Raw genomic sequence first — 52,401 nt, 5'->3', positions numbered from 1 at the left:
CTCTGTGGGTGGGGTGTTCTCACCGTTGGCAGTCTGAAAATCACCCGTCACGCCCCTCTCCGCGGCCACCCCCTCCGCCACCCCCTCCCGCAGCCCGACCCTCTCGCCTGTGGGGGGAGGGGGAAGGGGGGTGGTTGAGGGGGGTGCGTTCGTGCGGCGGGGAGGGATGGGGGTAAGGAGGTGAGGGGGTGGGGGTGCTTCGGCCGTTTGGGTTATGTGCGGCTGTTGGCGGCGTTTCCCGTCTGCCAGGGGGTGAGACTGCCGCCGGGTGGTATCGGACTGGGAGGACGTTGCGGTGACGGGTACGGGTGAGGCTGTGGCGGTCGGGGTGCCGGGCGCGCGGGGGGCGGACGGGTTGCCCCGGCACGGGGTGGACCGCGCGACGTTTCGGGCGATCGCGGGTGGGCGGGGAGGGGCGGGGGCTGTTCGGCTCCTGCGTGCGGGGCAGTTGAGCAAGCGGGCTCTGCTGCTGGTGGCGCTGCGTCGGGCGGCCCCGGAGGACGACGGGTACCACGCGGCGTACGCCGAGGTGCGCGCGCTGCAGCGGGCGGACCGGGTGCGGTGGGAAGAGGTGCTGCTGCGACCGGAGTTGGACGCCTGGGCGGCCGACTGCCTGCGCGGCCTGGCGGCTGGTGAGGATGTGCAGTTGGGTGGGCTGGGTGAGTTCGTGCGGCTCGGTGCCGGGCGTCCGCTGGCTCTGGAGTGCGACGGGCTGCGCTGGGCTCCGGTGATCGACCACGTCGGGCCGCACCGGGTGGACTACGGGCGGCCGCCGGCCGGGCCCCTGACGCCTTCCGAACTGGCTGTGTGGGAGGTGAGGTTGGCGGATGCATGGGGGATTCTGGTGCGGCGGCACCGGTGGCACGCGGAGGCTGTTGCCGCTTGTGTCACCACGATCGTCCCGCTCCGGCCGGCTCCCGGCGGGGAGGCGGTGAGCGCGGCCGCCCGGCGCGCGTACGGCGCGGTGGCGGCTTCGCTGCCGGACGATCCGGTGCTGCTGGCGCTGGCCCTGGTGCACGAGTTCCTGCACGTCCAACTCGGCGCGCTGCTCGACCTCGTGCCGCTCCACCGGCCCAACGGCGCCGCCGTCTACCACGCTCCCTGGCGGCCCGACCTGCGCCCGGTCGGCGCGCTGCTGCAGGGGACGTACGCGCACCTGGGGGTGGCCGACTTCTGGCGGACCGAGGCCGCCTCGGGGGCCGGCCGGGAGCGTGCGGAGCGGGAGTGCGAGCGCTGGCGGGCGCACACGCTCTCGGCGGGTGAGACACTTTTGGCGAGCGGCGAACTCACCGACTACGGTCTGGAGTTCACGGCGGAAGTGGTGCGGTCCGTCCGCGAACCGGGTGGGGGATGACCGGTCGATTCGAACGGCGGCTCGAAGAATCCCGCTTCGGCGCGCGCCACGGCGAAGTGCGCGACCGCCGAACGGGTGAATTCTCGGCGTCCCACGCGCCACCGCACGGTGTCGGGCCGTTGCGGACACCAACGCGAAACCGCAAGGTGCCGCGCTGGTGCCTCGCGGGCACTACATTGGTCGCAACCGGGTGGCTTACCCACCCTCGGCAGGTCGTAACCGCGCCTAAGGAAACGAATATGACACCGGTAACCAGCATCAGGCCGGCCGGCAACCTGACTGACCCTCAGGAGACGCCGGAGCGCCCCTCCCTCGCCGATCTGGCCGCGCTGGGCGCGGAAGAGCTCGCCGAGAGCCTGCGGCGCGCACTCCCCGGCGCGGAATCCGGCCTCGTGCCGGTCGCGGCCTTCAACTCCTCGATCTGACCGGCGGGCCGAGACCGACCCTTCGAGTCAGACCATGACGACGCGAATTCCCCTGACGCAATTCGTGGTCAAGATGCACAGCCGGTGCGATCTCGCCTGCGACCACTGCTACGTCTACGAGCACGCCGACAGCAGCTGGCGCACCCGGCCGAAAACCGTCGGTGACGAGATCCTGGCCAAGGCCGCCGAACGCATCGGCGAGCACGCGGCCGCCCACCGGCTGCCCGCCGTCCGGGTCGTCCTGCACGGGGGAGAACCCCTGCTCGCCGGCCCGGACCGGCTGCGCCGCGCCGCCGAGGAGCTCCGGGCGGCGCTCCCGCCCGGCTGCGCCCTCGACCTGCGCATCCACACCAACGGCGTGCTGCTGAGCCGCGCCTTCTGCGAGCTGTTCGCCGAACTGGGCGTCCGCGTCGGCATCTCGCTCGACGGGGACCGCGCGGCCAACGACCGCCACCGGCGCTTCGCCGACGGGCGCAGCAGCCACCCGCAGGTCCTGCGGGCCGTCGCGCTGCTGCGCGAGCCCGCGTACCGGCACCTGTTCGCCGGACTGCTGTGCACGATCGACGTCGAGAACGATCCGGTCGCGGTCTACCGGGCCCTGGTCGAACTCCAGCCACCCGCCGTCGACTTCCTGCTCCCGCACGCCACCTGGGACGACCCGCCGAAACGTCCCTCCACGCTCGGGCCGACCCCGTACGCCGACTGGCTGCTCGCCGTCCACGAGCTGTGGGAGGCGGACCGGCGGCCGTTCGCCGTGCGGACCTTCGAGTCCGTCCACCGGACGCGGCGCGGCTTCTCCAGTCTCACCGAGTCGCTCGGCCTGGAGCCCTCCGACCTCGCGGTGCTGGAGACGGACGGTACCTTCGAGCAGGCCGACAGCCTGAAGACCGCGTACGACGGCGCCCCCGCCACCGGGCTGAACGTCTTCGAGCACACCCTCGACGACCTCGCCGGGCACCCCGGCGTCGCCGCCCGCCAGTCCGGTCTCGCCGGCCTCTGCGGCACCTGCCGCACCTGCCCCGTCGTCCGGAGCTGCGGAGGCGGTCTGTACGCCCACCGCTATCGGAGCGACGATGGGGGAGGCGGCTTCGACAACCCCTCCGTCTACTGCGGGGACCTCATGGCGCTCATCAACGGCGTGGCGGCGTACGGCGGTGCGGTGGCCGTCCCTGCCCAGAACGCCGCCCCGGTCGTGCCGGCCGCGCTCGCCGACCACCAGCTCGACGAGCTCGCCCGGGGCTACGGGAGCGCGGACACCGTCCACGCCCTCGGCCGCTCCCAACTCGCCCTCACCCGGGCGATGCTGGCCGCCGCCTGGGACGCCTCCGGACAGGGGCGGGCCGAGGCGTGGTCACTGCTGGCCGCGCTGGACGTCGCCGCCCCCGCCGCCGTCGACGCCGTCCTCGCCCACCCGTACGCGCGCGCCTGGGCCGCCCGGCGGCTCGCCGGGGACCTCGGCACCGGGCTCGGGCCGCTGGCCGCGCTCGCCGCGGCCGCCGCGGTGCGGGCCGCCCGGGGCGACGCGGTGGCCGTGCCGGTGCGCGGCGGGTGGCTGCACCTGCCGACGCTCGGGCGCCTCGCCCTCCCGGACGGGGAGGCCGTCGTGACGGGCACGGCGGACGGCCTCTCCGTCCGCGCCTGCGACGGGACCGTCCGCACCCTGCTGGACGAGCCGCTGCGGCGGGTCCGGCTGGCGGGCGGGTGGACGGTCGCGCTGGAGGACGTCGACCCGCTGCGCGACAGCCACGCCCACGCGGTGTCGGCCCGCCTGTCGGGCGGTGAACTCCTCGACTGGACGGGTGCGTTGCGCGAGTCCTGGGAACTGCTCGGGCGGGACCTGCCCGGGTACGCGGAGGGCATCCGGGCCGGCCTCACGACGGTGACCCCGTTGCGGCCGGGCCCCGCGGGCCGGGACGTCAGCTCGGCGGCCCGGCAGGCCTTCGGCGCGGTGGGCATCGCCCGCCCGGCGACGGCGCCGACGCTCGCCCTCCTGCTGGCCCACGAGTTCCAGCACGTGAAGTTGGGCGCGGTGCTCGACCTCACGGACCTGTACGACCGAGGCGACGACACGCTGTACTTCGCGCCCTGGCGGCCCGACCCCCGGCCGCTGGAGGGCCTGCTCCAGGGAACGTACGCCCACCTGGCGGTCACGGAGTACTGGGGCACCCGCACGCTCGCCTACGACGGGCTGCCGGGCGAGGCCGCGGACCGGGCCCGGCGCGAGTTCGCGCTGTGGCGGCGGTACACCGCGGAAGCCGTCGAGCGGCTGGCCGGTTCGGGCGCGCTGACCGCGCTCGGATTGCGCTTCGCCGACGGCATGCGTGCCACCGTGGCCCCCTGGCTGGCCGTACCGCTGCCCGCGGCGGCCGAACGGGCGGCCGATCGGGCCCGGCGGGAACACGCCGCGGTCTGACCACCATCCACCCGCCCCGGGGCTCCCTCACCCGGGGCCCATGATCCCGGGGTACCGTCATCCTCACCGAATCCCGCGCCGGCAGCGTCGCCGCCGCACCACTCGCCCTGCTCGCCCGTGAATTCACCGAAATCGGAGTCCGCGCGGGTGCGGTGCTCCACGTCCAGGCGTCCCTGCGCGCGCTCGGCCCGGTGCCCGGCGGCGCGACGACGGTGGTCGAGGCCCTGCTCGAAGCCCTGCGGGACGAGGAGGGGGAAGGAACCCTCGTCGCCTACACGGCGACCCCGGAGAACTCGGCCACCTCCCGGATCCACCGGGCCGAGACCGCCGGGCTCTCTCCGGAGCGCCGGGCCGAGCACCTCGACCGGATGCTCCCGTTCGATCCGGCCAGTACGCCGTGCTCGCCGACCATGGGGACGCTCTCGGAGACGATCCGCACGCATCGGCGTGCCCGGCGCAGCGACCACCCCCAGACGTCCTGGGCGGCCGTCGGCAAGCACGCCCGGGCGATCACCGCGCACCACCCGCTCACCTCCCACCTCGGCCCCGACTCCCCGCTGGGCCGCCTCTACGACCTCGACGCCCAGGTCCTGATGATCGGCGTCCCGATCGCCCGCTTCACCGGCTTCCACCTCGCCGACCTGCGGATGCCCGACGTCCCCCAGCGCGAGTACCGCTGCGTCGGCCCGGACGGCTGGACCACCTTCAAGGCCCCGGACCTCGACGACCTCCACTTCGCCGACCTGGGAGCCCGGGTCCTCGCCGCCTCCACCACCCTCACCACCCGCCGCATCGGCACCGCCCACTGCCGCCTGATCTCCCTCCGGGAGGCCGTCGACCTGGCCGAACACGTCCTGCGCCGATCCCGGTCCTGAGCCGTCCGACTGTCGCCAACGGCACACGGGCTCGCCCGCCGTTCCGGGCGGGCCCGCGCGTAGGATCCGCGCAGGTGTTCGTTGTGCGAAGGGTTCGACGTGGGTGTCAAGCGGGCTGCTGTGGTCGGCGGGGTCGTGCTGGCCCTGGCCGGGCTTGCCGGGTGCGGGAGCGGTGACGAACCGGCCATGAGTGCCGGGACGGTGCTGGAGCAGGGGCACAAGCAGTTCGCCCGGGCCGCGTCGGTGAAGATCACCGGGAGCGAGAGCGACTCGGGGCAGAAGATGACCTTCGCCGTGTCGGCCGCGGCCGGCGGGGACTGCACGGGGTCGTTCGACTTCGGGGACCAAGGGAAGGCCGAGCTGCTGCGCAGCGGCGGGCAGACGCTGTTCAAGGAGGACGAGCGGCTGCTGGCCAGGCTCGGCGGGGACAAGGCGGTGGCGGCCGGAAAGGACCACTGGCTGCGGATCAAGGACGGGGACGACCTGCAGACCGTCACCACGTTCTGCGACCTCAAGAGCACGCCCGTCTTCGGGGACGGCGACTGGTACAAGGACGTCGCGTCCGAGGGGACCGCGACCGTGGACGGGCGGAAGGCCGCCGGGATCCTCGCGACCTCGTCCAAGGACGGATCGTTCGAGGGGTACGTCGCCACGGACGGGCCCGCGCGGCCCCTCCGGGTCGAGTCGCCGCACGTGGGCGGGAGTTCGGACGGTACCACGATGGACTTCTCGGACTACGACGCCCCCGTCACCGTCAGCCTCCCGCCCGCTGATCGGATCATCGATCTGGACTCCCTCAAGCAGAGCTGACCAGCACGTCGTTTCGGTCATGTCAATTCGTGCGAGTCGTTGTGCTATTCCATTGGGGTGCCAGTCGTTCCTACACTGAAGCCCCGCGCACGGGGGCTGCGGGGAACAGGTTGCCGGCGGGCCCGGGGGAGGCGCGTGTGAACGACCGGGGCTGGGACGAGGACGACGCCAGGCCGTACTTCTTCCTCTCCTACGCCCACACCCCGAGGTCGGGCGCGCGCGGTGCCGGGGATCCGAACCACTGGGTGCGCCAGCTGTACCGGGACCTGTGCGAGGCGGTGCTCCAACTGACCACCGTGCCCGCCGGGGTGCCGGTGGGGTTCATGGACGAGTCCATGCACCAGGGCGAGTTGTGGGCGGAGCGGCTGTCGGAGGAACTGGCCAACTGCCGGGTGTTCGTGCCGCTGTACTCGCCGCGGTACTTCAACAGCGTTCCGTGCGGCCAGGAGTGGCACGCCTTCACCCGGCGGCCGGTCTATCCGGCGAACCTCGATTCCGAGCGCACCAGCGGGATCGTGCCGGTCTTATGGGCGCCGATGAGCCGCTACAAACTGCCCAAGGTGGCCGGCGACCTCCAGTTCAACCACACGAGCTTCGGGCCGGACTACGCCACCGAGGGCCTGTACGCGCTGATGAAGCTCACCTACTTCCGCGCCGCCTACGAGCTGGCCGTGCACCGGCTGGCCGCGCGGATCGTGCAGGTCGCCGAGGAGACGGTGATCCCGGTCGGGCGGCGGCTGGACTTCAACTCCCTGCCCAGCGCGTTCAACGTCACCGCGCCCACCAAGCAGCTCCGGATCTCCGTCCTCTCCTACCACCAGGGCGAGTTGCCCGAGGACCGCAGCCCCGACTACTACGGCGCCAAGCGCACCGACTGGCACCCCTACCGCCCCTCCGGCTCCCCGATCGCCCAGCACGCGGTGCGCCTCGCGCGGCAGTTGGGCTTCCAGCCGACCGTGCACGAGTTCGACGACGAGGCCGAGGCGATCATCGGCGGCGAGGCCGCCGCACCCGGCCTGCTCCTGCTGGACCGCTGGGCGCTGTGCGACGAGCGCCGCCGCGAGCTGGTCCGGCGCTTCGACCGCTCGGACGCCACCTGGGTGGGCGTCCTGGAGCCGTGGAACATGGACGACCCGGAGTGCCAGGAACGCGAGGGCGAGCTCGGCGAACTGAGCGACCGCACGCTGCGGATCACCCGCCGGGCCAGCCGCCCGAGCTTCCTCGGCGCGACCGGCACCGCCGGGCTCACCAGCCTCGACGACTTCGACGACGCGCTGCCCCGGGCCGCGATGAAGGCCAAGTACGCCTTCGAGAGCCGCACCCGGGCCGAGCCGGACGACCCCCCGGCGCCGCGGCCCAACCTGCGGGACGCGTTCCGGCGCGAACCCGACCCCTTCGGACCTGGCCCCACCGACCGCGACGACCACCCAGACCGCGACGACACCGACGACGACCCCGGCTACGGGACGGCGCCCGTGGGAGGACCCAGATGAGTGACAACACCACCAGGAACCTCCGCCTCGGGGGGCTCACCGCCGCCGACCTGGCCGCGCAGCGCGAGGCCCGCGGCCGGGCGCAGGAACAGGACCGCGGCGGGCGGATCATCACGTTCTACTCGTACAAGGGCGGCACCGGCCGCACCATGGCGCTCGCCAACACGGCCTGGATCCTGGCCGCCAACGGCTACCGCGTGCTCACCGTCGACTGGGACCTGGAGGCGCCCGGTCTGGCCAAGTTCTTCCACCCCTTCCTCGACCCGGCCTCCCTCGCCGGCACCACCGGCATGATGGACCTGATCGCCGAGTACCGGGAGGAGGCGCTGCGCCCGGTCGAGCACGCCGAGGGCTGGCACCTCGACTTCGCCCGCGTCCACCCGCACGCCCTGTCGCTGTCCTGGCCGCTGTTCCCGCGCGGCGGCAGCCTCGACTTCCTCTCCGCCGGCCAGTTCAACCGGGACTACTCGGAGGCCGTCACCCACCTCGACTGGGACATCTTCTACGACCGGTTCGACGGCGGGCAGTTCTTCGACGCCCTCAAGGCCGACATGGCCAAGCGCTACGACTACGTCCTGATCGACTCCCGCACCGGCCTGTCCGACATCGCCGAGATCTGCACCGTGCAGATGCCCGACGACCTCGTCGTCTGCTTCACCCTCAGCGACCAGTCGATCGACGGCGCCTCCCGGATCGCCCAGCACATCCACGACCGCTACCGCGAGCGCGGCATCCGCATCCTGCCCGTCCCGATGCGCATCGACGAGGGCGAGAAGGAGAAGGCGGACGCCGGCCGCGCCCTCGCCCGGGTGCGCTTCGACGGGCTGCCGGCCGGCCTGGGCGGCGAGGAACTCGCCCAGTACTGGGGCTCGGTGGAGATCCCGTACCGGCCGTTCTACGCCTACGAGGAGATCCTCGCGACCTTCGGCGACCAGCCCGGCACGCCCACCTCGATGCTCGCCGCGTGCGAGCGGCTGACCTCCGTCATCACCGAGGGCCGGGTCACCAACCTGCCGGCGGTGGACGAGGAGGTGCGGCTGCGCTACGTCGACGCGTTCACCCGCCGCCGCCCCTCCGTGCCCGCCGACCTCTACCTGTCGTACGTGCCCGAGGACCGGATGTGGGCGGACTGGATCGAGTCCGTCCTCACCCGGGCCGGCTTCCGGGTGCTGCCGCGGGACCTCAGCGCCGGCACCGACCCGCGCGAGGAGACCGAGCGTGGCATCGACGCCGCCTACCGGACGGTCGCCGTGCTCTCGCCCGCCTACCAGCGCTCCCCGCAGGCCCGGGCCCTGTGGGAGTCCGTGGTCAGCTCCGACCCGTCCGGGACGCGCCGCCAGCTCGTGCCCGTCCGGGTCGGCGACGTGCGGCTCACCGCGCCGTTCAGCAACCGCAACCCGGTCGACCTGGTGGGCCGCGACGAGGCGCAGTCCGTCCAGACGCTGCTGCGCGCGCTCGGCCGCGGCGAGGCCGCCCTGCCGGAGGGCAACGGCGGCGGGCCGCGCTTCCCCGGCAGCAAGCCCGCCGTGTGGGACGTCCCGCCGCGCAACCCGTCCTTCACCGGCCGCGCCGCCGTCCTGGAGCAGCTGCGCAACCAGCTGCGCGGCGGCATGGCGGCCGTCCTGCCCACCCCGCAGACGCTGTACGGGCTCGGCGGCGTCGGCAAGACCCAGGTCGCCCTGGAGTACGCGCACCGGTTCATGTCCGACTACGACCTGGTGTGGTGGATCGACGCCGAGCAGACCGAGCTCGTCGCCCCCGCCCTCGCCGAGCTGGCCCGGCGCCTGGGCCTGCGCGTCGGCGACTCCGTCACCGAGGCCGCCGAGGCCGCCCGGGAGGCACTGCGCCTGGGCCGGCCCACCGCGCGCTGGCTGCTGATCTTCGACAACGCCGACGAGCCGTCCGAGATCCGCCGCTTCTTCCCCGGCGGCTCCGGCCACATCCTGGTGACCTCCCGCAACCAGGCCTGGACCGGGCACGCCGAGGCCCTGGAGGTCGACGTCTTCACCCGCGGCGAGAGCGTCGAGCACCTGTGCCGGCGCGCCCGCGGCCTGTCCCGGGCGGACGCCGACCGGGTCGCCGAGGCCGTCGGCGACCTGCCGCTCGCCGTCGAGGTCGCCGCCGCGTGGCTGGACACCACCGGCACCCCGGTCGAGACGTACGTCACCCAGCTGCACGCCGAGGCCGCCCGCGCGCTGGCCGTCGCCCGGCCCGCCGACTACCCGACCCCGGTCGGCGCCACCTGGAACGTCTCCATCGGCCGGCTGCGCCAGCAGTCCCCGGCCGCCGTGCGGCTGCTCCAGCTGTGCGCGTTCTTCGCGCCCGAGCCGATCTCGATGAACCTCTTCTACAGCGACCAGATGATCCGGGCGCTGGTGAAGTACGACGCCGACCTCAGCGACAAGTTCATGCTGGGCAAGGTCATCCAGGCCATCGGCCGCTACGCGCTCGCCAAGGTCGACGCCGGCAGCAACAGCTTCCAGGTGCACCGGCTCGTCCAGGCCGTGATCCGGGCCGAGATGACCGAAGAGGAGCAGGAGGTCGCCGTCCACGAGGTGCACCGCATCCTCACCGGCGCCCGGCCCGTCCTCGGCGACACCGACGACCCCGCCAACTGGCCCGCCTTCGACGAGATCTGGCCGCACCTGTCGCCCTCCAAGGCGCACAACTGCGACGAGGCCGACACCCGCCAGCTGCTCATCGACCGCGTCCGCTACCTGTGGAAGCGCGGCGAGCTCGACCGCGCCCGCGACCTCGGCCACGCCCTGGACACCGAGTGGACCCGCAAGCTCGGCGAGGGCGACCGGCAGACCCTCCTCCTGCGCTTCCAGCTCGCCAACGTCCTGCGCTCCCAGGGCAACTACGCCGAGGCCCTGGCCCTCGACGAGGACACCCTGGAGCGCCAGCGCGGCCTGCTCGGCGAGCACCACGCCTACACCCTGATGACGGCCGGCTCGCTCGGCGCCGACCGCCGGGCCCTCGGCCGGTTCCAGGCCGCCCTCGAACTCGACCGCGAGATCCTCTCCCAGTTCCGCGAGCTGTTCGGCGACGACCACCCGCGCACCCTCGCCATGGCCAACAACCTGGCGATCGACTACCGGCTCGTCGGCGAGAGCGAACTCGCCCGCGAACTCGACCAGGAGACCCTCGACCGGCGCACCGCCGTCCTCGGCCCCAAGCACCCCTACACCCTCTCCACCAAGTCCAACCTCGCCCGCGACCTGCGCGAACTCGGCGACTACCAGGGCTCGGTGGAACTCCTCCAGGAGGTCACCGCCGACCTCGGCGACGTCCTCGACCCCGACCTGCCGGAGAACCTGCGCAACGCCAAGTCGCTGGCCGTCTCGCTGCGCCGGATCGGCCAGCTCGCCGAGGCCCGCCGGATCACCAAGGAGACCTACGAGCGCTACCTGGAGCGCTACGGCGCCGACGCCCCCGACGCGCTCGCCTGCGCGCTCAACCTGGCCGCCGACCACAGCGCCTCCGGCGACAAGGAGACCGCGCGGGACCTGTGCGCGACCGTGTTCGAGGGCCACCGGCGGCTGTTCGGCGACGAGCACCCGTTCACCCTGGCCTGCGCCAACAACCTCGGCATCTACCTGCGCGGCAGCGGCGACGTCCCGGGCGCCATCGAGCGCGGCCGGGCCACCGTCGACGGGCTCACCCGCTCCGTCGGGCCGGACCACCCGTACACCCTCAACGCGATGATCAACCTGGCCAACGCGTACGGCGACGACGGGCAGACCCAGCGCGCCGAGGAGCTGGGCCGCGCCGCCTACGAGGGCCTGTGCGCCCGCTACACCCCCCGGCACCCGGACGCCGTCGCCTGCGAGGCCAACCTGGCGATCACCCTGCGAGCGGCCGCGCGGCACGGCCAGGCGGCGGAACTGCGGGCCCGCTCGATCGCCGAGCTGATCCGGCAGTTCGGCGAGGAGCACCCCAACACGGTGTCGGCGCGCGGCTGGAAGCGGATCAACCGGGACCTGGAACCGCAGCCGGTGTGACGCGTCGGGAAACGTTCGCAGGGACGTTCAGGGGGGCGGGGTACGCTCCGGAGCCATGACTACCCCGCCCCCGGTCCTGGTCACCCGCCGCCTCGCGCCCGGGGTGATCGAACGGCTCACCGCGCACCACGCCGCCACCTGCCACGACTCCGACCGCTCGATGCCCCGGCCGGAGCTGCTGGCCGCCCTGCCCGGCCGCCGGGCCGTCCTCACCACCCTGGACGACCGGGTGGACGCCGAGTTCCTCGACGCCGCCGGGCCGCAGCTGCGGATCGTCGCCAACCACGCCGTCGGCTACCACAACGTCGACGTGGCGGCCTGTGCCGAACGGGGGGTGCTCGTCACCAACACCCCCGGCGTGCTCACCACCGCCACCGCCGACATGGCCTGGGCGCTGCTGCTCGCCGCCACCCGCCGGCTCGGCGAGGGCGAACGGCTGCTGCGCTCCGGGCAGCCGTGGGTGTGGGCGCCGAACTTCCTGCTCGGCATGGAGCTGTCCGGCACCCCGCTCGGCATCCTCGGCATGGGCCGGATCGGGCAGGCCGTCGCCCGGCGGGCGCGCGGCTTCGACATGCCCGTGAGCTACCACAACCGGAGCGAACTGCCGCCGGAGCGGGCCGAGGGCGCGCGGTGGAAGCCGCTGGACGAGCTGCTCGCGACGTCCACGGTGCTGGTCGTCACCTGCCCGCTCGGTGCGGCCACCCGGCACCTGCTGGACGCCCGGCGGCTGGCGCGACTGCCGCGCGGGGCCGTCGTGGTGAGCATGACGGCGGGCGTGGTCGACGAGGAGGCGCTCGCGGCCGCCCTGGAGTCCGGCGCGCTGTTCGCCGCGGCCGTCGACAACTTCGAGCACGAGCCCGCGGTGCCGTCCGCCCTGCTCGCCCAGGAGCGCGCCGTGCTGGCCCCGCACCTCGGCAGCGCCACCGTGGCCACCCGTCAGGCGATGGGCGGGCTGGCCGTGGACAACGTCCTGGCGGTGCTGGCCGGGGACGAGCCGCTGACGCCCGTGAAGGCCTGATGCCGGTGAAGGTCTGACGCCCTAGCCGGCGGCCCAGGCCAGGGCGGTGGTCAGCACCCGGAAGGCGCCGAAGTGCGCGGCGCCGGGCTCCAGGAAGAGCTCGGCGCCCGGGATGTGGTCGGCCAGCCAGCGGGAGTGCTCGACCGGCGAGAACTGGTCGTCCGCGCCGTGCCACAGCCAGGTCGGCACCGCGATGTCCTCGCACTTGAAACCCCAGTCGGCGGTGAACGCCAGCACGTCGTCGATCCAGCCGTCCGCGCCGTGCCGGAACGCCTCCCGGTAGTTGCTCTGCAGCATCCGCCGCAGCCCGCTGTCGGCCACCACCATCCGGTCGGCGGGCGACAGTTCGGGCCGCAGGCCCTTCAGCAGCCGGACCGGGTCGTCCTTGATCTGGCGGGAGCGGAACTCCATCGTGTCCGCGATCCGGTCGTGGCCGCGCTCCGCCTCCCGGTAGGCGCGGACGTTCGACGGGGTCATCCCCGCGTACCAGTCCAGGCCGGTCGCGTTGCGCGGCGCGAGCCCCACCAGCACCGCCACCCGGCTCACCCGCTCCGGCAGCAGCGCCGCGCAGGCCAGCGCGTGCGGGCCGCCGCCGGAGCGGCCCAGCACCGCGAAGGCCTCCAGGCCGAGGTCGTCCGCGATGGTCCGCACGTCGGCCGCCGCCGCGCTCACCCGCCGCCCGACCTGCCGGGTCGAATCGCCGTACCCGGGCCGGTCGTAGGAGATCAGGCGCACCCCCAGCCGGTACAGCACGGTGCTGCGCGGGTGCGGGCCGACCCGGCTGCCCGGCATGCCGTGCAGCAGGAACACCGGACGGCCGCGCGGATCGCCCAGGGACTCCACGGCGAGTGCGCGTCCGCCCGGGGCCTTGACCATTCGTAACGCCACGCGCCTGCCTCCTGAGTGTCACCGGTGGGGGGTCACCGGTCGGTGGTGGTGCGGATCTCCCGGCGGGCCTGCCAGGTGGTGTGCTCCCGGGACACCGCGTCCTCGGCGTCCCGGGCCAGCCGGGCCCAGATCTCCTCGGCGTCCGCCGACTCCAGCTCCAGCGCCGCCAGTTGGCGCCGGATCTGGTCCAGCTCGTCGGCCGCGAGGCCGTACGCCGCGGCCAGCGGACGGTACTGGCGCAGCTGCGCCCACGCGGCGACGGACGCGGCCACCGCCGAGACCGTGCCCAGCGCGTCGTAGGTGAACGCGCCGAGCGCCCGCAGCACCGCGAGCACCAGCCCGAGGGCGGGCAGCACCACGCCGAGCACACCGGTCCAGAAGCCCGCCCGGGCGCAGTACCGGGACTTCGAGCGGTACCACGCGTGCTGCACCTCGATCCGCTCGCGCAGGTACACCTCGCGGCGGACGGCCAGCGGCTGCGCGCGCAGGTCGCGCATCGCGTCGGTGATCCCGGCGGGCCCGGCGAGCGGTTCCCCGCCCGGTTCCGCGCCCTGCTCCCCGCCCGGCGGCGACCCGACCGCCGGGCCGCCGCGGAAGGCGCCCAGCACCCGGCCGAGCTGGAAGCGGTACAGGCCCTCGGCGTCCGGCAGGGCGCGCGGCGGCGGCTGGTAGGCGTCGGCCCGCACGGCGAACTTCCAGGCGAGCGTCTTCACCGACTCCGCGGCGGCCCGGCCCTCGTACCAGAGGCCCTGCGGGTTCTGCCGGCCGATCACCACGGCGAACCCGATCGCGCCGAGGTAGGCGACGGCGGCCGGCCAGGCCCACGCCTCGCCGTCGGCCGAGCCGGTCGCGGCGGCGACGAGGAGCAGGACCAGCTCCCACGCGGAGAGCACCACCGAGCGGTGCTGCCCGTGCAGCGAGGCGGAGTCGGCGGCCCAGAAGAGGTCGGGCAGGAGGTCCCGCTCCCGCACCCACCCGGTACGCCCCGCACCAGACGCCATGTTCGGCCCCCACCCGTCGCTCCGGTCGCACCCCTTCCCTGCCCCGGCGGGCTCCCCGGTACGCCTGCCGCCCGGCCGTCCGGCCCGCAATGGCCGGGAACCCCCGGTGGTTGTCCGGCGGGCGGCCCGGGGCCCGGCGGGAGCGGCCCGGGGGGGCGTGGGTGCGGCTCAGTAGGTGTAGAAGATCCGTTCCGCGTTGTCGCTCATCTGCCGGACGTTCCACTCCGTCCCGCCCGGCACGTTGCCCGAGCGGAACAGCGGCGGCGCCTCCGCGGTGCCGGCCTGCGCCGCCTCCGCCAGGCGGCCCACGGCGGAGGCGACGACGGCCTGCATCAGGGCACTGGTGACGATCGTCGAGACCGGGCCGAACGTCGTGCGGGCGCCCGGGTGGGTCAGCTCGCCGTCGCCGACCGCGATCTTGCTGTCCAGCACGACGTCGCAGTTGTCCTTCAGGTACGTCCCCGACGGGTGCGCCGAGGGCACCTCGCCCGGGTACGCGAGCGAGGTGACCCCGATCACCTTCAGCCCGCGGTCGCGCGCGTACCGGGCCAGCTCGACCGGCATGACCTGGCGGCCGGACAGCGAGATCACGAAGAGCACGTCGCCCGCCGTCGCCGGGGTGAGGTCCAGGCTCGTCGTGGCCAGGCCGGACACCCGCTCCAGGGCGCTCGCCAGCGGCGCGGGCATCACCGTCACCCCGGCCATCCCGGGCACGTTCAGCAGGTTGACCGGCACCAGTCCGCCCGCCCGGTAGACCACGTCCTGCGCGGGCAGCGAGGAGTGCCCGGCACCGAAGGTGAAGACCCGGCGGCCCTGCGCGACCGCCTCGGCGAGCAGCGCGGCGGCGGCCTCGATCGGCTCGGCCTCCTCCTCGCGGACCCGCTGGAGATGGGCGATCGCGGCGTCGAAGTACCGGCCGACCAGGTCGTTCATCTGGTGCCTCCGCTCTCTGCCGGTGAGGGAGCCGGCCCGGGTGGGGCGGCCCGGGAGGTCCCGGCCGCCAGTGGAGAAAGCTACGGCGAGCACGGTGGTGCCTCGGCGGTCCCGCTGTCAACAGGAACGAAAACCGGTACCGGAAGCCCCCGGGCGGGCCCGGTTGTCGGGCCGGTACGTCAGAATTGTCGGTGAGGACCCCGAAGAACGGAGCCAGCGGCGATGTCTGGGCTGATCGACACCACTGAGATGTACCTTCGCACCATCCTGGAGCTGGAGGAGGAAGGCATCGTCCCGATGCGCGCCCGGATCGCCGAGCGTCTGGAGCAGAGCGGCCCCACCGTCAGCCAGACGGTCGGCCGGATGGAGCGCGACGGCCTCCTCCAGGTCGCCGGCGACCGCCACCTTGAGCTCACCGAGGAGGGCCGCCGGCTCGCGGTGCGCGTCATGCGCAAGCACCGCATCGCCGAGTGCCTGCTGGTCGACGTGATCGGCCTGGAGTGGGAACAGGTGCACGAGGAGGCGTGCCGCTGGGAGCACGTCATGAGCGAGACGGTCGAGCGCAAGGTGCTCGCCATGCTCGGCCACCCGACCCAGTCCCCGTACGGCAACCCGATCCCCGGCCTCGACGAGCTCGGCGACGCCAAGGCCGAGGGCGAGGGCTTCGACGCCGCGCTGGTCCAGCTCGACTCGGTCAAGCCGGGCGAGGAGGGCGTCAGCGTGGTGGTCCGCCGGATCGGCGAGCCGATCCAGACCGACGAGGGCCTGATGCGCAGGCTGCGCCGGGCGGGCGTCCGGCCGGGCTCGACGGTCATGGTGAGCCCCGGCGTCGGCGGAGTCCTGGTGGGCACCGGCGAGAACGCCGCGGAGCTGGGCAAGGACATCGCCCAGCACGTGTTCGTCGCCCAGGCCTGAGCCGCCGCCGAGCCGTCCGAGCCGTCCGAGCCGTCCAAGCCGCCAGGCCGTCCGCGCCGTCGGCGGCGCACGACGGCGCACGCGAGGGCACATCGGCGGCACGCGGCCGCACACGGGTCGTACGAGGTCGCACACGACGAAGAGGCCCGCTGCTCCCCGTGCAGCGGGCCTTCCGTCCTCCCCGGTCCCCCTCTTCCCTCCCGTCCCCTCCGGTCCCTCCCGCTTCCCCTCCGTACCGCCCCGCCCGGCTTCCCCGTCCGAGCGTCCCCTCCGGCGTCCCCTCGCACCGGATTCCTCCCCTCGGCCGATCATGGCAATCCTTGAGCGTTGTCACTCGTACGAGGGGCTTCTCCGGTTGACCAGCGGGTAGACCGGGCCTTTATCCGCACATGCGTATGACGGGCCCCGCCTCCGGTGGGAGACAAGGCCCGTCACTCGCGCGCGTTGTGTCGCGCGGCGCACGCCCTCACCCGATAGGCGCAGGGCGGCTGTCCGGGGGAGGGTGAATCCGGCTGGGCCGAACGGCCCGGCCGACGTCCCTCCGGCGCACCACGGCCTCAGTGCACCCCCGCCGGCTGGGCGTTCTGCGGGCGGGCCGAGGGGGCCTCGCGGCCGCACGCGTACGCCAGCGGGCTGATGAGCTCCGCGGCGTCCGGCAGCCAGCGGTTGAGCGCCGAGGGGGAGCGGGCCCACTGGGCGTACCCGGTGCTGCCGACCCGGGACGGCGGGGCGACCGTCCAGTCCCCCTCGCCGCGGGCGACCAGGTCGAGCCGGCCGGGCGGCCAGCCGAGCTTGCGGAGCATCTCCGGGAGCTTGGCCGCGACCCCGGGCAGCACCAGGAAGTGCAGCCGCCGCCCGATCCGGCCGGGGGAGGCGGGGACGGCCACGACCGGGCCGAGCTGGAGGTCCTGCCGCTCCATCCGGGCCAGCGCCAGGCAGCCGGCCACCTCCGGGACGTCCAGGACGTCGAAGGAGCGGCCGGTGGGCAGCAGGATGGAGGCCTGCGGCCGTTCGGTCCACCAGCGCCGCACCGCCCCGGGGCCGGCGCTCGCCTTGCGGGCCCAGTCCGCGTCCAGCGGATGGGCGCCGGGCAGCGGGCAGCGCGGGTCGCCGCAGGAGCAGCGGGCGGGCCCGTCGCCGTCGATCAGCCAGGCGCCCGGGGCGACCTCCCAGTGGCGGTTCTCGGCGTAGCTGACGGCTTCGATGAGCAGCGGGGGCAGTCCGGCGTTCTTGCCCTGGTCGGGGGAGTCGGGGATGTCTTCCACGCGCTGCTCAACTACCGTGTGTGAGCCTGGTTACGGCCCCGCGGTGCCCGGATGGGCGCATGATGGCAATGTCACCCGAACCGGTGACTCAACCGAGTTGGGGCGGGCGGGGGCGGGCGCAGAGGGGGCGCACGGGAGCATTTCCCAGGGCGCGTGGGGGGTGCGGTTCGTCACCGTGGGTATCCCGCTGGCGTTGCTGATCGCTAACCTGGTGTCAGATTCCTTGGACGGTCGGACAGTCGGCAACAGATCAGCAGAATCGTCGCCCGCCGGCCGGGACCGGAGGGTGTGGGGAGGCGAAGCCCAATGGCCGCGAGACCACTCGTCGCACGACAGCCCAACGAGCGTCTGCAGCAACTGATCCAGGAGGCCAGCTGCTCCAATGCCGGCCTGGCCCGGAGAGTCAACCTCTGCGGCGCCGAGCACGGACTGGACCTGCGCTACGACAAGACCTCCGTCGCCCGGTGGCTGCGCGGCCAACAGCCGCGCGGGCAGGCGCCGGCGGTGATCGCCGAGGCCCTGGGCCGCAAGCTCGGCCGCAGCGTGTCGGTCGAGGAGATCGGCATGGCGGACGGCAAGAACCTCAGCTCCGGCATCGGGCTGCAGTTCGCGCCGACCCTGGGCGCGGCCCTGGAGCAGGTCTGCGAGCTCTGGCGCAGCGACGTCGGCCGGCGGGACTTCCTGACCGGGGCGACGGTCGCCGCCTCCGCCCTGGTGGAGCCCAGCCGGGACTGGCTGATCACCCCGCCGGACCCGGTGGTGGCGCGCACCGGCGGCCCGCGGGTCGGCCCGACGGACGTCGCGGCGATCAAGGCGACCACGACGATGCTGGTGGACCTGGACCACCGCTTCGGCAGCGGGCACGTGCGCCCGGTCGTCGTCCACTACCTCAACTCGGTGGTCTCCGGCCTGCTCGGCGGGGCCTACCGCGAGGAGACCGGGCGCCAACTCTTCGCCGCAGTGGCGAGGTTGACCGAGCTGGCCGGCTACATGGCGGTGGACACCGGACAGCCCGGACTCGCCCAGCGCTACTACATCCAGGCGCTGCGCCTCGCGCAGGCGGCGGACGACCGCGGCTACGGCGGCTACGTCCTCGCGGCCTCGATGAGCCACCTCGCGGCGACGCTGGGCAACCCGCGCGAGATCGCCCAACTCGCCCGCGCCGCGCAGGAGGGCGCGCGGACGGTGGCCACCCCGACGGCGATGGCGATGTTCTACGCGGCCGAGGCCCGCGGCCACGCGCTGCTCGGCGACGCCCGCTCGTGCGAGGCGGTCGCGGCCAAGGCGCTGGAGATGATGGAGAAGCGCCGCCCGGAGGACGACCCGGACTGGATCGTCCACTTCGACGACGCCTACCTCGCCGACGAGCTGGCCCACTGCCACCGGGACCTGGAACAGGCCGGCCAGGCCGAGCACTACGCCCGCCGGGCGCTCGACCTGCACCCGCCGACGCGGGTGCGCCGCCGCGCGGTGGACCTGGTCCTGCTGGCCACGGCGCAGCTGCAGCAGCGGGACCTGGAGCGCGCCTGCGAGACGGGCGCGCAGGCGGTCCGGTTGCTGAGCGGGCTGCGCTCCAACCGGGGCGTGGAGTACCTGGACGAGTTCCGGCGCCGGCTGGAGCCCTACCGGGAGCAGCGGGTGGTCCGCGAGTTCCACGCCAGGGCGGACGCGGAGGCCGCCTGAGCGGATCGGCCCCCGCGGGGGAGCAGGTCGTGATGTCCCGCCCACGTGGTCACCCGGTGAGGCGAACCGGTAGCGTGGGCGCGACGTCCAAGGAACTGTGATGCTCCCAAGAACCGACGAGATGTGGTCCGCCGTCAGCGCGCGGTCGTGCACAGGTGAGGAATCGCGTTGAGCCAGCGCCGCTCGTATCCCAACTCGGGTGACTTCAACCTGGACGACCTGTTCCGCCCCGAGCCCGGCCAGCAGCAGGGCCCGCAGGCCGTCGTGCCAGGTCAGGCGGGTCAGCCACAGGGCGCCCCCGGCCAGCAGATGCCGCCGGTGGGGCAGCCGTCCGGGCAGCCGGAGTACCTGGGCGAGGGCGGGCACGCGCTGCCGACGCAGGCCATGCCGGCCCAGGGCGCGCCGTGGGGCGGCGCCCCGGCCCCCGGGGCCCAGGGCTACCCGCAGGGCGCCCCGGCGCCGGAGACCCAGCACCTCCCGCCGTACCCGACCGGGGACCCGCAGGCCGGCGGCTACCCGGGCGCCCCCGGCTACCCGCAGCAGGCGCCCGGATACGCACCGCAGCCGGACCAGGCGTACGGCCACCAGGGCTACCCGCAGGCCGCCCACCCGCAGCCGGTCCAGCCCGGCTACTCCGGTGTCGACTACTCCGGCGCCGAGTACCAGACCACCGCCGTGCCGGTCCGCGAGGAGCGCGGCGGCGGACGCCCGTCCTCGAAGCTGATCATCGGCGGCGTGGTGGCCGGCTGCGCCGCGGCCGGGATCCTCGTCGCCGTGCTGATGAGCGGCGGCGACGACAGCACGAGTGGCGACAAGAAGAAGACCCCGCCGGTGGCCTCGGCCGGCAGCGCCTCGACCGGCCCGGCGGGCGCGAGCGGTTCGGCGGCCGCCGTCGACCCGGAGGTCAAGGCGCAGGCGCAGCCGCTGTCGGACCTGCTGGGCACCGCGAGCGACAGCCGCTCGGCGGTCGTGAACGCGGTCGGCGCCGTGCAGAAGTGCAACCAGCTGCCGGAGTCGCAGCAGGCGCTGACCGCCGCGGCCGGCAAGCGGCGCGAGCTGCAGACCAAGCTCGGCCAGCTGAAGACCGACAAGCTGCCCGGTGGTGCGCAGCTGGTCGAGCAGCTCAACGCGGCCTGGACGGCCTCGGCGCAGGCGGACGACGAGTACGCGGCCTGGGCCTCGGACTCGCAGGCCCCGGGTGCGTGCGGCAAGCAGGACAACCAGCACTACAAGAACGCGGTCACGGCCAGCGGCTCGGCGACGAACGCCAAGAAGCAGGCGTCCACGCTCTGGAACGCGATCGCGACGCAGACCGGCCTGCCGAGCCGCGGCGACGGCGACCTGTAGGAGGGCGTCGGAGGGGCGGGCCGCCCGCGCCTCACGAGGGCGGCCCGCACACCGTCACGCCGGGGGCTTGCTGCCCGTGAGCACCCAGCGGACGTCGACGAAGCCCGGCTGCTGCAGGGTCATCCGGCCGCCCTTCACCACCTGGTAGGTGACCCAGGTGTTCACCAGCCGCGGCGACTCGGTGCTGGGCAGCATGTTGGTGGTGCCCCAGCTCAGCGGCGGGGTGAGGCCGACGTCGACGCCCTCGCCGCTGTCCAGCAGGGCGGTGATCGTCTTCGAGTCGACCGCCTTGCCGGCCGAGGTCAGCTTGTCGGAGACGACGCGGAACACCTCGTACGCGACCCAGGTGGTCTCCACACCGGGGTCGGACACGTCGATGGTCCGGCCGTCGGTGCGCACGACGTCACGCAGCCCGTCCCACACCTTGGCCGACTCCGGCGGGTACCAGCTGGTGACGAACGCGCCGCCCAGCGGTCCGCTGTCGCCGCCGGTGGAGTCGACCACCGACTGCTGCACGCTGCCGATCACCGAGGCGATCCTGGTGTTCCTCGGGCCCAGCCGCCGGTAGGCGTCCAGCAGGTTGCCGGTCGGCTCGGCGCCGAGCGCGATGGTCACGCAGTTGCCCGGCTCGTCCTTGCCGATCGCCTTGCGCACCACCGGCGTGTAGTCGTTGGACTTCTCGGGCGCCTTGACGTCGAGCAGCTTGAGCCCGGCGGGCTTGAGCGCGTTGGCCAGGTAGCCGAGCAGGTTGTCGCCGGCCGGGGTGTCCGGGCGCACCAGGGAAACGTATCTGCACCCGGCGTCTACCAGCTGGCGGCCGCTGCCGCCGATGAGCGCGGGCATGCCGCCGTCCACCGGGTAGGACAGCGGGCTGCTGAACTCCGGCTGGGAGAGGCCGTAGCCGCCGATCAGCGGGATCCCGGCACGCTCCAGGACGGGCATGAAGGCGTCGCCCCACTGGCTGTAGGAGCCGATGACGGCGACCGCCTTGTTGTCCACCGCCTGCTGCGCGCACGCCTTGGCACCCTCGGCGTCGTTGTGCTCGTTGCAGGTGAGCACCCGCAGCCGTCGTCCGTTTAAGCCGCCCTTGTTGTTCACGTCGCGTCCGATGGCCTCGGCGAGCGCCGTCATGCCGGGCCGGTCGGCCGAGCCGGTGCCGGCCGGCGCCCAGGTCATGACGGTGAGGTCGGAGCCGGTCGTGGCATCGGCCGGTCCGCCGCACGCGGAGGCTGAGAAGAGGGTGGGGAGCAGGGCCGCGGCGATCGCGGCGGCGGCGATCGGGCGGCGCGCGGTCCGGCGCTGCCGCGCGGTCGGGCGCTGCCGCGCGATCTGGTTCCGGGCCTGGAAGGTGTCCCTTCGGCGGGTCATCGGTCTTCCCTCTCTGGGGCGCCCTCCGGCGCACCGGAGCAAGCCAAGCCCCGGCGGCACAAGCCGAGAGGACCGAAATGTGAACGCTCGGAAAACGGGTGCCGAACTCCCGAGGGGAACGCGTGTAGATCCCGCGAGTGGAGCACGAACAGCACGGGAACGTACGATCGTTCCCCATGTCCGCCAGCACAGATTCTTCGCACCGGTCCGCCCGAAACCCTTCTCGTCCGGGCCACCGCTCCAGCACGATGGGCGGCATGCCGCTCAACGACCTGCCCTGGTGGCGCTGGCGAGCCCGACTGCGCTCGGCCCTGCACATGCTGTCCGACCCCGCCTTCCAGCAGGAGGCCTGGCTGTCCGGCCGGGAGGGGTACGGGGACGTGACCGACGCCGTCTACCGGCTCGTGGAGGACACCTGGCTGGACCGCTGGTCCGCCGAGAAGTACGTCGGCGCGATCTTCCGCGACGCGACCGAGGCCGCCCTGGTGGACGTCGCCGTGCTGCGGGTGGTCAGCCTGCTGCACGAGGTCGGCGCGGACGCCCCGGCCGCCGCCTACGTCGGCCACCCCGGCTGGCCCGAGGCCGTCCGGGCCGCGCGCGAGGCGCACGTGCTGCTGGCGGTCAACGACGGGGACGACCCGGACGCGGCGCCCAAGTCGCTGGACGTGCTGCGGATCCTGACCTCGGTCTGAGCGGGGGCCCGGTGCCCGTACTGCGGAACGGGAGGTGCCGTCCCGCAGTACGGGCACCGGGACGGGTGCTGTCCAGGATGTGACACGCTGGACCATTCACGAAACGCACGACCATAGGACGGGATACCCCCACGTGGAACAGCAGCCGGCCAGTGCCCAGTACGTCCTCACGCTGTCCTGCCCCGACAAGCAGGGCATCGTCCACGCGGTCTCCAGCTACCTCTTCATGACCGGCTGCAACATCATCGACAGCCAGCAGTTCGGGGACGGGGAGAGCGGCCTGTTCTTCATGCGGGTGCACTTCTCGGCCGCCGAGCCAGTCACCGCGGACAAGCTGCGGGCCAGCTTCGCCGCGATCGGCGCCTCGTTCGGCATGGAGTGGCAGATCCACCCGACCGAGGAGCGGATGCGGATCGTCCTCATGGTCAGCAAGTTCGGGCACTGCCTCAACGACCTGCTGTTCCGCAGCCGGATCGGCGCGCTGCCGGTGGAGATCGCCGCGGTGGTCTCCAACCACACCGACTTCCGCGACCTCACCGAGGGCTTCGGCATCCCCTTCCACCACATCCCCGTCACCCGGGACACCAAGGCCGACGCCGAGCGGCAGCTGCTCGACCTGGTGGAGCGCGAGAACGTCGAACTCGTCGTGCTGGCGCGCTACATGCAGGTGCTCTCGGACGACCTGTGCAAGGCGCTGTCCGGCCGGGTGATCAACATCCACCACTCCTTCCTGCCGAGCTTCAAGGGCGCCAAGCCCTACCACCAGGCGCACGCCCGCGGCGTGAAGCTGATCGGTGCCACCGCGCACTACGTCACCGCCGACCTCGACGAGGGCCCGATCATCGAGCAGGAGGTGGCCCGGGTCACCCACGACGTCACCCCGGACCAGCTGGTCGCGCTCGGCCGGGACGTCGAGTGCCAGGCGCTGGCCCGCGCGGTCAAGTGGCACAGCGAGCACCGCGTGCTGCTCAACGGCAGCCGGACGGTGGTCTTCGCCTGACGGGCGGGCCGCTCGGGGTTGCTTCCGGGGGTTGCGCGGCGTCGCTCGGGCCGCTCAGGGCTCGGGGTTGCTCAGGGCCGCTCAGGGCTCGGGGTTGCTCAGGGCCGCTCGGGGCTCGGGGGTTGGTCGGCGTCGCTCGGGCCGTTCAGGGCCGCGACAGCAGCGGCACCGCGCGCAGCACCTCGCGGATCGCGGCGCGGTCGCCGTGCTCGCCGACCGGCACCCGCTCGGGATCGCGGTGCGCGGCGGCCAGCTGGCAGAACTCCAGCCCGTCCAGCACCATCGACGCCACCGGCTCGCCGCCCGGCGGGACCTCCGCGCGGCCGTCCCCGCGGCCCTCGTCCGGGCCGTCCAGCGGGATCAGCCACTCGCCGGCCGCCGGGCCGTCGATCACCAGCCGCAGCCGGCGCCCGCCCCGCCCGGTCCCGGCCACTCCGGCCACTCCGGCCGCCCCGGCCGGCTGGGCGGCCCGCAGCCCGGCCAGCGCGCGCGGGACCATCCGGACCGCCAGCTCCACCATCTGCCGCAGGTGCTGCGGCGCCGGCGGGTCGTACGGGTAGGCCACCGCGCGGGCCACGTCCTCGCCGTGCACGAAGCACTCGAAGGCGCGGTCCACGAACGCGTCGCGCAGCGGCACGGCGGCGAAGCCGAAGTCCACCGGCGTGCTGCCCTGCGGGGCGAGGGCGGCGGTGCGCACCAGGTCGTGGGTCTGCCGCCGCCAGCGGGCCCGCACCGACTGCGGCGGAGCGCCGGCCGCCCCGGCGAGCAGCCGCGCGGTGCGCTCGGTGATCCCGGCGTACCGGCCGCCCTGCGGCGGCACCCGGGGCGCCCGCGGCCGGGCGTCCGGCTCCTGCGGCGGCACCCGGCGTTCGACCGGCGTGACGGCGGTGCCCGGGACGGCCGGCACCGGGTCCGGCAGGCCGAGGGCGAGCGCCACGTAGCCGTCGACGGCGGTCAGGTGGCACAGCACCTCGGCCGGGCGCAGGTACTCGGTGCCGCCGTGCCACGGGAGTTCGGCGACCTCCTGCCACTCCTCCGGGCCGAGGTCGCGCAGCAGCGCGTCGAGCTTGGCGGTCTCCGCCGCGTACGGAACTCCCCAGGCGGGGACGGGCAGTTCGGCCGGGCGGCGGGCCAGGCACCAGTCGAGCACCTGCTGGCGCAGCGGGCCCGGCTGGTCGAGCGGCTCGTCCACGGCGAGCCAGCCGGCCGCCTCGCGCAGGCGCGCGGCCTCCTCGGCGCACTCCGCGCAGGCACGCAGGTGGAGTTCGAGTTCGGCGGCCTCGGCGGGCGGGCACGCGCCGAGGGCCCAGGCGCCGAGCAGCGAGCGCAGGGCGTCGTGCTGCTCCCCGGTGGTCGTCACGTGCCCCCGTTCCCGTCCTGCGCGGTCCGGCCGCGGGCCCCGTCCCGAGCGGTCCGGCCGCACTGGCGGGCGCGCTCGTCGGCCAGTTCGGTGGCGAGCAGCTCCAGGCCGAGCCGCATCCGCTGCTTGGCGGCCTGCTCGCCGATGCCGAGCCGGCGGGCCGTCTCCTGGTAGGTGCGGCCGTCGTAGTACGTCACGGCGATGGTCTCACGCAGGCTGTGGGGGAGGGAGTCGACCACGTACTGCATGCGCGCGGCGGTGGCGACCTCGCGGATCTCGTCCTCGGCGGACCCGGGCCCGGCGCCCGGTTCGGCGGCCCGGCGCAGGCGCAGCCGGTCGACGGCACGGCGGTGGGTGAGCGCGCCGAGCCAGGAGCGCAGCGAGCCCTGGGCGGGGTCGAAGGCCTCGGGGTGCTCCCACACGTGGGCGAAGACCTCGCGGGTGAGCTGGGCGGCGGCGGCCTGGTCGGCCAGTATCCGCCCGGCGAGCCCGTGCACCATCGGCGCGAGCAGGTCGTAGAGTTCGCCGAGCGCGGTCTCCTCGCCGCGGGCGAGGCGCCGCTGGAGCTGCTCGTCCCAGCGGGGGCCGGCGTCCGCGGCCGTCGCGGCACCGCGGTCCGGGGTGGCCATCGGGCCGGGGGCGGCCATCGCACACCACCCTCCTGACCGGGGTCCGCTGGCTTACTCAACGGTATCTTGCGGCCGTCGGGCGGCGGGAGGAATCCCCGAAGAAGGGAACGCCGAGTTTCGGATCGTCACATGGTGGGACGTTCGGCTCGTGGGACCGTCCGCCGATGCCGCTGTTCGAGAACGGTCGGACATATGTCGCACGGGTGGTTCGCGAGTGGCGGGCCGGGTGTCGGGGGTGTGCGGCGGTAGGTTCGCCACTGCCGGTCCGGCGTGGTCGGCCGCGGTCCGGCCGAGCGCCGGTGCGAGGTTCGCCAGAGTGAACGGGACAGTATGCACTGCCCTGTCCCCCGATCGCTGGAATATGCCCGAAGCGCTTGCTGCGGTCCGTCCGCCCGCTCATCCTGAGGCGTATTCGTGTCGCGGCCAGCACCGGGTGGGACGTGCGACGGCCCTGCCGGCCGGCCGAACCGGCCCGATCGGGACGATGGCCGAACTGCGAGTGCGGGTGGTGGAGCGGTGCAGGTTCTTCAGGTACAGCTGGCGGTGCAGGCGGATCCCGCCGAGGTGGGCCGGGCCCGCCGGTGGGTGCGCTCGCGGCTGTTGAACCACGGGGTCGACCCGGACGCGCCGATGGCCGAGACGGTGGTGCTGGTGGTCTCCGAGCTGGTGACCAACGCCGTGGTGCACACCGGCTGTCCGGCCGTGCTGCGGCTGTGCCTGCCGGTGGACTGCGCCGCCCCGGCGGGCGCCCCGGCACCGGCCGTCCCGCTGCGGGTGGAGGTCGCGGACGCGAGCCAGGTGGCGCCGGCCCCCCGGCACGCGGGCCCGGACGCCGACGCCACCAACGGGCGCGGCCTGGAACTGGTCGAGCTGCTCTGCGAGCGCTGGGGCTGGTACCCGGACGGCTCGGGCAAGCGGGTGTGGTGCGAGATCGGCGCGGACGCCCGGCCGGCGGACCCGCTGGCGGGCGTGGACTGGGCGGCGCTCGCGCAGTAGGCGCCGCGTCGCGGTCGGCGGGTCGACCACGATCACCGGGCCGACCACGATCACCGGGCCGACCAGGATCGGCGGGCCGACCAGGGGCGCGACCGCCGCAACGATCACCGGCCGAAACCTGACGCAACCATTCCGAATTTCCGACAACCCATTGACGTGACGTATCCGACTGATCACGCTTGGGTGCAGCTCTCCGTCGCGAGGGGACGCCGAGGGGACACCCGTACGGCCGTCGTGGTGCTGCTGTCCAGGGGGATCGTGTCAGCAGGGGGGACCACGGCCTGCCAGGGGTGCGACCTCCTCGGCGAGTGCGGAGCGCCGGTGCGGGTTCAGGGCCCGTGCGTTGCGATCGGATGGCGGCCCGCCGTGCCGCGCTCGGGGTGTGCACGGCCGGCCGCCATCCGACTCGTCATCCGGTCCGTCGTCCGGGTCGTCGTCGGGTCGTCGTCGAGTCGTCGTCCGATTCGCCGTCCGGTTCGCCGTCGAGTTCAGGACACCGCCCGGAACGTCCTGCGGTAGGCGCTCGGCGCGACGTCGAGGCGTCCGCGCAGCTGGAGCCGCAGTGAGGCCGCGGTGCCGAAGCCGGACTCCCGGGCCACCTGGTCGATCGTCAGGTCGGTGCGCTCCAGCAACTGCCGGGCGCGCTCGGTGCGCTGGACGGTGAGCCACTGGCCCGGACTGCTGCCGGTCTCCTCGCGGAAGCGACGGGTGAACGTCCGCACGCTCATCCCCGCGCGGTCGGCGAGCTGACGCAGGGCGAGCGGTTCGTCCAGGTGCTCCAGCGCCCACGCGCGGACCGCCGCCGTCCCGGTGCCGCCGTGCTCCACCGGGCTCGGGGCCTCCACGTACTGCTTCTGGCCGCCCTCGCGCCACGGCGGGACGAGGCAGTTGCGGGCCACCGCGTTGGCGACCGCGCTGCCGTGGTCGCGCCGCACCACGTGCAGGCACAGGTCCACCCCGGCGGCCACCCCGCCGGAGGTGAGGACGTCGCCGTCGTCCGTGTAGAGCACGTCGGGGTCCAGCCGGACCCGCGGGTACAGCTCTGCGAAGCGCTCGGTGTAGCGCCAGTGCGTGGTGGCCGGGCGGCCGTCCAGCAGGCCGGCGGCGGCGAGCAGGAAGGAGCCGGTGCAGATCGACATCAGCCGGGTGCCGGGCCGGATCCGGGCGATCGCGGCGGCCAGTTCGGGGGTGTAGGCGGCGTCGGCGGTGGCCGGGCCGGCGTCGGCCGAGGCCGGGATCACCACCGTGTCGGCCCGCTCCAGGAGTTCGGGCCCGTGGTCGACGGCCACCCGGAAGTCGGCGCTGGTGGCGACCGGCCGGCCGTCCAGCGTGCAGGTCGCCACCTCGTACAGCGGCTCGCCGCCGGGCCCCTTCGCGCCGCCGAAGATCCGTGCGGGGATGCCGAGTTCGAAGGCGATGACCCCCTTCAGGGCCAGGACCGCGACCAGGTGCGCCATCTCGTTCCTCCTCGTTCCTTCCGTCATGGCCCGCGTGGCCCGCGTGGCCCGCGTTGCCCGCATGGCCCGTACGGCTGCGGACCGGGCCAGCCTAGGCCAGATCGTGGCCCGATTCTTTCGAAAGCTGGCATTCAGGCCACTCGTCGCCGTCCGGCCGCCCCGGGAGACTCGACCGCGTGACCGAACGCAACGTCCTCGCCCCCACCCCCTCCGCCGCCACACCCGCCCGCCCCGCCCGGCGCGTGCACTACGCCTGGGTGGTCGCCGGCGTCTCCCTCCTGGTGCTGCTCGGCTCGGCCGGCTTCCGCTCCACGCCCAGCCTGATGATGGACGCCCTGCACAACGAGTTCGGCTGGTCGCTCGGGACCATCTCCAGCGCCACCTCCGTCAACCTCACCCTCTACGGACTCACCGCCCCCTTCGCCGCCGCCCTGATGGACCGCTTCGGCGTGCGCCTGGTCGTCGTTTGCGCGCTGCTCGCCATCTCGGTCGGCTCCGGGCTCACCATGTTGATGCGTGAGCCGTGGCAACTGGTGCTCTGCTGGGGCGTGTTGGTCGGTCTCGGCAGCGGCTCGATGGCCGGCGCGTTCGCCACCACCATCACCGGCCGCTGGTTCCGCGCCCGCCAGGGCCTGGTCACCGGCGTGCTGACGGCCGCCGGCGCCGCGGGCAACCTGATCTTCCTTCCGGTCGGCGCCTGGCTGGTCGAACACCACGGCTGGCGCTCGGCGGTGGTCGTCGTCTCGCTCGCGGCCAGCGCGGTCGCCGTCCCGGTCCTGCTCCTGATGCGCGAGCGGCCCGCCGACATCGGCCTCCTGCCCTACGGTGCGACCGAGGCCCCGCCCGCCCCCGCCGCCGACGGCCGGGCGCTCGCCCGCACCCTGCGCGTGCTGCGCGACGCCGCCCGCACCCGGGCGTTCTGGCTGCTCGCCGGCTCCTTCGCGATCTGCGGCGCCACCACGGCCGGCCTGGTCGGCACCCACTTCATCCCGGCCGCCCACGACCACGGCATGCCCGTCACGACGGCGGCGAGCCTGCTCGCCACGATCGGCCTGTTCGACGTGGTCGGCACCATCGCCAGCGGCTGGTTCACCGACCGCGTCGACTCCCGCCTCCTGCTGGTCGTCTACTACGGGCTGCGCGGGATCTCCCTGCTCCTCCTGCCGCAGCTGCTGGCCGGCTCGCTGCAGCCGCCGATCCTCGCCTTCGTGATCTTCTACGGCCTGGACTGGGTGGCCACCGTGCCGCCGACCGTCGCCCTGTGCCGCCGGCACTTCGGCGAGGACGCGCCGATCGTCTTCGGCTGGGTGCTCGCCAGCCACCAGATCGGCGCGGCCGTGGTGGCCGGGCTGGCCGGCTTCGCCCGGGACGCGCTCGGCAACTACGACGCCACCTGGTACGGCGCGGGCGCCCTCTGCGCGATCGCCGTCGGCCTCTGCCTGGCGCTCCGCGGCACCCGTCCCGCTCGGCCCGTCCCCGCCCTGTCGTAACGACCGATTAGGCTCCGCACCCATGACGCTCACCTTCACCCTCGACCCGAAGCCCGACCCCGACCTGCGGGCCGCGATCGTCGGCCTGTGGACCGACGTCACCAACGCCGGCGGGGCCGTCGGCTTCGTGGCGCCGGTCACGGAGGACGACGTCTGGGACACCGCCGACCACCACTTCGCCGGACTCGCCCCCGTGGGGCCGGACCGCCTGCTCGTCGCCCACGAGACGGAGACCGGCCGGCTGGTCGGGGTGCTCTTCTTCGAGTCGATGCGCTTCAACCTCATGGAGCACTGGCGGATGCTCAAGCGCGTCATGGTGCACCCCGACACCCAGGGCCGCGGGTACGGCGTCGAGTTGATGGCCGAGGCCGAGCGGGCCGCCCGGGAGTGGGGGCTGGACGGCCTGCGGCTGACGGCGCGCGGCGGCCAGGGCCTGGAGCGGTTCTACGCCCGCTGCGGCTACCGCGAGGTCGGCCGGGTCCCCGGCGCGATCCGGGTCGCCCCGGGGGACGACCGCGACGACATCACCTTCTGGCTCGACCTGCGCTGACGGCCGGGCCCGGCCGGCGCCGACGCCCGCGCCGGGACGGCCGTCGGCACCCGCGCCGGCGGCCGTCCCGGACGGCCCGGAGCGGGGGACGGGCGACCCGTCCCCCGCTCCGCCCGTCGGGCATGCTTCACTGGGGGACCGGCCCCGACCCCCAGCGCAGTGAAGGACGTGCCCCAGTGAGCAGCAGCAACGGCCCCGCCAAGTCGCACGCCACGCTCCGCTACACCTCCCTGCGGGTCAGCATCTTCCTCGGCTGCCTGCTGGTGGCCCTCCTGCTCGGCCACTTCGGGGTCATCCCGGTCAGCGGCCAGACCGGCGTGATCTTCCTCTTCCTGCTGGCCGCGATCGCCTCCGCTCCGCTCAGCTACGTGCTGCTGAGCCGCCAGCGCGACGACATGTCGGCCCAGATCACCACCAAGGTCTCCGGGATGCGCAGCCGTACCGCCGATCGGATCGCCGCGCAGAACGCCGAGGAGGACGCGGCCGACGAGGCCGCCCGCGCCGCCGCCGCGCGGAACTGAGGCCGGACCGCCCCGGACCCGCTCCCGCCGCCGTGTCCGCCTCCGCCTCCGCCTCCGCCGATCTCCCGCAGACCCCCGAGCCGCAGACCCCCGCGCCGCACACCCCCGAGCCGCCGCCCGACGGCGCCGCCGGCACCTGGCCCGCCCCCGCGCGGCGGCCCACCGGCCGGGACGTCGCCCGGCTCGCCGGGGTCTCCCAGGCCACCGTCTCGCTCGTGTTCTCCGGCTCCGAAGCCGGCTCCCGGGTCTCCGACGCCACCCGCGAACGCGTCCGCGAGGCCGCCCGCAGCCTCGGCTACCGCCCCCAGGCGGCCGGCCGTCAGCTGCGCCTGGGCCGCAGCGGGATGATCCTGCTGGCCGTCCCCAACCTCCTCGGCCCGTTCTTCGGGCGCGTGCTGGAGGGCGTCCACGAGGAGGCCGGGCGGCACGGCCTGGCCGTCGTCGTCAGTTCGGGCTGGGGCAGCGCGACCCTCGCCGAGGCCGCCACCACCAGCCGCTTCGACGGCCTGCTGATCTGCTCCCCGGACGACAGCCAGCTCGGCGAGCTGCCCGCCGACACCCCCGCCGTCTTCCTGGACGCCGACCCGGGCACCGACCGCGCCCGGCCCACCATCGAGCTCGACGTCGCGGGCGGCATGCGGGCCGCGGTCGAGCACCTGGCCGCCCTCGGCCACCGCCGGATCGGCCGGCTGCGCTCGATCCACTCCGCCTACACCTTCCGGGTCCGGCAGGCCGCCTTCGAGCAGGCGGTGGCCGAACTCGGCCTGGACGTCGTCGAGTTGGGCGTCCGGCTGAACGAGGGACACCCGGCCGCCCGGAACGTCGCCCGCGGGATGCTGGAGCGGCCGGACGCACCGCGCGCGGTGATCTGCGACGACGACGTGGTGGCATCGGGGGTCTACCAGGCCGCCGCCGAGCTGGGCGTGCGGGTGCCCGACGACCTGTCCGTGGTCGGCATGGACAACGTCGCGGTCGCCGCCCTGCTCGCCCCGCCGCTGACCACCGTCGACCTGCCCGGCGAGGAGCTCGGCCGGGCCGGCACCGCCGCCCTGGCCGGCCTGTTGCGCGGCGAGCGGGTGGCCCCGCCGCCGCCGCTCGCGACCTCGCTCGTGCTGCGCTCGTCCACCGCCGCCGCCCGCTGACCGGCCGTGGCCCACGCATGACTGTGCCCGCCGGTCCAGACCTCCGGCGGGCACAGTCGTCTCTGGGGGCCGGTCAGCCCACGGGCACCGGCTGCGGCTGCGGCACCGGCGCGAGCGGCACCGCCCGGAACCACCGGCGCGCGCCGAACAGCAGCAGGCCGCCCAGCCCGATCCCGCCCGCCGCGCACAGCGCGACCGGCCGCAGCGAGCCCTCCGCGAGGTTCCCGGACACGGAGTAGCCGAGCGAGTTCCCGGTCGCGAACAGCGTCACCAGCCAGGCGAACGCCTCCGTCACCGTCCCGGTCGGCGCCAGCTCCGCGACCAGCACGAACGCCGCCGCCAGCAGCGGGGCCAGCACGATCCCCGACACGAACGCCAGCGCGGCCATCGGGTACGGCCCGGGCAGCACCACCAGCGGGAGGTAGGAGGCGGCCATCACCAGCGCCATCACCCACGTCCGGGTGCCCGTGCCGCTGCGCCACTTCACCGCCCCGTACGCGAGCGCGCCCAGCAGCCCGCCGAGCGCCGCCAGCGCCAGCAGCGTGCCGGCACCGCCGGGCAGGGCGCCCGCGTGGTGCTCGGCGTAGGCGATGAACAGCACGTTCTGCGCGCCGACCGCCCAGCCGGCCCCGGCCAGTCCGACCAGCAGCAGCACCAGGCCGGGGGAGCGCAGCGGGCCCAGCAGTCCGGCCGAGTGCTCGCGCGCCGGGGCTCGCCAGGCCCGTGCCGGCGCGGCGGTGGCGACGACCAGCGCGCCCGCGAGGCCCAGTCCGGCCGCCACCCACAGCGCCGCGACGGGGCTGAAGAGGCCGGCGATCCCGGCGACGGCCAGCGGCCCGGCGACGTAGAGGATCTGCTGCGAGGCGGAGTCGAAGGCGTAGGCGGTGTCCAGCTGTTCCTCCTCGACCACGGCCGGCCACAGCGAGCGCAGGCAGGGTTCGAGCGGGGGCATCGCGAGCCCGGCGATCGCGGCGCCAGCCGGCGCGGCGAGCACCGAGCCGGGCGCGAGGGCGAGCAGCGCGTACCCACCGCCCGCGACGACGGCGGAGGCGATCAGGACGCGGGGCTGCCCGGTGAGGTCGACGATCCGGCCGAGCACGGGCCCGCCGACGGCGGCCGCCAGGGCGTACACGGCGGTGGCCAGGCCGATCCGGCCGTACGGCGCGCCGGCCTCGCGCAGGGCGAGGGCGATGACCAGGGCGGTCATCCCGGCGGGCAGGCGGCCGAGCAGGGTGCCGAAGAGGAGGCGGCTGACGTGGGGGGCGCGGAGCAGGGCGAGATAGCCCATCGGCGGTTCTCCGGTGGGGCGTGCTGGAGCAGGGACGTTGTCAAGGTTATACGTATAACCGTCGGGCGGTCAATCGGGCCGGAGTGGCTGCCTGATGGTGCGTCGGGCTCGTTCGTGTCCGGATCTCGCTCTTGCGCCGCCCTGACCTCAAACAACTACTTTGAACATCTCAAACCTTTACTGCTAACGTGTCGCCCATGACCCCCTCGGACGCACCCCGGATGCACGGCCTGGGCACCCCGCCCACCGCCGCCCGCGCGTGCCGTCTGCCGGGAGCCGTGGACAGCCCGCGCCGTTGTCGCGCCGCCTGCTGTATTCCGGCGGCACGCCCCTGACCGGGGGCCGAGCCCTCACCGCCCGGCCCGCGCGCCGTGCCGCCGTCCCCGCCGCACCCCACCGTCAGCACCGCCCTCCCCCGGAGTCGCACCCCCATGTCCACAGCGCCCGAGGCGACCTCGTCGCCGTCCGTGCTCGCCCGCATCCGCAAGACGCCGTTCTGGGTGCAGATCGTCGCCGGCCTCGTGTTCGGCGTCGGCCTCGGCTACGTCGCCCGCGCCGGCGACGTCTCCTGGCTGGCCACCACCCTGGAGACCATCGGCAAGACCTTCGTCCAGCTGCTCAAGCTGGCCGTCCCGCCGCTGGTCTTCACCGCGATCGTGGTGAGCGTCGCCAACCTGCGCAATGTCACCAACGCGGCCCGCCTCGCCGTCCGCACCCTGCTCTGGTTCCTGATCACCTCGCTGATCGCCGTCGCCATCGGCCTCGGCCTCGGCCTGCTCACCGACCCGGGCAAGGGCACCAACCTCAGCACCGAGGGCCTCAAGGCGCCCAAGGGCGGCGGCACGTGGGTCGACTTCCTGACCGGCATCTTCCCGACCAACATCGTCACCGCGTTCACCGAGGTGAACGTGCTGCAGATCGTCTTCATGGCGGTCGTCGTCGGCGCCGCCGTCATCAAGCTCGGCACCAAGGCCGAGCCCGTCCTCAAGCTCAGCGAGTCGGTCCTGGAGCTGACCCAGACCGCCCTGTGGTGGGTCATCCGGCTCTCCCCGCTCGGCACCCTCGGCCTGATCGGCAAGTCCGTCGCCAAGTACGGCTGGGACCTGCTCAAGCCCTTCGCGACCCTCACCGCCGACATCTACGTCGGCTGCGCGCTGGTGCTGTTCGTCGTCTACTCGCTGCTGCTGAGGTTCGCCGGCGGCCTCAACCCGCTCAACTTCTACCGGGGCGCCTGGCCCGCCATCCAGCTGGCCTTCGTCTCCCGCTCCTCGGTCGGCACCCTGCCGGTCACCCGCCGCGTCACCGAGCGCCTCGGCGTCCCGAGCGAGTACGCGTCCTTCGCCGTCCCGTTCGGCGCCACCACCAAGATGGACGGCTGCGCCGCGATCTACCCGTCGATCGCCGCGATCTTCGTCGCGCAGGTCTACAACATCGACCTCGGCATCAAGGACTACATCCTGATCGCCTTCGTCTCGGTCATCGGCTCGGCCGCCACCGCGGGCCTCACCGGCGCGATCGTCATGCTGACCCTGACCCTCTCCACCCTGGGCCTGCCCCTGGAGGGCGTCGGCCTGCTGCTCGCCATCGACCCGATCCTCGACATGATGCGCACCGCGACGAACGTCGCCGGGCAGGCGCTGGTGCCGGTCATCGTGGCGGCGCGGGAGAAGACGCTCGACCTCGTCGCGTACAACAGCCCGGCCGGTGACCTGCTGAACGAGCCGGCCACCATCCCGGCGCAGGCCACAACGAAGGCTGCCGCTGCGGCCTGATTGGTTCAGAGAAGGGTCCTCTCCCGGCGCTGGGAGAGGACCCTTCTTGCATCCTCGGTGCCGTGTCTGCCCTGCGTGACAAGCGGTACCGGGCTTCTCTGTATGTCTGTGTGTGGGTGGACCGACGACCTGCCATGAGGGTGGTCCCTCGCAAGGAACATTTCGGCACAGACCTACCTCCGTCCCCACCAAGCGGCGAGGGCGGTGCCGCCAGCTGACACCGTCGTGATTAGCCATGCGGGAAACCCGCAGGTTGGAGGGCTGTTCTTGGACGCCTTGGCCGAAGCGGACGGAGGCTCCTCCATTTCGCGGCCTGCCGCAGTCCGAAAGGCAACCTCATCGACGAGTTGGCTGGTATCCCAGCGCAGATCGGCGCCAAGGTTGCCGCGGCGGCTGCAATCTCCTGCGTGTGGCATCTCATCTCCCCCGAGCTGGGTGCCGAAGCGTGGGAGGGCGAGCGCATTGAAACAGGCCCTCTCCCTGGTACGGGAGGGGGCCTGTTGTGTTTGGTGTTGATCAGGCTGCGAGCACCTCGCGTGCCCGCTCGTTGAAGTCGGCCACGAGAGTGTGGCGGCCGAACGGCACCATCTGCTGCTTGAGGTTCTGGACAGCCTCGACGGCGCGGGACGACTTCACCTGGCTGGTGAGCGTGAGGTCCGCAGGCCGGCCGCATGTGCAGCTTCGAGGTCCCGGCGCTGGAGGTGGGAGACGGCGAGAGCTGCTTGCGACACTGCTCCGCGGCGAGCTCGCTTCTGGGCCCTGGCGTGGTCGATCGACAGGCGGGCGTACCGCTCGGACTCGGCGGCGTCGCCGATGTCCTGGAACGTGTTGGCGTGCTCGCCGTTGAGGTAGGCCGGGTCGATGAACCGAGCCCACTCGGCCTCGTTGGCGAGCTGCGCGTTCTCGTAGGCCTTCTCCGATGCGACGACGGCGTGAGCCGCTGCACGCTTCTCGCCGAGCTTGGCGAGCGCGCGGCCTTCGAGGGCCCAGAGATCGGCGAGAAACGCGTCCGATTCGGGCGTTCGGGAGAGCCCGGCGGGTGAGCGGTCATGACTGCCCCGGCGAGTGATCCGGTGGCGGACTGGATCGCAGAGATCCTTTCGAGGTGGGTGCCCCCGGAGGACTACGACGCGCAGCTCTCCGGGGTCGTCGCCGGTTAGGTCACTGATCGTCGGCGGACGTCGGTTCCTCCGCCGGGGGCCGATGAGGATCGTTGAAACCGCGTCTGGCCGGAGTTCGGTGAACGGCCCCACCGGACGTCGTTCTCGTAGTGTCAGCTGCCGAGGCTCTCGGCGACGTGGATGAGTTCCGCGTCCGAGAGCCGTGGTGGGGCGCCGGTGGCGACGGTGAAGGTATAGGTCCCGTCCGACCACGTCAGTGAACGGGGACCGCCGTTGGGGTCCGGTTGCGTGATGGTCGCGGGGTGACCCTTGACTGTGGCGGCCTGGCCGTCCGGTGGCGTGCTGTTCCGGAGGCTCTGGCTGATCATCAGGTGCCCGTGTACGTCGGGCTCCGTGCCCAGTGTGTACCCGATGGCCCAGGCGGGGGTGTCGGTCGGCAGTGGGGACACACCGGGCAGGTAGACCATCTTGCCTGTGGGGGAGGGGTAGTAGTTCTCCGGCAGGAACGCGGGCCGGAGGAGGTTGCGCTCGTCGAAGTGTATGGCGGGCTTGCCGGTGGCGTCGTTCAGCGCCCTGGAACCGAGCGGCTTGTTCAGGTGGGCGGTGATCTGTCCGTAGCCGCCGGGGTCGCAGAAGCCCGGACGGGCCGTGTGCCGCAGGGAGACCTTCACTGCGTTGGCGGACTCGCGTACCACGAGTTCGGGCTGCTTTTCGCAGCCCCAGCCGATGCTGAGTGTCAGGGTCTGGCCGTCGGAGCTGGCCAGCAGTGGGTAGCCGGCCACGGGGCCTTCGTAGACCTTGGCTTCCGGGCCCCGGCTGATCCATGTGTTGATGGCGAACCCACCACCGAGAACGGCTATGGCAGCTATGGCGGTCAATCGATACCGTCGTCCGCGCTTCGACATCTGGCGGACGGTACTTTTCGTCACGGGCCCTCCCCGGCAGTCACGGCCATGCTTGCGGCACGGAGTGTGCGAAGTCAAGCAGGCTGAGAACCGGCACCTATTAGGCAGAACATCCATGGTGGCCCTATATCAATTGCGAAGAACCGGTAAAGGCTTTGCGGGCCGCGCCCGAAAAGCGCCATAAGGACGCTTGTGGGGCTTTTATTTGCGATGCGCCGAGCTTCGCCTGGCGATACCGTTCGGAGTGCAGCATCGTTCACGGAGAATAACTGCATCCATTTGGGGGGAACTGAATGGCTCAGAAAAATAATTCCGGTCGAACCTGGATAATTCTAGCCACTGTGCTGCTGGCGTCGGTGTCCGCAATCGCTCCGGCCATCGCCATATCGGGGGGTGATGCACCCACGGCGGCTCCGGCGCAGCCCGGCCAGTTGCCCAAGAAGAGGCCGTCGGCCGGTGGCATCAGCGCAGCCACACTGCGCGGAGCGGCGAAGCCTGAGGTCGTCGAGCTCATGAATAGGCAAGAAGCTCTGGACAGGGTCGTCGACCGCATCACCGCAGGGCAGGATGAACAGAACCGGGAGCGGATCCCGGGATTCTCTGAAGTCGAGGTAGACCCGGGCGCCAGCCGCATCACCTTGCATTGGAAGGGGGAGCTCCCGGAGGCGGTTCGCGGTGTCCTCCAAGACCTTCCGAAAGGTGTGAGCGTGCAGGTTGTGCCTGCTAAGTATTCCAAGGCAGAACTGCATGCAGCTCGTGAGAAGCTGTTGTCGAACGGCAAGCCGATCCCGCTCGCGGCGAAAAGGCCGAGCCACATCAACAGCATCGGGCCGTCGCTCGATGGGAGCGGCCTCGACCTCGGCTACGAGACGGACGACGAGCGAGCGCCACAGATGAGGGCAGTCCTTCCGGCGCTCTCCGCCGAAGAGCTGACGCCGCAGGTGGAAGCGATCGCATCTGCCATCGCCGGCGTGGAAGTCCACGCCCACCCCCAAGCGATGGTCAAGGACCTGACGCGAGGTGCAGACTTCGAGCCGTGGCTCGGCGGCGCCGGCATAAAGACCCCGGGCGGGACGATTTGTTCCACTGGCTTTGGGGTCTATAGTCCCTCGGCTCAGGAAAAGAACTTTGTCACCACCGCTTGGCACTGCGGCGCAGGCTCATACAGGACCTGGTACAGCGATCAGTACATGGGCTACGCCAACGAGGGAGACGGAAACGCTGCCGATGACACGATCGGCATCGTCCCGCGCGACAGTCAGGCATCGGGCTCGGGCGTCTATGGTGGCCCGTGGAATGACCCCAACGAGGCTGATTGGATTCCGGTTTCAGGTTACAGTGGTAACAATGTCGGCGACTACGTCTGCCACTCCGCCGCAAACTCGGGGGTGCACTGCGGCCTGAAAATCCTCCAGGTCGATCGGCAGATTCAAGGCCCCAATGGCGTCTGGCGCAAGTTCACTGATCAGGTCGTCCAGACCGGCTCGAACGACATCGCTTCTATCGACGGGGACAGTGGCGGACCTGTCATCGCGCCAGACGGAAGCAAGGTCCGAGCCCGCGGAACCATCACGTCGCTTGACAAGCAGACCAACTGCAACGGCCGGGTCGGTTCTGACTCCGGAACTCGACCGCCGACGTGCTTCAACGGAATGTGGTACGTCCCGATTTCCCAAACGCTCGCCGACATGGGATGGATCCTGAAGACAGGGTAACCCGCGGAGGATTAACCCGGCAGTCCAACGGATTCGGTGAAGCTGCTGATAGCCGATTTACAGCCAGTGCGGGGGCAGGTCATGAGCCTGCCCCCGCACGTCGCCGTTCCGGCGGCTGGAGCGCGGACCCCCATGTGGAGCGCTCGGCGTCCGACAGCCCGGCGAGCATGAGGCCGTGGAAGCTCCACAGAGCCGATCCTGGCACTCACTCCCGACATTCCGCGAGGGCGCAGCCGTGGCCCGGCATCACTGTTCACAGGAGTGCGACCATCGCGGATCCTCATCAGGGTCGCTGGCCAACCGGAATGACCCTGATCGAGTTTGCTGAGCGGGTGCGGGTGGACGCTGTCGCCGAGTGCCTGGCCCTTGTAGGTGATGATTCCGCCGACGCGCTCGGACCGGTACACGCGCTTGACCTTGTGGGGCGTCCACATGGTCCCGCTCGCTGACGACCGCGATCCCTTCTCGTTCCATGCGCGGGCCTCGTCGCCTGGCGTCTTACGGTCCATGAGCATCTCGTAGCCGAGCCTGATCAGCTTGACCTCCTCCGGCACGACCTGCTGGAACCCGGAGTCGGCCTCGAAGCCGAACACCCGGGGTCCGCCGGCGTGGGGCTTCCCCTTCTCCCGGCGCTGGAGAAGAGCGGAGTTGACCCGCTCCGCCATGCGTTCGGTTTCCTGCTGCGCGACCGCGCCCTTGATCGTGAGGATCATGCGGCCGGAGGCGCTGGGGGTGTCCTCGCCCTCGGTGGTGGCGAACGCGAACCCGTACTCCTTCTGCTCCTCCAGGAAGCTGGTCAGCTCGGTGATTCGTCGAGTGAGCCGGTCGATCGAGTAGACGACGATGGCGTCGATCACCCCGGAGCGGGCGTCCTTCATCATCTCGGTGTAGACGGGCCGGGGCTTCCGGCTGGTGGTGGACGCCGAGACGTCGTTCTCCGCGTAGATCCTCAGGACCGTCCACCCGAGGCGGTCACACAGTTCCCGGCAGGCCTTCTCCTGGCGCCGGATGCCGAGTTCCTGTCCCTTGCGATCCTTGCTGATGCGGACGTAGATGCCGGCCCGCGAAGCCTTGGGCGAACGGGCCCTCTCCCGCCTCGGGGAGAGGGCCCGTTCGCTGGGCGTGCGCCGCGTGGCGAGCTGCGTGCCCTACTGGGCGATCAGAACCACCGGCCGGTGACCGGGGTGTCGGTGGCAGCCCCGAAGCGGAGGCTGTAGAGCACCGAGCCGGAGTCGTAGAGTGCGCCGTAGAAGCTCGCCGTGCTGGGCCGGAAGACGCCGACCTTGTCGATCCCGCTCCCGTTCCAGTCGCCCTTGATCGGGACGTCGCCCTGAGCGCCGAACAGGACGGCGTGGTTGATGGCGACCGAGGTGTTGGAGTTGCTCAGGTAGAACGCGCAGTCGCCCGGCCGGTAGATCCCGACGGTGTCCTTGCCCGTGCCGCTCCAGTTCCCGACCATCGGAACGTCCCCGGGGTTGCCCAGCTTGATGGCGAAAGCCACCGTCTGGTTGTCGTTGGTCAGGTAGAACGCGGAGTCGCTCGGCCGGTAGACGCCGATGGTGTCCCGGCCCTGGCCGGTCCAGTCCCCGACCAGGGGGATGTCGCCGGGGCTGCCGAACGGGGCCGCGACGGCGACGGTCGCGTTGTCGTTGGTCAGGTAGAAGGCGGAGTCGCTCGGTCGGTAGACGCCGATGGTGTCCCGGCCCGGACCGCTCCAGTGGCCGGTGAGCGGAATGTCGTTCGGTGAGCCGAAGGTGACGGCTGCGGTGACGTTGCCGCTGCTGTCGGCCATCGCGAAGGTCTGGGCGCCCGGACGGTAGATACCCGCCAGGGTCGGCTTGCCGTTGGGCGTGGTGTTGACCTGGACGTCGAGGTAGTCGCGGTCGATGTTGATCGTGGCGCCGCCCCAGGTCTCGGTGACGTTGCCGTCGTACTGGTGGACGCGCTGGTGGTTGGCCCAGGCGGTGCTCGGGATCACCGGTTCGTTGACGTCCGCAGCGCCGTTCCACCGTGCGGTGAACAGCACGTCGGGCATGGTGTAACCCTTGCCGCTGCCACTGTTGTTGACCAGATCCGCGATGCCGGTGGAGGCACTGCTGTAGACACCGGAGTTGTAGCCCTGCGCGTGGAGTTCGGCGCTCCAGGCGGACAGGAACGGCTGAACCGTCGAAGAGTACGTCGCGACGTTGTAGGACTCCATGTCGTAGTACAGGACGCTCCCCGGGCCGAGACCGAGAGCCGCGGCGTTGGCCACGGCATCGTCGGCCGCGGCGGCGCCCTGACCGGCCGGCGCGGTGATCCTGGAGGCCTGGAGACCGACGTACACCGGCAGGAAGCGCCAACCGGCGGAGTACTGCTGCTGCATCCAGGACGCCGTCAGATTGGGCTGGCTGCAGGCTCGGCCGGCGCCCCCGATGTAGATGCCGAGGGCTTGGTAGGGCGAGTTGGCGCGCCAGGTGTTCATCGTGTTGGCGTCGGGTGCCGAACAGGCGTCGAAGCCCTTGCCCGTGTACTTGGTCGCATCGGCCGGCAGCGCGGGCGGGGTCGACGCAGTGGCGGCAGGAGACGATTGGACAGGTGCCGCCGCCGCGAACGACCGCTTGGTGGGCGGGGCGGCGAGCGGCTCCTTCGTTGCGTCGGCGGGGAAGCCGGCCGAGGAGAGGACCGACCGGACGAGCGCCTGGTCATCGTCGTAGACTCCGGTGGCCGTGATCCCTGGAGCGGTGGCGTGGACCCTCCGCTCGATCTCCGACACGGTCGTGGCCGACGCGGCGTCATCGGCGCCGGGCTCGACGAGCAGTGCCTCGGTGGTGCCCACCACGTGTGCGGGGCAGTCCTGGCGGGCCCCGGGGGTGCCGAGATAGACGGCGTGCCGGTCGAAACGCACGCAGGCCGTCGGATCGGCCGCGAGATCGATCACCGGCCAGTCGGCGGGCACGTGAAACGAGTGGCCGAGGTAGGAAACATCCTTGGTGGGCGTCGCCGGCGCGCTCGGATCGGCCTGCGCGGATCCCAGGCTGACGACGGACAGCGCCGTCGTCAGCCCGAGTGCGGTGAGTATTCGACGACGGGGACTGGTCAGTGTGGTGATGGGGTTCTCCCGTGGGAAGCGTCCCGGGCGGTGCCCGGTTCGGCGGCCAGGTCCCGCGCCCAGGCCGTGCGGCCGAAAGCGCGTCAGCACAGCATAGAAATCCCGGCTGACACGCCAGTAGCCGCTTACCCCTCGGGCGAACGTGGATCACTGAGTGCCCATCACCCGAATCTCCGGATACTGGGTGACGCCCTGACGGACGGGGCTGTTGCGTGACCCGTCGAACCGGCTCCGGGCCGACGTCCCTCGGGTGCCACGGGGGGAGACGAAGCACGGCCGGCCCAGCGGTGATCCCGGCCCAGGCCTTCGGGAACGTCGCCGGGCAGGCGCTGGTGCCGGTCATCGTGGCGGCGCGGGAGAAGGCGCTCGACCTCATGGCGTACAACAGCCCGGCCGGCGACCTGCTGGACGCCCGGGACTCCGCCGTGGTCCCGGCCCAGGCCGGGGCGAAGGCCGCCGCCGCGGCCTGACGCAGCCGACGGGGCCCGGCCCCCGCGCCCGACCGGCGCGAGGGCGGGCCTTCGCGCGTCCGTGGGCGGGGGTGGGGAAAAGGCAGGGGGCCCGCCGTGTGGCGGGCCCCCTTGGGTGTTGCTCTTGTGCTCATCGTGGCGGCCGTCGGGAGCCGCCTGCGGACCCGTGGGGTCCCGAGCGATCAGATCATCAGAGGATGGTCAGATAGCGGTGACGTTCTCCGCCTGCGGGCCCTTCGGACCCTGGGTGACGTCAAAGCTGACCGCCTGGTTCTCCTCCAGCGAGCGGAAGCCGCTCGCGTTGATGGCGGAGTAGTGGACGAAGACGTCGGGGCCGCCGCCCTCCTGGGCGATGAAGCCGAAGCCCTTCTCAGCGTTGAACCACTTGACGGTTCCCGTGGCCATGCCGTTCTCCTTGCGAGGCGTGTCGGGGGCCACACCGTGTGGCTCCCGGTCCGCTGCGCTGATCGCCCTGCCTCCGGACGAGTCCGAAGTTTTTCGATATTGCTGAAAAACTACAAAAAGCCTGCGGTTACATGCTCCGCAGGCTTCAAGTACTGCAAGGGGAATCAAACTGCAACTGAGGGCAACGCTAGCATGCGGTTGCGGTGACGACCAGGGGTGAACTGCGGTGCGCACGGCGCGTGTCGGGAGGGCGGGTGCGAGCCGTTCACGACACCGGGCATACGCTGCGGGGAGGCGCACGAAGAGCAAGGGAGCGGCGCAGTGGAGCACACCCCGGAGGAACGCACCCCGGTCAGGCCGAGGGTCGGACACATTCAGTTCCTGAACTGCGTACCCCTCTACTGGGGACTCGCCAGGACCGGCAATCTGCTCGACCTCGACCTCACCAAGGACACCCCCGAGAAGCTCAGCGACCAGCTGGTCGACGGCACGCTCGACATCGGCCCGATCACCTGCGTCGAATACCTGCGGCACGCCGACGAACTGCTCGTCCTGCCCGACATCGCGGTCGGCAGCGACGGCCCGGTGATGTCCTGCGTGATCGTCAGCAAGGTGCCGCTCGGCGACCTCGACGGCCGCCGGGTCGCCCTCGGCTCCACCAGCCGCACCTCCGTCCGGCTCGCCCGCCTGCTCCTGGAGGAGCGCGAGGGCGTCCGCCCCGAGTACTTCAGCTGCCCGCCCGACCTCGCCCAGATGCTCGCCGAGGCCGACGCCGCCGTCCTCATCGGCGACCCGGCGCTGCGCGCCCACCTCGGCCAGGCGGCCGACCTCGGGCTCACCGTCCACGACCTCGGCGCGATGTGGAAGGAGTGGACCGGGCTGCCCTTCGTCTTCGCCGTCTGGGCGGTGCGCCGCGACTTCGCCGCGCGCCGGCCCGAACTGACCGCCGCCGTCCACCGGGCCTTCCTGGAGTCCCGCGACCTGTCGCTGGTCGAGGCGGCCAAGGTCGCCGAGCAGGCCGCCCGCTGGGAGGCCTTCGGCGCCGACGTGCTGGAGCGGTACTTCAGCGAGGCGCTCGACTTCTCGCTCGGCGAGCGGCAGCTGGCCGGCGTCGCCGAGTTCGCCCGCCGGGTCGCGCACGACAGCGGCTTCGCGCCGGACGTCGCCGTGCGGCTGCTGGAGCCGGCGGCGGGCCTGGAACCCGCGGTGGTCGGCTGAGATCCTGAGGCACCGACGTCCCGGGAAGCCGGGGCCGGTACGGTCTGCTCCCGGGCGCGCGCGGTGCGGGCGTCCGGGAGCGGCCCGGTGGAGGGCCGTCCGTCGGCGAGGGGAGCGTGCGGGGGATGCAGGCACTGGGGTCGGACGACCCGCGCCAGGTGGGGGCCTACCGGCTGTTGCGCCGGCTCGGCGCCGGCGGCATGGGCCGGGTCTACCTCGGCCGGACGGCCGGCGGGCGCACCGTCGCCGTCAAGCTCGTGCGCGGCGAACTCGCCGACGACGCCGAGTTCCGCGCCCGCTTCCGGCAGGAGGTCGCGGCCGCACGCCGGGTCGGCGGCAGCTGGACCGCGCCCGTCCTGGACGCCGACACCGAGGGCGAACAGCCCTGGGTCGCCACCGGCTACGTCGCCGGGCCCGCGCTCGGCACCGCCGTCCGCGACGGCGGGCCGCTGCCCGAGGCCGCCGTGCGCGCCCTCGGCGTCGGGCTCGCCGAGGCGCTCGCCCACGTCCACGGCCTCGGCCTGGTGCACCGCGACGTGAAGCCGTCCAACGTGCTGCTCACCCTGGACGGCCCGCGGCTGATCGACTTCGGCATCGCCCGCGCCCTGGACGCCGCCGGCGGATTCACCCAGTCGGGTTACGTCGTCGGCTCGCCCGGCTTCATGTCGCCCGAACAGGCGAACGGACAGGGTGTCGGGCCGGCCGGTGACGTCTTCTCCCTCGGCGCGGTGCTCGCCTACGCGGCCACCGGCGTCCACCCCTTCGGCGAGGGCGTCAGCGCGGCCGTCCTCCTCTACCGCGTGCTGCACGAGCAGCCGGACGTCCCCGGGCTGAGCGGGCCGCTGCGCTCGATCGTCCTCGACTGCCTCGCCAAGGAGCCGTCCGACCGGCCCACTCCGCAGCAGCTCCGCGCCCGGCTCGACCCGGAGGGCACGGCGGCCCTGCGGTTGCGGCAGGGCGGCTGGCTGCCGCCGGCGCTCGCGGCGGGGGTGGGGCGCAGCGCGGTCGAACTGCTGGACCTGGAGGGGGAGTCGGGGGGCGCTCCGGCCGACGTGCCGCCGGCGGCCTGGGGGCCGGCCTCCGGGGCGGCTTCCGGGACGGGTGCCGGGGCGGGTGCCTGGGTGGAGCGGACGCCGACCTACGTGCCGCCGGCGCCCGGGGGAGGCTCCCGGCCGCGCCGCGCGGTGCTGGTCGCGGCCCTGGCGGCGGCGCTGGTGGTGCTCGCGGGCGGCGGGTACGGGACGTACCGGTGGCTGGACCCGGCGGCTCCCGCGGTGACGGCCACGAGCAGCGGTTCGCCCGCCGGCCCGTCCGGGAGCGGCAGCGCCGTGCCGGAGCCCGCGCCGACGCCGGACGGTCCGACCGCGGTAGCGAGCACCCCGAGCACCCCGGGCACTTCGAGCGGGCCGGGCACGCCGACCGGGCCGAACGCGGTGCCGGCCGCGTTCCTCGGCACCTGGACCGGGGACATGGCCACCGAAAAGGGCGTGCCCGCGGGCACCACCCGGCTCACCATCGGGCCGGCCGCGATCGGGCAGGAGAACACCACCAGCCAGAACGGCATGTCCGGCATCATCTCGATCAGCTGCGACGGCGTCTGGAAGCTGCGGGAGGCGGGCCCGAAGAAGCTCGTGTTCCAGTCCCGGCTGGTCCGCTCCAGCCTGCCCGGCGCGTGCTCCGGCGGCGCGTACACCGAGACGCTCACCCTGCAGGACGACGGGACGATCCGCTTCACCTCCGCCGACCCGGTGGCGGGCAACCCGGCCGGGACGATGCACCGCACGGGCGCGGCCCAGCCCGACGGCACCAGCCGGTGAACACGGGTGAACACGGGTGAACACCGGGGGACAGGAGGCGGGAAGGGGCCGGGCGGCGGGCTGGCGCAGGGGCCGGAATCGGCTGGCGTAGGCTGGTTCGGCCGTACCCGGAAACACCCGCGACCGGGACCGACGCGCTGAGAACAGCAGTACCCGAGCAGTCCCGAGAGAGAGAAGGCCGCCAGGTGTCCGAGCTCGCAGCGACCACCCTCGATGCGCCCAGCACCGACCTGCAGGCCGTGCTCGACCGCGCCGCCGCCGGCGGCCGGATCACCCCCGAGGAAGCGCTGGAGCTCTACCGCTCCGCGCCCCTGCACGCCCTCGGCTCGGCGGCCGACGCGGTGCGCCGCCGCCGCTACGCCGGCACCGAGCACATCGCGACCTACATCATCGAGCGCAACATCAACTACACGAACGTCTGCGTGACGGCGTGCAAGTTCTGCGCCTTCTACGTGCCGCCCAAGAGCGACAAGGGCTGGTCCCGCGAGCTCGACGAGATCCTGCGCCGCTGCGCCGAGACGGTCGAGCTGGGCGGCACCCAGATCATGTTCCAGGGCGGCCACCACCCGGACTACGGCGTCGAGTACTACGAGCGCGCGTTCTCGGCGATCAAGGCGGACTTCCCGCAGCTGGTGATCCACTCGCTGGGCGCCTCCGAGGTCGAGCACATGTCGCGGATCTCGGGCGTCTCGATCGAGGAGGCCATCACCCGGATCCATCAGGCGGGCCTGGACTCGTTCGCGGGCGCCGGCGCCGAGCTGCTGCCGGAGCGCCCGCGCAAGGCGATCGCGCCGCTGAAGGAGTCCGGCGAGCGCTGGCTGGAGATCATGGAGGCCGCGCACGGCCTCGGCGTGGAGTCCACCTCCACGATGCTGATGGGCACCGGCGAGACCAACGCCGAGCGGATCGAGCACCTGCGGATGATCCGCGACGTGCAGGACCGCACGGGCGGCTTCCGCGCGTTCATCCCCTACACCTACCAGCCGCAGAACAACCACCTGAAGGGCTCGACGCAGGCGACCGTCTTCGAGTACCTGCGGATGATCGCGATCGCGCGCCTCTTCCTCGACAACGTCGCCCACATCCAGGGCTCCTGGCTCACCACCGGCAAGGAGGCGGGCCAGCTGTCGCTGCACTACGGCGCGGACGACCTCGGCTCCGTGATGCTGGAGGAGAACGTCGTCTCGGCGGCCGGGGCCAAGCACCGCTCCAACCTGACCGAGCTGATCCACCTCATCCGGGCCGCCGACCGCGTCCCGGCGCAGCGCTCGACCACCTACGAGCACCTGCGGGTGCTGGACGACCCGGCGAACGACCCGGTCGACCCGCGCGTCGCCTCGCACATCGCCTCCACGGCGATCGAGGGCGGTACCGCGCACCCCGAGCTGAAGATCCTGGACAACTGAGCGCCGCCGCCGTAGTCGCCACGCCCACGCCCACGCCCGCCGCAGCCGTGCCGGGCGCCGTGGTGGCGCCGTGCTGACCCTGCACCGGGCGGGCTTCGTGCTGCCCGATCCGGCCGGCGCCGGCCCCGCGCCCGCGGGCAGCACCGTGCTCGTCGACGGCGCCGTGCTCGTCGACGGTGCGGTGCTGGTGCGCGGCGAACTCGTGGAGGCGGTGGGCCCGTTCGGCGAGCTCGCGGCGGCGCACCCGGGCGCCCGGGTGCGGGACTGGGGCGCGGCCGTGCTCACACCCGGGCTGCGCAACCCGTACGGGCACGGGCTGTTGGAGCGCGCCTACCACCCGGACCCGCGCGAGGGGACCGGCGCCGAGCCGGTGCCGGGCGGGCTGGACGCGGAGGGCGACGACGTGCGGTGCGGGGCGAGCGCCCGGCGCGGGCTGCAGCGGATGCTGGGGTTCGGGGTGACGGCGGTGGCCGGGCCCTTCGAGCGGGCGTCGGTGCGGACGGCGGTCGCGCGGTCCGGGCTGGCCGCGCTCGCTCCCGGGGGCGGCACGGGTGCCACCGATGGCCCGTTGGACCCGCTCGCCGTGCTGCCGCTCGCGCAGGCCGCGCACGGGCGGATCGCGGCCGGGGAACGGGCGGACTTCGCGGTGTTCGCGTGCGACGGGGACGTCCCGGCGCCGCTGCCGGGGGGCTGCCTGGCGACCGTGCTCGGCGGCCGGTTGGTGTACCGACGGCGCTGACGGCGCAGCCGGTGCGGGCCCCCGAACCGCCGTTGGCCCGCCGTCGGCCGGCCTTCGGGCCGACTTCCCTGCGGCACAAGGGACTTCCTTCGTGTGCGGCCGAACTCCGGCCCGCGTGGCGCCGGGTGATTGCCCCTTCGCCGTGACCTGAGGGCCCGCCAGCGGATACGATCCCGGACAGCTCACTCCGTACCCCCACCACACCACCGCCCGTGCCCGCGGGAGGCGGGGCCGCGTCCCCGGCCCCGACGCAAGCCAGGACAAGGAACCATGCGATCCGCGACCGTCCCCCCGCCGCGCACCCCGCGGTTGGGCCGTGGCTGGTACCTCGCCGCCGTGCTCAGTGCCGTGCTCGCCGTGGGCATGTGCCTGCTCGGCTGGCGCCAGGCCGACCAGGCCGACCGGATCGAGGCCCACCCGGTGCGGGTCGAGGGCGTCGTCACCCAGCTCCCGACCGGGGGCGGTTCCTACAGCGCCGTCAGCTACCGGGTCGGCGGCCAGCCGCACACGGCCGCCGCGCTGCCGCTCGCGGACGGCGCCAAGGTCGGTGACCAGGTCTGCCTGGAGCACGCCGCCGACGACGCGGGCGCGGTGCGGATCTGCGGCGACACCTACCCGCAGCCGGTCGGCGTCGGGCTGGCCCGGTACAGCGTGCCGGTGGCGGTCGCGCTCTTCCTGGTCTGCCTGTGGCGCATCCGCCGGCACCGGCGGGCGGTCGCCGTCCGCACCGGGCAGGGCCGGATCGCGACCACCGTCGCCTTCGCGACCGGGGCCCTGGCCGAGGGGATGCCGGCGATAACGGACGGCAAGCGCTCGCGCCGCAAGCGGCGTGCGGGCGGACGGCGCGCACTGCACTGACGGGGTGCGTCGGGAGGTGCGCCGACGGGCTCCCCGCGAGGTGCGTCGGGGGGCGTGCGGAGGGGCGCCTGTGAGCTCCGAGGGGCGCGGGCGGCGGGCGCTGCGCCGCCCCGTTGCTCCGGGCGCGGGCGCCAGGGTGAACAATGGGGGCGTGACCCGAGCCTCTCTGGACAAGCAGCCGCACGAAGTCGCCGCCATGTTCGACGACGTCGCGGCGAAGTACGACCGCACCAACGACGTGCTCTCCCTCGGCCAGGCCCGCGCCTGGCGCCGGGCGGTGGCCGAGGCGGTGGCCGCCGGACCCGGGGACCTCGTGCTCGACCTCGGTGCCGGTACCGGCACCTCCTCGCTGCCCTTCGCGGAGGCCGGCGCCAGGGTCGTCCCGTGCGACTTCTCCGTCGGCATGCTCGCCGAGGGCAAGCAGCGCCACCCCGAGCTGCCGCTCACCGCCGGCGACGCGACCCGGCTGCCGTTCGCGGACGACACCTTCGACTCGGTGACGATCTCCTTCGCGCTGCGCAACGTCCACGACACGGACGCGGCGCTGCGCGAGATGCACCGGGTCACCAAGCCCGGCGGCAAGCTCGTGCTGTGCGAGTTCTCCACGCCGACCTGGACGCCGTTCCGCACGGTCTACACCGAGTACCTGATGCGCGCCCTGCCGCCGGTCGCCACCGCGGTCAGCAGCAACCCCGACGCCTACGTGTACCTCGCCGAGTCGATCCGGGCCTGGCCGGACCAGCCCGCGATGGCGGCCCGGCTGCAGGAGGCCGGCTGGTCGAAGGTGGCCTGGCGGAACCTGACCGGCGGGATCGTCGCGCTGCACCGGGCGTACAAGACCGCCGCCGCGTAGCCGTCGTCCCTCCCCGCCCCCGTGAGCGGACCCGGTAAGCGGACCTAGACTGCCCGAGGCGGCAGCCGTCGTTCCGACCAGCCGTCGCCGTCGGTCCAGCCGTCGGTCCAGTCGTCATTTCAGCCGTCGGACCAGATCGTCGTTCCAGTCGTCGTTCCAGCCGTAGTTCCAGGAGAGTGCCCACCGTGTCCGAGACCGCAGCCGACCCGACGAAGCCGGACAGCACCGTCGAGAGCACGGCGGACGTCATCGTGGTCGGGGCGGGCCCGGCCGGTGCCACCACCGCGTACTACCTCGCGCAGGCCGGCCTGGACGTGCTGCTGCTGGAGAAGACCTCCTTCCCCCGCGAGAAGGTGTGCGGCGACGGCCTCACCCCGCGCGCCACCAAGCAGCTCGTGGACATGGGCATCGACGTCTCCACCGAGAACGGCTGGCTGCACAACAAGGGCCTGCGCATCGTCGGCGGCGGCGTGCGGCTGCAGCTCGACTGGCCCGAGCTGTCCTCCTTCCCCGACTACGGCCTGGTCCGCAAGCGCGCCGACTTCGACGAGCTGCTCGCCCGTCAGGCCGAGAAGGCCGGCGCCCGCCTGTACGAGCGCTGCAACGTCAGCGGCCCCGTGCTGGACGACCGCACCGGACGCATCGTCGGCGTCACCGCCAAGCTCGGCGAGGAGAAGCGGGAGGTGACCTTCCGCGCCCCGCTCGTCGTCGCCGCCGACGGCAACTCCACCCGGCTCTCCCTCGCCATGGGCCTGCACCGGCGCGAGGACCGGCCGATGGGCGTCGCCTACCGGACGTACTTCACCTCGCCGCGCCACGACGACGACTACCTGGAGTCCTGGCTGGAGCTGTGGGACACCCGCGGCGGCCAGCGCCGCCTGTTGCCCGGCTACGGCTGGATCTTCGGCATGGGCGACGGCACCTCCAACGTCGGCCTCGGCATCCTCAACTCCTCGCCCGCGTTCGGCGAGCTGGACTGGCGCGAGGTCCTCAAGGCCTGGTGCGCCGGCATGCCCGAGGAGTGGGGCTACACCCCCGAGAACATGACCGACCCGATCCGCGGCGCCGCACTGCCGATGGCCTTCAACCGGCAGCCGCACTACACCCGCGGGCTGCTGCTCGTCGGCGACGCCGGCGGCATGGTCAACCCGTTCAACGGCGAGGGCATCGCCTACGCGATGGAATCCGGCAAGATCGCCGCCGGCGTCATCGTCCAGGCCAACGCCCGCGTCACCGACGGCGGACGCGAGCGCGCGCTGCAGGCCTACCCGCGCATCCTCAAGGACGTCTACGGCGGCTACTACACGCTCGGCCGCGCCTTCGTGAAGCTCATCGGCAACCCGCAGGTCATGCAGATCGCCACCCAGCGCGGGCTCACCCACCCGATGCTGATGCGCTTCGTCCTCAAGCTCCTCGCCAACCTCACCGACCCCCAGGGCGGCGACGCCATGGACCGCGTCATCAACGGCCTCGCCAGGGTCGCGCCCAACGCCTGACGGACGGCCCCCGCGGGCGGACGGCACGCCACCGTCCGCCCGCGCCAACAAATTTGATCAAGCATCGCCAAGAACCGCCCGCGAGCGAAGGCCAATTGCTAGCCTGACAGCCATGCGGATAGGCGTGAACGTCCCCAACTTCGGTCCCGGAACGCACCCGGAGCACCTCGCCCAATGGGCCAAGACCGTCGAGGGCCTGGGCTTCGACCTCCTGATGGTCTCCGACCACGTCGCGGTCACCCCGGACGTCGCCAAACAGTATCCGGCGCCGTTCTTCGAGCCCTTCACCACGCTCTCCTGGCTCGCCGGCATCACCACCCGGGTCCAGCTGGGCACCACCGTCCTCATCGTGCCCTACCGCCACCCCCTGCTGATGGCCCGGATGGCCGCCAACCTGCAGCAACTCAGCGGCGGACGGCTGATCCTGGGCGTCGGCGTGGGCTGGGCCAAGGAGGAGTTCGCGGCGCTCGGCGTGCCCTTCGAACGCCGCGGCAAGCTGACCGACGAGTACCTGCGCACCATGCGGGCCGCCTGGGACGACGAGGCCGACTACGGCAGCGGGCAGATCCCGGTCTGGGTCGGCGGCAACAGCGACGCCGCGCTGCGCCGGGCCGTGCGCTTCGGCGCGCCCTGGCACCCGCTGCGGTTCACCATGCCGTGGTTCACGGAGGCGGTCGGCCGGTTGAAGACCATCGCCGACGAGGCGGGGCAGCCGGTGCCGGAGCTGGCGCCGCGCATCCTCCTGAAGCTCACCGACCGGCCCGTCGAAGGGCCCGACCGCAAGGCCGGCGAGGGCACCATCGAGCAGATCCTCGGCGACATCGAGCAGCTGCGCCTGACCGGCGCCGGCACCGTGCTGCTCGACCCCTACCTCGGCGACCCGGACGAGACGCTGCGGCCCGAGGTGGCGTGGCAGGCCCTGGCCACCGTCGCCGCGCACAGGTCCTGATCACCACCCCCTAGAGACGGAGTACCCGTGGCCAGCAACGCCCACGACCTGCACGAGAGCGACGTCGCCGGCGCCGCCGCCGTCACCGAGTCCGACCTGCCCTACCTGCGCCGCTGCGTGGAGCTGGCGACCGAGGCGGTGGAGGCCGGCGACTTCCCGTTCGGCTCCGTGCTCGTCTCGGCGGACGGCAAGATCCTCGCGGAGGACCGCAACCGCGAGTCCAGCACCGGGGACCCGACCCGCCACCCGGAGTTCGAGCTGGCCCGCTGGGGCGCGGTCAACCTGAGCCCCGAGGAGCGGGCGAAGGCGACCGTCTACACCTCCGGCGAGCACTGCCCGATGTGCGCGGCCGCGCACGGCTGGGCGGGCCTCGGCCGGATCGTCTACGTGAGCTCGACGCGGCAGTACCGCGGCTGGCTGGGCGAGTGGGGCGTGAAGATCACCTCGCCGCTGAACCCGCTGTCGGTGCGGGACGTCGTCCCCGGGCTGGAGGTGGCCGGCCCGTCGCTCGAACTGGCCGGTGAGGTACGCGAGTTGCAGCGCCGTTTCCGCGGCATCGACGCGGCGCTCTGAGCTTTCTCCGTTCTTCTCCGCCGCCACCGGATCCCGGTGGAGGCGGAGGTCTCCTCGGGGCCCGCGGCGGCTGGGCGAAACGGAACCGGGGCCGAC

General features: G+C 73.1%; 43 protein-coding genes and 1 pseudogene. 30 read left to right on the top strand and 14 right to left on the bottom strand.

What is annotated here, in order from left to right; all coding sequences use genetic code 11:
* Positions 1–448 precede the first annotated feature (448 nt).
* The 8 genes from ACFXDE_RS32190 to ACFXDE_RS32155 all read left to right on the top strand — a co-directional run bounded on the left by ACFXDE_RS32190 (position 449) and on the right by ACFXDE_RS32155 (position 12,392).
* Positions 449–1,354, top strand: coding sequence for an aKG-HExxH-type peptide beta-hydroxylase (locus ACFXDE_RS32190; protein WP_380498118.1), 906 nt, complete (start codon positions 449–451; stop codon positions 1,352–1,354).
* Positions 1,355–1,593: 239 nt separating this feature from the next.
* Positions 1,594–1,779 (top strand): FxSxx-COOH cyclophane-containing RiPP peptide, encoded by a 186-nt coding sequence (gene fxsA / locus ACFXDE_RS32185; RefSeq protein ID WP_359962476.1) that lies wholly within the window; start codon positions 1,594–1,596, stop codon positions 1,777–1,779.
* 34 nt (positions 1,780–1,813) lie between these two features.
* Entirely contained in the window at positions 1,814–4,192 is a 2,379-nt protein-coding gene (locus tag ACFXDE_RS32180) for an FxsB family cyclophane-forming radical SAM/SPASM peptide maturase (protein ID WP_380498117.1), read from the top strand.
* Positions 4,193–4,344: 152 nt separating this feature from the next.
* Complete coding sequence (locus tag ACFXDE_RS32175) at positions 4,345–5,067, top strand: aminoglycoside N(3)-acetyltransferase (RefSeq protein WP_380498116.1); 723 nt, start codon at positions 4,345–4,347, stop codon at positions 5,065–5,067.
* 186 nt (positions 5,068–5,253) lie between these two features.
* Positions 5,254–5,877 carry a hypothetical protein gene (locus ACFXDE_RS32170; protein WP_380498115.1) on the top strand — a complete coding sequence of 208 codons (624 nt, stop codon included), beginning with the start codon at positions 5,254–5,256 and terminating at the stop codon, positions 5,875–5,877.
* A 137-nt stretch (positions 5,878–6,014) separates the two neighbouring features.
* A complete protein-coding gene (locus tag ACFXDE_RS32165) occupies positions 6,015–7,370 on the top strand; it encodes a TIR-like protein FxsC (protein ID WP_380439930.1) in 1,356 nt (451 codons plus the stop codon).
* Positions 7,367–11,374: an FxSxx-COOH system tetratricopeptide repeat protein gene (gene fxsT, locus ACFXDE_RS32160; RefSeq protein ID WP_380498114.1), complete on the top strand. Its 4,008-nt coding sequence runs from the start codon at positions 7,367–7,369 to the stop codon at positions 11,372–11,374. Before ACFXDE_RS32165 ends, fxsT begins: the two co-directional genes overlap by 4 nt.
* A gap of 55 nt (positions 11,375–11,429) precedes the next feature.
* Positions 11,430–12,392 carry a 2-hydroxyacid dehydrogenase gene (locus tag ACFXDE_RS32155; RefSeq protein ID WP_380498113.1) on the top strand — a complete coding sequence of 321 codons (963 nt, stop codon included), beginning with the start codon at positions 11,430–11,432 and terminating at the stop codon, positions 12,390–12,392.
* A gap of 21 nt (positions 12,393–12,413) precedes the next feature.
* Here ACFXDE_RS32155 and ACFXDE_RS32150 read toward each other — a convergent pair whose 3' ends face one another.
* The 3 genes from ACFXDE_RS32150 to ACFXDE_RS32140 form a co-directional block, all read right to left on the bottom strand.
* Positions 12,414–13,268 carry an alpha/beta fold hydrolase gene (locus ACFXDE_RS32150; RefSeq protein ID WP_380440056.1) on the bottom strand — a complete coding sequence of 285 codons (855 nt, stop codon included), beginning with the start codon at positions 13,266–13,268 and terminating at the stop codon, positions 12,414–12,416.
* Positions 13,269–13,312: 44 nt separating this feature from the next.
* On the bottom strand, positions 13,313–14,281 hold the full coding sequence (locus ACFXDE_RS32145; protein WP_380498112.1) for a DUF4231 domain-containing protein: 969 nt from the start codon (positions 14,279–14,281) through the stop codon (positions 13,313–13,315).
* Between the two features lie 168 nt (positions 14,282–14,449).
* Complete coding sequence (locus tag ACFXDE_RS32140) at positions 14,450–15,214, bottom strand: sugar isomerase domain-containing protein (protein ID WP_380439938.1); 765 nt, start codon at positions 15,212–15,214, stop codon at positions 14,450–14,452.
* A 222-nt stretch (positions 15,215–15,436) separates the two neighbouring features.
* On the opposite strand from ACFXDE_RS32140, the gene ACFXDE_RS32135 reads away from it, so the two are divergent.
* Positions 15,437–16,129 (top strand): metal-dependent transcriptional regulator, encoded by a 693-nt coding sequence (locus ACFXDE_RS32135; RefSeq protein WP_380439941.1) that lies wholly within the window; start codon positions 15,437–15,439, stop codon positions 16,127–16,129.
* A gap of 557 nt (positions 16,130–16,686) precedes the next feature.
* Here the strand turns inward: ACFXDE_RS32135 and ACFXDE_RS32130 are convergent.
* Positions 16,687–17,385, bottom strand: a complete 699-nt coding sequence (locus ACFXDE_RS32130) for a bifunctional DNA primase/polymerase (protein ID WP_380440058.1) — start codon at positions 17,383–17,385, stop codon at positions 16,687–16,689.
* Between the two features lie 315 nt (positions 17,386–17,700).
* Between ACFXDE_RS32130 and ACFXDE_RS32125 the strand changes: the two genes are divergently transcribed.
* The gene (locus ACFXDE_RS32125; protein WP_380439943.1) at positions 17,701–19,077 is read left to right on the top strand and encodes a transcriptional regulator; all 1,377 of its coding nucleotides are present in this window, start codon (positions 17,701–17,703) and stop codon (positions 19,075–19,077) included.
* A 168-nt stretch (positions 19,078–19,245) separates the two neighbouring features.
* Positions 19,246–20,424, top strand: a complete 1,179-nt coding sequence (locus ACFXDE_RS32120) for a hypothetical protein (protein ID WP_380498111.1) — start codon at positions 19,246–19,248, stop codon at positions 20,422–20,424.
* A 54-nt stretch (positions 20,425–20,478) separates the two neighbouring features.
* Here ACFXDE_RS32120 and ACFXDE_RS32115 read toward each other — a convergent pair whose 3' ends face one another.
* A complete protein-coding gene (locus tag ACFXDE_RS32115) occupies positions 20,479–21,792 on the bottom strand; it encodes an ABC transporter substrate-binding protein (RefSeq protein WP_380498110.1) in 1,314 nt (437 codons plus the stop codon).
* Between the two features lie 176 nt (positions 21,793–21,968).
* Here ACFXDE_RS32115 and ACFXDE_RS32110 point away from each other — a divergent pair, with 176 nt between their 5' ends.
* Positions 21,969–22,484 (top strand): hypothetical protein, encoded by a 516-nt coding sequence (locus tag ACFXDE_RS32110; RefSeq protein WP_380498109.1) that lies wholly within the window; start codon positions 21,969–21,971, stop codon positions 22,482–22,484.
* Positions 22,485–22,617: 133 nt separating this feature from the next.
* Complete coding sequence (gene purU, locus ACFXDE_RS32105) at positions 22,618–23,484, top strand: formyltetrahydrofolate deformylase (RefSeq protein WP_380439952.1); 867 nt, start codon at positions 22,618–22,620, stop codon at positions 23,482–23,484.
* 145 nt (positions 23,485–23,629) lie between these two features.
* Here purU and ACFXDE_RS32100 read toward each other — a convergent pair whose 3' ends face one another.
* Positions 23,630–24,844: a zf-HC2 domain-containing protein gene (locus ACFXDE_RS32100; protein WP_380498108.1), complete on the bottom strand. Its 1,215-nt coding sequence runs from the start codon at positions 24,842–24,844 to the stop codon at positions 23,630–23,632.
* Positions 24,841–25,491, bottom strand: a complete 651-nt coding sequence (locus ACFXDE_RS32095; RefSeq protein ID WP_380439956.1) for a sigma-70 family RNA polymerase sigma factor — start codon at positions 25,489–25,491, stop codon at positions 24,841–24,843. The genes ACFXDE_RS32100 and ACFXDE_RS32095 overlap by 4 nt, the downstream gene beginning before the upstream one ends.
* Before the next feature lie 498 nt (positions 25,492–25,989).
* Here ACFXDE_RS32095 and ACFXDE_RS32090 point away from each other — a divergent pair, with 498 nt between their 5' ends.
* On the top strand, positions 25,990–26,469 hold the full coding sequence (locus tag ACFXDE_RS32090; RefSeq protein ID WP_380498107.1) for an ATP-binding protein: 480 nt from the start codon (positions 25,990–25,992) through the stop codon (positions 26,467–26,469).
* A gap of 488 nt (positions 26,470–26,957) precedes the next feature.
* Here ACFXDE_RS32090 and ACFXDE_RS32085 read toward each other — a convergent pair whose 3' ends face one another.
* Positions 26,958–27,926, bottom strand: a complete 969-nt coding sequence (locus ACFXDE_RS32085; RefSeq protein WP_380498106.1) for a GlxA family transcriptional regulator — start codon at positions 27,924–27,926, stop codon at positions 26,958–26,960.
* A gap of 176 nt (positions 27,927–28,102) precedes the next feature.
* Here ACFXDE_RS32085 and ACFXDE_RS32080 point away from each other — a divergent pair, with 176 nt between their 5' ends.
* The 4 genes from ACFXDE_RS32080 to ACFXDE_RS32065 all read left to right on the top strand — a co-directional run bounded on the left by ACFXDE_RS32080 (position 28,103) and on the right by ACFXDE_RS32065 (position 31,629).
* Positions 28,103–29,416, top strand: coding sequence for an MFS transporter (locus ACFXDE_RS32080; protein ID WP_380498105.1), 1,314 nt, complete (start codon positions 28,103–28,105; stop codon positions 29,414–29,416).
* 22 nt (positions 29,417–29,438) lie between these two features.
* Entirely contained in the window at positions 29,439–29,966 is a 528-nt protein-coding gene (locus ACFXDE_RS32075) for a GNAT family N-acetyltransferase (protein WP_380498104.1), read from the top strand.
* A gap of 176 nt (positions 29,967–30,142) precedes the next feature.
* Positions 30,143–30,487 (top strand): DUF4229 domain-containing protein, encoded by a 345-nt coding sequence (locus ACFXDE_RS32070; RefSeq protein ID WP_380498103.1) that lies wholly within the window; start codon positions 30,143–30,145, stop codon positions 30,485–30,487.
* Positions 30,488–30,519: 32 nt separating this feature from the next.
* Complete coding sequence (locus tag ACFXDE_RS32065; RefSeq protein WP_380498102.1) at positions 30,520–31,629, top strand: LacI family DNA-binding transcriptional regulator; 1,110 nt, start codon at positions 30,520–30,522, stop codon at positions 31,627–31,629.
* A gap of 73 nt (positions 31,630–31,702) precedes the next feature.
* On the opposite strand, the gene ACFXDE_RS32060 is transcribed toward ACFXDE_RS32065, so the two are convergent.
* Positions 31,703–32,917 (bottom strand): MFS transporter, encoded by a 1,215-nt coding sequence (locus tag ACFXDE_RS32060; protein ID WP_380498101.1) that lies wholly within the window; start codon positions 32,915–32,917, stop codon positions 31,703–31,705.
* 431 nt (positions 32,918–33,348) lie between these two features.
* Here ACFXDE_RS32060 and ACFXDE_RS32055 point away from each other — a divergent pair, with 431 nt between their 5' ends.
* The gene (locus ACFXDE_RS32055) at positions 33,349–34,689 is read left to right on the top strand and encodes a dicarboxylate/amino acid:cation symporter (protein WP_380498100.1); all 1,341 of its coding nucleotides are present in this window, start codon (positions 33,349–33,351) and stop codon (positions 34,687–34,689) included.
* Between the two features lie 516 nt (positions 34,690–35,205).
* Here the strand turns inward: ACFXDE_RS32055 and ACFXDE_RS32050 are convergent.
* Positions 35,206–35,723: pseudogene (locus ACFXDE_RS32050) on the bottom strand (transcriptional regulator); the annotation flags it as partial.
* Positions 35,724–35,962: 239 nt separating this feature from the next.
* Positions 35,963–36,715: a hypothetical protein gene (locus ACFXDE_RS32045; protein ID WP_380498099.1), complete on the bottom strand. Its 753-nt coding sequence runs from the start codon at positions 36,713–36,715 to the stop codon at positions 35,963–35,965.
* A gap of 341 nt (positions 36,716–37,056) precedes the next feature.
* Between ACFXDE_RS32045 and ACFXDE_RS32040 the strand changes: the two genes are divergently transcribed.
* Positions 37,057–38,430 carry a hypothetical protein gene (locus ACFXDE_RS32040; protein ID WP_380498098.1) on the top strand — a complete coding sequence of 458 codons (1,374 nt, stop codon included), beginning with the start codon at positions 37,057–37,059 and terminating at the stop codon, positions 38,428–38,430.
* 11 nt (positions 38,431–38,441) lie between these two features.
* Here ACFXDE_RS32040 and ACFXDE_RS32035 read toward each other — a convergent pair whose 3' ends face one another.
* Together ACFXDE_RS32035 and ACFXDE_RS32030 are read right to left on the bottom strand one after the other, a co-directional pair.
* Positions 38,442–39,473, bottom strand: coding sequence for a recombinase family protein (locus ACFXDE_RS32035; RefSeq protein WP_380498119.1), 1,032 nt, complete (start codon positions 39,471–39,473; stop codon positions 38,442–38,444).
* A 116-nt stretch (positions 39,474–39,589) separates the two neighbouring features.
* The gene (locus tag ACFXDE_RS32030; RefSeq protein ID WP_380498097.1) at positions 39,590–41,368 is read right to left on the bottom strand and encodes a glycoside hydrolase domain-containing protein; all 1,779 of its coding nucleotides are present in this window, start codon (positions 41,366–41,368) and stop codon (positions 39,590–39,592) included.
* Between the two features lie 440 nt (positions 41,369–41,808).
* On the opposite strand from ACFXDE_RS32030, the gene ACFXDE_RS32025 reads away from it, so the two are divergent.
* Positions 41,809–41,991, top strand: a complete 183-nt coding sequence (locus ACFXDE_RS32025) for a hypothetical protein (RefSeq protein ID WP_380498096.1) — start codon at positions 41,809–41,811, stop codon at positions 41,989–41,991.
* A 201-nt stretch (positions 41,992–42,192) separates the two neighbouring features.
* On the opposite strand, the gene ACFXDE_RS32020 is transcribed toward ACFXDE_RS32025, so the two are convergent.
* On the bottom strand, positions 42,193–42,396 hold the full coding sequence (locus ACFXDE_RS32020; RefSeq protein ID WP_030060085.1) for a cold-shock protein: 204 nt from the start codon (positions 42,394–42,396) through the stop codon (positions 42,193–42,195).
* A gap of 321 nt (positions 42,397–42,717) precedes the next feature.
* On the opposite strand from ACFXDE_RS32020, the gene ACFXDE_RS32015 reads away from it, so the two are divergent.
* The 9 genes from ACFXDE_RS32015 to ACFXDE_RS31975 all read left to right on the top strand — a co-directional run bounded on the left by ACFXDE_RS32015 (position 42,718) and on the right by ACFXDE_RS31975 (position 52,305).
* Positions 42,718–43,614: a menaquinone biosynthetic enzyme MqnA/MqnD family protein gene (locus tag ACFXDE_RS32015; RefSeq protein WP_380498095.1), complete on the top strand. Its 897-nt coding sequence runs from the start codon at positions 42,718–42,720 to the stop codon at positions 43,612–43,614.
* A gap of 125 nt (positions 43,615–43,739) precedes the next feature.
* A complete protein-coding gene (locus ACFXDE_RS32010) occupies positions 43,740–45,431 on the top strand; it encodes a protein kinase (protein WP_380498094.1) in 1,692 nt (563 codons plus the stop codon).
* Positions 45,432–45,616: 185 nt separating this feature from the next.
* Positions 45,617–46,837 carry a cyclic dehypoxanthinyl futalosine synthase gene (gene mqnC / locus ACFXDE_RS32005; RefSeq protein WP_380439983.1) on the top strand — a complete coding sequence of 407 codons (1,221 nt, stop codon included), beginning with the start codon at positions 45,617–45,619 and terminating at the stop codon, positions 46,835–46,837.
* Between the two features lie 70 nt (positions 46,838–46,907).
* Positions 46,908–47,576 carry a hypothetical protein gene (locus ACFXDE_RS32000; RefSeq protein WP_380498093.1) on the top strand — a complete coding sequence of 223 codons (669 nt, stop codon included), beginning with the start codon at positions 46,908–46,910 and terminating at the stop codon, positions 47,574–47,576.
* Between the two features lie 270 nt (positions 47,577–47,846).
* The gene (locus ACFXDE_RS31995; RefSeq protein WP_380498092.1) at positions 47,847–48,434 is read left to right on the top strand and encodes a hypothetical protein; all 588 of its coding nucleotides are present in this window, start codon (positions 47,847–47,849) and stop codon (positions 48,432–48,434) included.
* A gap of 151 nt (positions 48,435–48,585) precedes the next feature.
* Positions 48,586–49,287: a demethylmenaquinone methyltransferase gene (locus tag ACFXDE_RS31990; RefSeq protein WP_380439990.1), complete on the top strand. Its 702-nt coding sequence runs from the start codon at positions 48,586–48,588 to the stop codon at positions 49,285–49,287.
* A gap of 185 nt (positions 49,288–49,472) precedes the next feature.
* Entirely contained in the window at positions 49,473–50,783 is a 1,311-nt protein-coding gene (locus ACFXDE_RS31985) for a geranylgeranyl reductase family protein (RefSeq protein WP_380439992.1), read from the top strand.
* Positions 50,784–50,895: 112 nt separating this feature from the next.
* Positions 50,896–51,732, top strand: a complete 837-nt coding sequence (locus ACFXDE_RS31980; RefSeq protein WP_380498091.1) for an LLM class flavin-dependent oxidoreductase — start codon at positions 50,896–50,898, stop codon at positions 51,730–51,732.
* Between the two features lie 27 nt (positions 51,733–51,759).
* On the top strand, positions 51,760–52,305 hold the full coding sequence (locus ACFXDE_RS31975) for a nucleoside deaminase (RefSeq protein WP_380498090.1): 546 nt from the start codon (positions 51,760–51,762) through the stop codon (positions 52,303–52,305).
* The last annotated feature ends 96 nt before the right edge of the window (positions 52,306–52,401 follow it).

The sequence above is a fragment of the Kitasatospora sp. NPDC059408 genome, from assembly GCF_042751525.1.
Lineage (GTDB): Bacteria > Actinomycetota > Actinomycetes > Streptomycetales > Streptomycetaceae > Kitasatospora.
Note: the sequence above shows the minus strand (reverse complement) of the source record. Positions and strands in the feature narration are given on the sequence as shown.

Coding starts and splice junctions, on each gene's coding strand:
- fxsA (WP_359962476.1), top strand. CDS start 1,594: ATGACACCGGTAACCAGCATCAGGCCGGCCGGCAACCTGACTGACCCT.
- ACFXDE_RS32180 (WP_380498117.1), top strand. CDS start 1,814: ATGACGACGCGAATTCCCCTGACGCAATTCGTGGTCAAGATGCACAGC.
- ACFXDE_RS32170 (WP_380498115.1), top strand. CDS start 5,254: ATGAGTGCCGGGACGGTGCTGGAGCAGGGGCACAAGCAGTTCGCCCGG.
- fxsT (WP_380498114.1), top strand. CDS start 7,367: ATGAGTGACAACACCACCAGGAACCTCCGCCTCGGGGGGCTCACCGCC.
- ACFXDE_RS32155 (WP_380498113.1), top strand. CDS start 11,430: ATGACTACCCCGCCCCCGGTCCTGGTCACCCGCCGCCTCGCGCCCGGG.
- ACFXDE_RS32150 (WP_380440056.1), bottom strand. CDS start 13,268: ATGGTCAAGGCCCCGGGCGGACGCGCACTCGCCGTGGAGTCCCTGGGC.
- ACFXDE_RS32145 (WP_380498112.1), bottom strand. CDS start 14,281: ATGGCGTCTGGTGCGGGGCGTACCGGGTGGGTGCGGGAGCGGGACCTC.
- ACFXDE_RS32140 (WP_380439938.1), bottom strand. CDS start 15,214: ATGAACGACCTGGTCGGCCGGTACTTCGACGCCGCGATCGCCCATCTC.
- ACFXDE_RS32135 (WP_380439941.1), top strand. CDS start 15,437: ATGTCTGGGCTGATCGACACCACTGAGATGTACCTTCGCACCATCCTG.
- ACFXDE_RS32125 (WP_380439943.1), top strand. CDS start 17,701: ATGGCCGCGAGACCACTCGTCGCACGACAGCCCAACGAGCGTCTGCAG.
- ACFXDE_RS32115 (WP_380498110.1), bottom strand. CDS start 21,792: ATGACCCGCCGAAGGGACACCTTCCAGGCCCGGAACCAGATCGCGCGG.
- ACFXDE_RS32110 (WP_380498109.1), top strand. CDS start 21,969: ATGTCCGCCAGCACAGATTCTTCGCACCGGTCCGCCCGAAACCCTTCT.
- ACFXDE_RS32095 (WP_380439956.1), bottom strand. CDS start 25,491: ATGGCCGCCCCCGGCCCGATGGCCACCCCGGACCGCGGTGCCGCGACG.
- ACFXDE_RS32085 (WP_380498106.1), bottom strand. CDS start 27,926: ATGGCGCACCTGGTCGCGGTCCTGGCCCTGAAGGGGGTCATCGCCTTC.
- ACFXDE_RS32075 (WP_380498104.1), top strand. CDS start 29,439: ATGACGCTCACCTTCACCCTCGACCCGAAGCCCGACCCCGACCTGCGG.
- ACFXDE_RS32060 (WP_380498101.1), bottom strand. CDS start 32,917: ATGGGCTATCTCGCCCTGCTCCGCGCCCCCCACGTCAGCCGCCTCCTC.
- ACFXDE_RS32055 (WP_380498100.1), top strand. CDS start 33,349: ATGTCCACAGCGCCCGAGGCGACCTCGTCGCCGTCCGTGCTCGCCCGC.
- ACFXDE_RS32045 (WP_380498099.1), bottom strand. CDS start 36,715: ATGTCGAAGCGCGGACGACGGTATCGATTGACCGCCATAGCTGCCATA.
- ACFXDE_RS32020 (WP_030060085.1), bottom strand. CDS start 42,396: ATGGCCACGGGAACCGTCAAGTGGTTCAACGCTGAGAAGGGCTTCGGC.
- ACFXDE_RS32010 (WP_380498094.1), top strand. CDS start 43,740: ATGCAGGCACTGGGGTCGGACGACCCGCGCCAGGTGGGGGCCTACCGG.
- ACFXDE_RS31995 (WP_380498092.1), top strand. CDS start 47,847: ATGCGATCCGCGACCGTCCCCCCGCCGCGCACCCCGCGGTTGGGCCGT.
- ACFXDE_RS31980 (WP_380498091.1), top strand. CDS start 50,896: ATGCGGATAGGCGTGAACGTCCCCAACTTCGGTCCCGGAACGCACCCG.